The sequence below is a fragment of the Microbulbifer marinus genome, assembly GCF_900107725.1.
Classification (GTDB): domain Bacteria; phylum Pseudomonadota; class Gammaproteobacteria; order Pseudomonadales; family Cellvibrionaceae; genus Microbulbifer; species Microbulbifer marinus.
Window position 1 is genome coordinate 732,129 of sequence record NZ_FNQO01000001.1, and the last position, 57,671, is coordinate 789,799.

At 60.7% G+C, this 57,671-nt stretch carries 51 protein-coding genes (2 of these 51 cut by a window edge); 29 read left to right on the forward strand and 22 right to left on the reverse strand.

The window, feature by feature from the left end; genetic code table 11:
• The 7 genes from metH to asnS form a co-directional block, all read left to right on the forward strand.
• On the forward strand, nt 1-664 hold the final stretch of the coding sequence (metH, locus tag BLW36_RS03215; RefSeq protein WP_091385083.1) for a methionine synthase. 3,032 nt of this gene lie to the left of the window's left edge; the window shows 664 of its 3,696 coding nt (coding positions 3,033-3,696); the start codon falls outside the window, past its left edge; the stop codon is at nt 662-664.
• Nucleotides 665-668: 4 nt separating this feature from the next.
• Nucleotides 669-887, forward strand: coding sequence for a DUF2970 domain-containing protein (locus BLW36_RS03220; protein WP_091385085.1), 219 nt, complete (start codon nt 669-671; stop codon nt 885-887).
• Between the two features lie 515 nt (nt 888-1,402).
• Nucleotides 1,403-3,064 (forward strand): nitrite/sulfite reductase, encoded by a 1,662-nt coding sequence (locus BLW36_RS03225; RefSeq protein ID WP_091385087.1) that lies wholly within the window; start codon nt 1,403-1,405, stop codon nt 3,062-3,064.
• Nucleotides 3,048-3,617: a DUF934 domain-containing protein gene (locus tag BLW36_RS03230; RefSeq protein WP_091385090.1), complete on the forward strand. Its 570-nt coding sequence runs from the start codon at nt 3,048-3,050 to the stop codon at nt 3,615-3,617. Before BLW36_RS03225 ends, BLW36_RS03230 begins: the two co-directional genes overlap by 17 nt.
• Nucleotides 3,618-3,790: 173 nt before the next feature.
• Nucleotides 3,791-5,110 carry an ATP-grasp domain-containing protein gene (locus BLW36_RS03235; protein WP_139304802.1) on the forward strand — a complete coding sequence of 440 codons (1,320 nt, stop codon included), beginning with the start codon at nt 3,791-3,793 and terminating at the stop codon, nt 5,108-5,110.
• Nucleotides 5,111-7,135, forward strand: a complete 2,025-nt coding sequence (locus BLW36_RS03240; RefSeq protein WP_091385094.1) for a CocE/NonD family hydrolase — start codon at nt 5,111-5,113, stop codon at nt 7,133-7,135.
• 151 nt (nt 7,136-7,286) lie between these two features.
• Complete coding sequence (gene asnS / locus BLW36_RS03245; RefSeq protein ID WP_091385096.1) at nt 7,287-8,693, forward strand: asparagine--tRNA ligase; 1,407 nt, start codon at nt 7,287-7,289, stop codon at nt 8,691-8,693.
• 265 nt (nt 8,694-8,958) lie between these two features.
• Here asnS and BLW36_RS03250 read toward each other — a convergent pair whose 3' ends face one another.
• The 3 genes from BLW36_RS03250 to BLW36_RS03260 all read right to left on the reverse strand — a co-directional run bounded on the left by BLW36_RS03250 (nt 8,959) and on the right by BLW36_RS03260 (nt 11,359).
• The gene (locus BLW36_RS03250; protein ID WP_091385099.1) at nt 8,959-9,552 is read right to left on the reverse strand and encodes a rod shape-determining protein; all 594 of its coding nucleotides are present in this window, start codon (nt 9,550-9,552) and stop codon (nt 8,959-8,961) included.
• 34 nt (nt 9,553-9,586) lie between these two features.
• Nucleotides 9,587-9,952 (reverse strand): VOC family protein, encoded by a 366-nt coding sequence (locus BLW36_RS03255; RefSeq protein WP_170833100.1) that lies wholly within the window; start codon nt 9,950-9,952, stop codon nt 9,587-9,589.
• 183 nt (nt 9,953-10,135) lie between these two features.
• Nucleotides 10,136-11,359 carry a CaiB/BaiF CoA transferase family protein gene (locus tag BLW36_RS03260; RefSeq protein ID WP_091385104.1) on the reverse strand — a complete coding sequence of 408 codons (1,224 nt, stop codon included), beginning with the start codon at nt 11,357-11,359 and terminating at the stop codon, nt 10,136-10,138.
• Nucleotides 11,360-11,499: 140 nt separating this feature from the next.
• Here BLW36_RS03260 and BLW36_RS03265 point away from each other — a divergent pair, with 140 nt between their 5' ends.
• A complete protein-coding gene (locus BLW36_RS03265) occupies nt 11,500-11,817 on the forward strand; it encodes an Mpo1-like protein (protein WP_091385106.1) in 318 nt (105 codons plus the stop codon).
• Here BLW36_RS03265 and BLW36_RS03270 read toward each other — a convergent pair.
• The gene (locus tag BLW36_RS03270; protein WP_091385108.1) at nt 11,814-13,241 is read right to left on the reverse strand and encodes a TyrR/PhhR family helix-turn-helix DNA-binding protein; all 1,428 of its coding nucleotides are present in this window, start codon (nt 13,239-13,241) and stop codon (nt 11,814-11,816) included. The two genes, BLW36_RS03265 and BLW36_RS03270, sit on opposite strands and share 4 nt — an antisense overlap.
• A gap of 196 nt (nt 13,242-13,437) precedes the next feature.
• Here BLW36_RS03270 and phhA point away from each other — a divergent pair, with 196 nt between their 5' ends.
• The 3 genes from phhA to BLW36_RS03285 all read left to right on the forward strand — a co-directional run bounded on the left by phhA (nt 13,438) and on the right by BLW36_RS03285 (nt 16,263).
• Nucleotides 13,438-14,241, forward strand: coding sequence for a phenylalanine 4-monooxygenase (phhA, locus tag BLW36_RS03275; RefSeq protein WP_091385110.1), 804 nt, complete (start codon nt 13,438-13,440; stop codon nt 14,239-14,241).
• Between the two features lie 289 nt (nt 14,242-14,530).
• The gene (locus BLW36_RS03280) at nt 14,531-15,001 is read left to right on the forward strand and encodes an Lrp/AsnC family transcriptional regulator (RefSeq protein ID WP_091385112.1); all 471 of its coding nucleotides are present in this window, start codon (nt 14,531-14,533) and stop codon (nt 14,999-15,001) included.
• Nucleotides 15,002-15,093: 92 nt separating this feature from the next.
• Nucleotides 15,094-16,263, forward strand: a complete 1,170-nt coding sequence (locus tag BLW36_RS03285) for a cation:proton antiporter (protein ID WP_091385114.1) — start codon at nt 15,094-15,096, stop codon at nt 16,261-16,263.
• Between the two features lie 40 nt (nt 16,264-16,303).
• Here the strand turns inward: BLW36_RS03285 and BLW36_RS03290 are convergent, their stop codons facing one another.
• The 3 genes from BLW36_RS03290 to BLW36_RS03300 are packed head-to-tail and all read right to left on the reverse strand — an operon-like array spanning nt 16,304 to nt 22,124.
• The gene (locus BLW36_RS03290) at nt 16,304-19,447 is read right to left on the reverse strand and encodes an efflux RND transporter permease subunit (RefSeq protein WP_091385116.1); all 3,144 of its coding nucleotides are present in this window, start codon (nt 19,445-19,447) and stop codon (nt 16,304-16,306) included.
• Nucleotides 19,444-20,679, reverse strand: coding sequence for an efflux RND transporter periplasmic adaptor subunit (locus BLW36_RS03295; RefSeq protein ID WP_091385117.1), 1,236 nt, complete (start codon nt 20,677-20,679; stop codon nt 19,444-19,446). Before BLW36_RS03295 ends, BLW36_RS03290 begins: the two co-directional genes overlap by 4 nt.
• Nucleotides 20,679-22,124 carry an efflux transporter outer membrane subunit gene (locus BLW36_RS03300; RefSeq protein ID WP_091385119.1) on the reverse strand — a complete coding sequence of 482 codons (1,446 nt, stop codon included), beginning with the start codon at nt 22,122-22,124 and terminating at the stop codon, nt 20,679-20,681. Before BLW36_RS03300 ends, BLW36_RS03295 begins: the two co-directional genes overlap by 1 nt.
• A 332-nt stretch (nt 22,125-22,456) precedes the next feature.
• On the opposite strand from BLW36_RS03300, the gene BLW36_RS03305 reads away from it, so the two are divergent.
• The 4 genes from BLW36_RS03305 to BLW36_RS03320 all read left to right on the forward strand — a co-directional run bounded on the left by BLW36_RS03305 (nt 22,457) and on the right by BLW36_RS03320 (nt 27,012).
• Nucleotides 22,457-23,641, forward strand: coding sequence for an acyl-CoA dehydrogenase (locus BLW36_RS03305; RefSeq protein WP_091385121.1), 1,185 nt, complete (start codon nt 22,457-22,459; stop codon nt 23,639-23,641).
• A 146-nt stretch (nt 23,642-23,787) separates the two neighbouring features.
• Nucleotides 23,788-24,405 carry a trimeric intracellular cation channel family protein gene (locus BLW36_RS03310; RefSeq protein WP_091385123.1) on the forward strand — a complete coding sequence of 206 codons (618 nt, stop codon included), beginning with the start codon at nt 23,788-23,790 and terminating at the stop codon, nt 24,403-24,405.
• Between the two features lie 31 nt (nt 24,406-24,436).
• Nucleotides 24,437-26,029, forward strand: a complete 1,593-nt coding sequence (locus tag BLW36_RS03315) for an alpha/beta fold hydrolase (RefSeq protein ID WP_091385125.1) — start codon at nt 24,437-24,439, stop codon at nt 26,027-26,029.
• A gap of 137 nt (nt 26,030-26,166) precedes the next feature.
• Entirely contained in the window at nt 26,167-27,012 is an 846-nt protein-coding gene (locus BLW36_RS03320; protein WP_091385128.1) for a sulfurtransferase, read from the forward strand.
• 190 nt (nt 27,013-27,202) lie between these two features.
• Here BLW36_RS03320 and msrA read toward each other — a convergent pair whose 3' ends face one another.
• On the reverse strand, nt 27,203-27,832 hold the full coding sequence (gene msrA / locus BLW36_RS03325) for a peptide-methionine (S)-S-oxide reductase MsrA (protein WP_091385130.1): 630 nt from the start codon (nt 27,830-27,832) through the stop codon (nt 27,203-27,205).
• A gap of 8 nt (nt 27,833-27,840) precedes the next feature.
• Nucleotides 27,841-28,464, reverse strand: a complete 624-nt coding sequence (locus BLW36_RS03330; RefSeq protein WP_091385133.1) for a class I SAM-dependent methyltransferase — start codon at nt 28,462-28,464, stop codon at nt 27,841-27,843.
• Between the two features lie 452 nt (nt 28,465-28,916).
• Here BLW36_RS03330 and BLW36_RS03335 point away from each other — a divergent pair, with 452 nt between their 5' ends.
• Both BLW36_RS03335 and BLW36_RS03340 read left to right on the forward strand, forming a co-directional pair.
• On the forward strand, nt 28,917-30,182 hold the full coding sequence (locus tag BLW36_RS03335) for a porin (protein WP_091385136.1): 1,266 nt from the start codon (nt 28,917-28,919) through the stop codon (nt 30,180-30,182).
• A 47-nt stretch (nt 30,183-30,229) separates the two neighbouring features.
• Nucleotides 30,230-30,727, forward strand: a complete 498-nt coding sequence (locus BLW36_RS03340) for a DnaJ domain-containing protein (protein ID WP_244506112.1) — start codon at nt 30,230-30,232, stop codon at nt 30,725-30,727.
• Between the two features lie 26 nt (nt 30,728-30,753).
• Here the strand turns inward: BLW36_RS03340 and BLW36_RS03345 are convergent, their stop codons facing one another.
• The 3 genes from BLW36_RS03345 to BLW36_RS03355 are packed head-to-tail and all read right to left on the reverse strand — an operon-like array spanning nt 30,754 to nt 32,588.
• Complete coding sequence (locus BLW36_RS03345; RefSeq protein ID WP_091385141.1) at nt 30,754-31,542, reverse strand: methyltransferase; 789 nt, start codon at nt 31,540-31,542, stop codon at nt 30,754-30,756.
• Between the two features lie 5 nt (nt 31,543-31,547).
• Nucleotides 31,548-31,871: a nucleotide pyrophosphohydrolase gene (locus BLW36_RS03350; RefSeq protein WP_091385144.1), complete on the reverse strand. Its 324-nt coding sequence runs from the start codon at nt 31,869-31,871 to the stop codon at nt 31,548-31,550.
• Between the two features lie 3 nt (nt 31,872-31,874).
• Nucleotides 31,875-32,588, reverse strand: coding sequence for a DUF599 domain-containing protein (locus tag BLW36_RS03355; RefSeq protein WP_091385146.1), 714 nt, complete (start codon nt 32,586-32,588; stop codon nt 31,875-31,877).
• Between the two features lie 198 nt (nt 32,589-32,786).
• Here BLW36_RS03355 and BLW36_RS03360 point away from each other — a divergent pair, with 198 nt between their 5' ends.
• From BLW36_RS03360 to BLW36_RS03375, 4 genes are all read left to right on the forward strand, one after another.
• Complete coding sequence (locus tag BLW36_RS03360) at nt 32,787-35,699, forward strand: insulinase family protein (RefSeq protein ID WP_091385148.1); 2,913 nt, start codon at nt 32,787-32,789, stop codon at nt 35,697-35,699.
• Nucleotides 35,700-35,799: 100 nt separating this feature from the next.
• Entirely contained in the window at nt 35,800-36,543 is a 744-nt protein-coding gene (gene cmoA, locus BLW36_RS03365) for a carboxy-S-adenosyl-L-methionine synthase CmoA (protein WP_091385151.1), read from the forward strand.
• Between the two features lie 7 nt (nt 36,544-36,550).
• Nucleotides 36,551-37,528 (forward strand): tRNA 5-methoxyuridine(34)/uridine 5-oxyacetic acid(34) synthase CmoB, encoded by a 978-nt coding sequence (gene cmoB, locus BLW36_RS03370; RefSeq protein ID WP_091385154.1) that lies wholly within the window; start codon nt 36,551-36,553, stop codon nt 37,526-37,528.
• A 235-nt stretch (nt 37,529-37,763) separates the two neighbouring features.
• Nucleotides 37,764-39,149, forward strand: coding sequence for an L-serine ammonia-lyase (locus BLW36_RS03375; RefSeq protein ID WP_091385156.1), 1,386 nt, complete (start codon nt 37,764-37,766; stop codon nt 39,147-39,149).
• A 201-nt stretch (nt 39,150-39,350) separates the two neighbouring features.
• On the opposite strand, the gene BLW36_RS03380 is transcribed toward BLW36_RS03375, so the two are convergent.
• The 7 genes from BLW36_RS03380 to BLW36_RS03410 all read right to left on the reverse strand — a co-directional run bounded on the left by BLW36_RS03380 (nt 39,351) and on the right by BLW36_RS03410 (nt 44,928).
• On the reverse strand, nt 39,351-40,151 hold the full coding sequence (locus BLW36_RS03380) for a class I SAM-dependent methyltransferase (protein ID WP_091385158.1): 801 nt from the start codon (nt 40,149-40,151) through the stop codon (nt 39,351-39,353).
• A 34-nt stretch (nt 40,152-40,185) separates the two neighbouring features.
• The gene (locus BLW36_RS03385) at nt 40,186-40,554 is read right to left on the reverse strand and encodes a SpoIIAA family protein (protein WP_091385160.1); all 369 of its coding nucleotides are present in this window, start codon (nt 40,552-40,554) and stop codon (nt 40,186-40,188) included.
• Nucleotides 40,555-40,622: 68 nt separating this feature from the next.
• Nucleotides 40,623-41,090: a hypothetical protein gene (locus BLW36_RS03390; RefSeq protein ID WP_091385162.1), complete on the reverse strand. Its 468-nt coding sequence runs from the start codon at nt 41,088-41,090 to the stop codon at nt 40,623-40,625.
• Nucleotides 41,091-41,562: 472 nt separating this feature from the next.
• Nucleotides 41,563-41,871: a hypothetical protein gene (locus tag BLW36_RS03395; protein WP_139304804.1), complete on the reverse strand. Its 309-nt coding sequence runs from the start codon at nt 41,869-41,871 to the stop codon at nt 41,563-41,565.
• Between the two features lie 405 nt (nt 41,872-42,276).
• Entirely contained in the window at nt 42,277-42,927 is a 651-nt protein-coding gene (locus BLW36_RS03400; RefSeq protein ID WP_091386913.1) for a YiaD family glycine zipper/OmpA-like lipoprotein, read from the reverse strand.
• A 622-nt stretch (nt 42,928-43,549) separates the two neighbouring features.
• The gene (locus tag BLW36_RS03405) at nt 43,550-43,777 is read right to left on the reverse strand and encodes a SlyX family protein (RefSeq protein WP_091385167.1); all 228 of its coding nucleotides are present in this window, start codon (nt 43,775-43,777) and stop codon (nt 43,550-43,552) included.
• Complete coding sequence (locus BLW36_RS03410; protein ID WP_244506113.1) at nt 43,777-44,928, reverse strand: serine hydrolase domain-containing protein; 1,152 nt, start codon at nt 44,926-44,928, stop codon at nt 43,777-43,779. Before BLW36_RS03410 ends, BLW36_RS03405 begins: the two co-directional genes overlap by 1 nt.
• Nucleotides 44,929-45,034: 106 nt before the next feature.
• On the opposite strand from BLW36_RS03410, the gene BLW36_RS03415 reads away from it, so the two are divergent.
• Nucleotides 45,035-45,499, forward strand: coding sequence for a PaaI family thioesterase (locus BLW36_RS03415; protein ID WP_091385173.1), 465 nt, complete (start codon nt 45,035-45,037; stop codon nt 45,497-45,499).
• Between the two features lie 30 nt (nt 45,500-45,529).
• Here the strand turns inward: BLW36_RS03415 and BLW36_RS03420 are convergent, their stop codons facing one another.
• Nucleotides 45,530-46,357, reverse strand: a complete 828-nt coding sequence (locus BLW36_RS03420) for an ion transporter (protein ID WP_091385174.1) — start codon at nt 46,355-46,357, stop codon at nt 45,530-45,532.
• Nucleotides 46,358-46,493: 136 nt separating this feature from the next.
• On the opposite strand from BLW36_RS03420, the gene yciH reads away from it, so the two are divergent.
• Entirely contained in the window at nt 46,494-46,817 is a 324-nt protein-coding gene (yciH, locus tag BLW36_RS03425) for a stress response translation initiation inhibitor YciH (RefSeq protein ID WP_091385177.1), read from the forward strand.
• Here yciH and BLW36_RS03430 read toward each other — a convergent pair.
• Nucleotides 46,814-49,348: a hypothetical protein gene (locus tag BLW36_RS03430; protein ID WP_139304805.1), complete on the reverse strand. Its 2,535-nt coding sequence runs from the start codon at nt 49,346-49,348 to the stop codon at nt 46,814-46,816. The two genes, yciH and BLW36_RS03430, sit on opposite strands and share 4 nt — an antisense overlap.
• Nucleotides 49,349-49,545: 197 nt before the next feature.
• A complete protein-coding gene (locus tag BLW36_RS03435) occupies nt 49,546-50,193 on the reverse strand; it encodes a TetR/AcrR family transcriptional regulator (RefSeq protein WP_091385181.1) in 648 nt (215 codons plus the stop codon).
• Between the two features lie 182 nt (nt 50,194-50,375).
• Between BLW36_RS03435 and BLW36_RS03440 the strand changes: the two genes are divergently transcribed.
• The 6 genes in view from BLW36_RS03440 to BLW36_RS03465 are tightly spaced (at most 56 nt apart) and all read left to right on the forward strand, a layout consistent with a single transcriptional unit that may run on beyond the window.
• Nucleotides 50,376-51,269, forward strand: coding sequence for an SDR family oxidoreductase (locus BLW36_RS03440; RefSeq protein ID WP_091385184.1), 894 nt, complete (start codon nt 50,376-50,378; stop codon nt 51,267-51,269).
• The gene (locus tag BLW36_RS03445; RefSeq protein ID WP_091385186.1) at nt 51,269-52,876 is read left to right on the forward strand and encodes an acyl-CoA carboxylase subunit beta; all 1,608 of its coding nucleotides are present in this window, start codon (nt 51,269-51,271) and stop codon (nt 52,874-52,876) included. The genes BLW36_RS03440 and BLW36_RS03445 overlap by 1 nt, the downstream gene beginning before the upstream one ends.
• Before the next feature lie 56 nt (nt 52,877-52,932).
• On the forward strand, nt 52,933-54,099 hold the full coding sequence (locus BLW36_RS03450) for an acyl-CoA dehydrogenase family protein (RefSeq protein WP_091385188.1): 1,167 nt from the start codon (nt 52,933-52,935) through the stop codon (nt 54,097-54,099).
• A gap of 12 nt (nt 54,100-54,111) precedes the next feature.
• Complete coding sequence (locus BLW36_RS03455) at nt 54,112-54,915, forward strand: enoyl-CoA hydratase/isomerase family protein (RefSeq protein WP_091385190.1); 804 nt, start codon at nt 54,112-54,114, stop codon at nt 54,913-54,915.
• Nucleotides 54,915-56,903 (forward strand): acetyl/propionyl/methylcrotonyl-CoA carboxylase subunit alpha, encoded by a 1,989-nt coding sequence (locus BLW36_RS03460; protein WP_091386915.1) that lies wholly within the window; start codon nt 54,915-54,917, stop codon nt 56,901-56,903. Before BLW36_RS03455 ends, BLW36_RS03460 begins: the two co-directional genes overlap by 1 nt.
• A gap of 11 nt (nt 56,904-56,914) precedes the next feature.
• Nucleotides 56,915-57,671, forward strand: partial view of an acyl-CoA dehydrogenase family protein gene (locus BLW36_RS03465; protein ID WP_091385192.1) — the 5' portion only. Its footprint extends 407 nt past the window's final position; 757 of the gene's 1,164 nt are visible here — the first part of the coding sequence; its start codon is at nt 56,915-56,917; its stop codon lies beyond the right edge, outside the window.

Consider the following 57,671-nt stretch of genomic DNA (forward strand, 5'->3'; position numbering starts at 1 on the left):
CGATGGCGACGACATCATCGTCTACAAGGACGAGAGCCGTAGCGAGGAACTCGCGCGCCTACATCATATGCGCCAGCAGATCCAAAAGCGCGGCGGCGACGGCCAGTGTCGTTCACTGGCGGACTTCGTCGCGCCGGTAGGATCCGACGTGGCAGATTATGTCGGCGGCTTCGCGGTGACTACCGGGCTGGGCGCCGACGAGTTGGCCGCCGAGTACGAAGCCAAGCACGATGACTACAGCGCAATCATGGTCAAGGCGCTGGCAGACCGCCTGGCCGAGTCTTTCGCCGAATACCTGCACAAGCTGGTGCGTACCGACTACTGGGGCTATGCGCCAGACGAGCAGCTCAGCAACGAAGAGCTGATCAAGGAAGCCTACCAGGGCATCCGCCCCGCCCCCGGCTACCCGGCCTGCCCGGACCACTCGGAAAAGGCGACCCTGTTCAAATTGCTGAACGCCGAACAAAATGCCGGTGTCAGCCTGACCGAACACTTCGCCATGCTGCCCGCGGCCTCTGTCAGCGGCTGGTACTTCGCCCACCCGCAAGCCAAATACTTCAATGTGGGTAAAATAGGCCGGGATCAATTGCAAAGCCTGGCGGAGCGCAAAGGGGTCAGCGCAGAGGAACTGGAGCGCTGGCTGCGCCCGAATCTCGAGGACTGATTGAATGACCGACAATAACGACAATAAGGAACAGCCGTCTTTCGGCCAGGTGGTGCTCAGCACCCTGGCCGCCGCCATCGGTGTGCAGAGCAACAAGAACCGGGAGAGGGACTTCAAGGGCGGCAGTATCAAGACCTATATCGCCGCCGGTGTGATCTTCACCACCCTGTTCGTACTGACGCTGGTACTGGTCGTGAAAACGGTACTGGGCAATATGGGCTAATCGCCTGTCTCCGTCCGCGTGCTGGCAACAGGCGCAGCCGGGGTACACCTGCACACTCAGGGTGTGGCGGGTAAGCTATTCGGAAAAGGGGGGAATCCCGCCCGGTACCACTCAGCTCCGGGTCCGGGAGAAAATTACTGAGTGGCTACCCAGTAAATGCAGGTCACAACAAAAATGGCCACCAGAGCCACCGCGGCAATTGCATCCGCCACGTTGTCGTCTTCATTGGATACAACTACTTCTTCACTCATCGAATTACTCCGATTGCTCATTATTGTTATTCAAAGTAGATGGGCCGTTAGGAACGGCAAGTCAAGTAGAGCAAATACGGGTCTGTGGCGCAAGCGACGCCATCTCGGCAATCCCTCGCACTTATAACCGTTAGTTACAGGCATAGCGAAAAATATTGTTATTTTTTGCATAAGGCCGCTGGTATGTTATGCGCCACCGGAGACTGTGCGGAGCCCTCCCCTGTCTCTGTGACCAGCGCAAAAAGGCAATGGAATCAAGCAGTTATGTACCGATATGACGACCGGGACCACGCCATCATCAACGATCGCGTGGCCCAGTTCCGCGGCCAGACGGAACGTTACCTGGCCGGCGACTTAAGCGAAGAACAATTTCTGCCGCTGCGCCTGCAAAATGGCCTCTATATCCAACGACTGGCGCCGATGCTGCGCATCGCCGTACCCTACGGGCTGCTGAACAGCACCCAGCTGCGGCGCCTGGCGCGCATCAGCCGCGACTACGACAAGGGCTACGCGCACTTCACCACCCGCCAGAACCTGCAGTTCAACTGGCCGCAGCTGGACGATGTGCCGGACATTCTCGCCGAACTGGCTGAAGTGGAGATGCACTCGGTGCAGACCAGCGGCAACTGCATCCGCAATACGACCTCGGACCCCTATGCCGGTGTGGCCCGCGACGAGATCGCCGACCCGCGCCCCTACTGCGAGCTGATTCGCCAGTGGTCCACCTTCCACCCGGAATTCGCCTTCCTGCCGCGCAAATTCAAGATCGCCGTCAGTGGTTCCGAACAGGATCGCGCGGCCATCCGCGTACACGATATCGGGGTGCAGATAGTGAAGCGCGGCGGGGAAATCGGCTTCCAGGTTCTGGTCGGCGGCGGCCAGGGCCGCACGCCGGTCATCGCCGAACAGATCCGCGACTTCCTGCCGGAACAGGACCTGCTGTCCTATCTGGAAGCCATCGTCCGCGTCTACAACCAGCTGGGTCGCCGCGACAACAAGTACAAGGCGCGCATCAAGATCCTGGTGAAGGCACTCGGCGCCGAGGAATTCGGCCGCCGCGTGGAGCAGGAGTGGGAACAGATCAAGGATGGCGCCGACCGGCTGACTCCGGAGGCACTCGCCTGGGCCAAATCCTTCTTCACCGAGCCCACTTACCGGGCCTTTGACGGCGCGGCCAGCGATGCCGCCCTGCAGGCACAGGCCGAGGGCGACAAGGCATTCAGTCGCTGGCTGGAGCGCAACAGCTTCCCGCACCGGGTGCCGGGCTACCGCGCCATCAAGCTGTCCACCAAGCCCACCGGTGTACCGCCGGGCGATGTCACCGACCGCCAGCTGGAGGCCATTGCCGAGCTGGCCGATGAGTTCAGCTTCGGCGAGGCGCGGGTCACGCACGACCAGAACGTGGTACTGGCCGATGTGCAGCAGGACCGCCTGCTGGAACTGTGGCAGGCCGCCCGCAAGCACGGCTTTGCGACGCCGAATATCGGCACGCTGACCGATATGATCTGCTGCCCCGGCGGCGACTACTGCTCGCTGGCCAACGCCAAGTCAATCCCGGTGGCGGAGGCCATCCAGCGCAAATTCGACGACCTGGATTACCTCTACGATCTCGGCGACCTGAACCTGAATATCTCCGGCTGCATGAACGCCTGTGGACACCATCATGTTGGCCATATCGGCATTCTCGGCGTGGACAAAAAAGGCGAAGAGTTCTACCAGATACAGCTCGGTGGCAGCTCCTCGGAAAACGCCAGCCTGGCCAAGGTGCTGGGCCCCAGCTTCTCTCGTGCGGAAGTACCCGAGGTGATCGGCAAGATCCTGGATATCTACGTGGAGCAGCGCCAGCCGGAAGAACCCTTTATCGATACTTACAACCGCATCGGCCTGCAGCCCTTTAAGGAGAGCGTCTATGCCCGCGCAAGCTAAGAAGCCAAAGCCAGCTAAACTCGGGCCGCAACCGGAAAACCCGGCACAGGTGATCATCGACGACGCAGTGGCTGAAAACGTCTGGCGACTGCTGCCGCAAGCCGAGGGCGACGTGGAGATCACCGGTGAGTCCCTGGCGTCCGGCAACGTCATCCTGCCGTACAAGCTGTGGCACAATCTGCGCGATGAGCTCGCGGAGCGCGCGCACGAAATCGGCGTCTGGCTGGACAGCGACGAGAGCGCCGAACTGCTCGGCGAAGATGCGAAGGCGCTGCCGCTGATCGCGGTGCACTTCCCCGCCTTCGCCGACGGCCGCGGTTTCACTACCGGTCGGCTGTTGCGGGAACGCTACGGCTTTGATGGCGAGCTGCGCGCGGTGGGCGCCTTCATGCGCGACCAGCTCACCTACCTGCGCCGCTGCGGCTTCAATGCTTTCGCCTACGAGGGCCAGCAGTCTCTGGAAAATCTGCTGGAATCGCTGCACGACTTCAGCGACAGCTATCAGGCCGCACTGGATCAGCCGCTGCCGATGTTCCGGCGCCGGGCTGTCTAAAGCCATACGCCCCACTCCCCCAAGGGCGGCTGCGTGTCCACTGACCCACAGAGCTCGCAGCCGCCCTCTTCTCTTCGATACTCCCGGCAAAAGCTCCGCCACATTACTGCTAGACTGCTGGTAAGCCTTGGATTGTCAGGCAGCGGGCCACGCCTGCATTGCTGGAGCAGTTTATGCCGAAGCACTTTTTTGTCCTCGGGCTGGATCCGTTACGGCGGCCTTATGTCGAAGCCGTGCGCGATGCGGATCGGTATCGATTTCACACCCTGCTCGACTTCAATGAAGTCGTGCTCGCAGACCGATATCCCTACGATGAACTGTTGGGTAAAGCGGAACGGCAGCTCAAAGCCTTTCCCGAAGCCATTACGGGTATTATCGGACACTGGGACTTTCCCACCAGCGTGCTGCTGGCGCACCTCTGTGAGAAAACCGGCTTGCGTTGTGCATCGCTGCGCGCCGTGCTGTCGTGCGAGCACAAATACTGGAGTCGCCTGCTGCAACAGTCCGTGCTGCCGGACTGGACCCCGGCCTTCTGTGCCGTAGACCCCTTCGCCGAGAATCCGCTGCAGCAGATCACCATCGACTACCCCTTTTGGCTGAAACCGATCAAGGCGCATTCATCTTTTCTCGGTTTCCGTATCGAGGACGCAGCCGAATTCCACCGTGCGATCGCGATTGTGCGAGACGGCATCCGTCGCTATGGCGACGCCTTTAACCAGGCCCTGGCGCATATTACCGTCCCAGCAGAGGTGGGCACGGTTGACGGGAACTGGTGTATCGCTGAGGAGATCATCACCGGCAAGCAGTGTGGTATCGAGGGATCAATGCTGAACGGTGAATACCGTATTCACGGTATCGTCGACACAGTGAAAGACAGCCGCAACTGGAGCTTCACCCGCTACGAGTACCCGTCGGTTTGGCCTCGGCATGCCCAACAGAAAATATGCGACGCGGGAGAGAAACTGCTGCGGCATATCGGCTTCGACAACTCGCCCTTCGGTATCGAGTTTTTCTGGGATGAGAAGAAGAATGCGCTCAGGATCCTGGAAATCAACACCCGCATATCACAATCCCACAGCGATCAGTTCATCAAGGTCCACGGCGTATCCAATCATCAAGTACCGGTAGACCTGGCCGAGGGGCGCATACCGGATCTCAGCGACTGCAAGGGCAAATACCAGTGCGCGGCAAAGTTTATGCTGCGACGCTACGGCGACGCGCGTGTCGAACGCATTCCCACAGAGAGCGAGATACGCTCGGCAGAGTCGTCTGTCGCCGACAGCAAGATAGTTATCACGGTGAGCGAGGGGCAGCGGCTGTCAGACAAACTGAATCCAGATAGCTACAGCTTTGAGATCGCAAATATTCTCGTTGGTGCCCAGAACCAGCGTGAGCTGTTAAAGAATTACCAACAGCTTGCGGATCAACTGCATTTTCAGTTTTCCGATGACCAGGGGCCCGAAGAATTTCAGTTCAACCAGGTGCGGTATTAAATGAACGTTGTACAGAACTTCCCGCACCAGATAAAAATACTGGAGCATGTGGAAATCCCCATGCCCGACGGCTGCCACCTGGCGGCCCGCATCTGGCTGCCGGAGACCGCCGAGCAACAACCGGTGCCCGCCATATTCGAATATATACCCTACCGCAAGCGCGACATGACCCGCCTGCGGGACTCTATCACCCACCCCTACCTGGCCGGGCACGGCTATGCGTGTGTACGGGTCGACCTGCGCGGCAGCGGTGAGTCCGACGGGGTACTCCGGGACCAGTACCGACAGCAGGAACTGGATGACGGCGTCGCGGTGATCCGCTGGCTGTCGGAGCAACCCTGGTGCAACGGCGACGTGGGCATGATGGGCATTTCCTGGGGTGGCTTCAACGCACTGCAGATTGCCGCCCTGGCTCCGTCCCCACTCAAAGCCGTGGTGTCCGCCTGCTCTACCGACGATCTGTATTTGGACAACATGCATTACATGGGCGGCTGTCTACTGACGGACAACCTGTCGGAGGCCACCACCATGTTTTCCGTCAACACCTGCCCGCCGGATCCGGCGCTGGTCGGCGAGCGCTGGCGCGATATGTGGATGGAGCGATTGCGGGGCAGCGGACTGTGGCTGGATATCTGGCTGCGCCACCAGTACCGGGACAGCTACTGGGAGCACGGCTCCGTCAGCCAGCACTACGACGCCATACGCTGCCCGGTGATGCTGATCGGCGGTTGGGCCGACGGTTATACCAATGCGATATTCCGCCTGCTGGAGCACTTGAATGTGCCGCGCCAGGGGCTGATCGGCCCATGGGGACACAAGTATCCGCACATGGGTGTACCGGGGCCGGCGATCGGCTTCCTGCAGGAGACGCTGCGCTGGTGGGATCACTGGCTGAAGGGTCAGGACACCGGCATCATGGACGAACCGATGCTGCGCGCCTGGATGCAGGAGAGTGTGCCGCCGACCACCTATTACCCAGAGCGTCCAGGGCGCTGGGTCGGAGAAGATCGCTGGCCGGCACCGGGCATACGCGAAACCGCCTATCCGCTGGATCCGACCCGTATCCTGATGGCCGGTGAACCCCGCTGTCCGCGGGAGGAAATGGTGGAGATTCAGTCCCCGCTCAGCGTCGGCCTGTTCGCCGGCAAGTGGTGTTCCTACACCGCGGCGCCGGACCTGCCCCACGACCAGCGCGAAGAGGACGGCGGCGCGCTGGTATTTGAGAGCGCCCCGCTGGCTCAGGACCTGGAGATTCTCGGCGCACCGGTCGTCGAGCTGGAATTGAGCTGCAACCAGCCCGTCGCGATGATCTGCGCACGGCTTTCCGATGTAGCCCCGGACGGCAAGGCAACCCGGGTTACCTATGGCCTGTTCAATCTTACGCATCGCGACAGCCATGCCAGGCCGGAACCACTGGTGCCGGGCCACTGTTACCGTGTGCGAGTGGCGATGAACTATATTGGCCAGAACTTCCCCGCCGGCCACCGCCTGCGCCTCAGCCTGTCCACCTCCTACTGGGCACTGGCCTGGCCGCCACCAAGACCTGTCCGCGTGAGTGTCTACCCGGCAACCAGCCGGTTGATACTGCCCGAGCGCGCGCCGCGACCCGCAGACGATGCGATTCACTTCGATCGACCCGAGGGGGCGCAACCGATTCGCGTCGACGTTATTGAATCCCCGAATCACAATTGGCTGGTACACCGGGACCTGGCCCTGGATGAATCCGTACTGGAAGTGATCAAGGACGACGGCCTCAAATATATCGAGGAGATCGATATGGAGGTGGCCAACCGCACCTGGAACTGGTACCGGTACAGGGACGACGACTTCCTGTCGCTGCAGGGCGAAACCCGCACCGAGCGTATCTTCCGCCGCGGGAGCTGGTCGGTGCGCACCGCCACCCGCACCCTGCTCACCGCGGACGCCGAGCACTTCTATATCCACGCAGAGCTGGATGCCTGGGAGGGGGACACGCGGGTCTACTGCGAAAACTGGCAGCGCAAGATTCCCCGGGATCACCTCTGACCTCGCCTCCGCGGCCAGGAGTACACTGGGGCTGGATTTCCCCCCGCCAAAACGTCAATATGCCGCCGTAAACGAACGGTGGCGAGCCGCTCATTTTTTCGGCAATTGCCGGGCGCCCCGCCTCAAAGACCAGCGAGAGCTCAGATAAGCGATGACAGTAAAAGTCGAATCCGTAGACAGCCTTTTGAAATCCAGCGGCCGCGAGGGCGACAAGACCCGCGTACAGGGCTGGATCAGAACCCGCCGCGACTCAAAAGCCGGCCTGTCCTTCCTGGCCGTGCACGACGGCAGCTGCTTCGATCCCATCCAGGTGGTGGTCGAGGCTAACCTGCACAATTACCAGTCCGAAGTGCTGCGCCTGACCACCGGCTGTGCCGTGGATATCGAGGGCACCATCAAGCCGTCCGAGGGCAAGGGCCAGTCCATTGAGCTGCTGGCCAGTGAAGTGCACGTGATCGGCTGGGTCGAGGACCCGGACACCTACCCGATGTCGCCGAAGCGCCACACGATGGAGCACCTGCGCGAACACGCCCACCTGCGCCCGCGCACCAATGTCAGCGGCGCCGTGGCCCGCGTGCGCAACTGCATTGCCCAGGCGATCCACCGCTTCCTCCACGAGCAGGGTTTCAGCTGGGTGCACACCCCGATCCTCACCGCCTCCGACTGCGAGGGCGCCGGCGAGATGTTCCGCGTCAGCACCCTCGACCTGGAAAACCTGCCGCGCACCGACAAGGGCGAGATCGATTTCAGCAAGGATTTCTTCGGTGAGGAGAGCTTCCTGACCGTATCCGGCCAGCTGAACGTCGAGAGTTATTGCCTGGCGCTGTCCAAGGTTTACACCTTCGGCCCGACTTTCCGCGCGGAAAACTCGAACACCACCCGCCACCTGGCGGAATTCTGGATGGTCGAGCCGGAAATCGCCTTTGCGGACCTGGCAGATATCGCCGACCTGTCCGAGGAGATGCTGAAATACGTCTTCAAGGCGGTGCTGGAAGAGCGCGCCGACGATATGGCTTTCTTCGCCCAGCGCATCGACAAGGAAGCCATCTCGCGCCTGGAGAACATCGTCGACAACGACTTCGCGCGCATCAATTACAGCGAGGCGATCGAGATTCTCGAGAAGTGCAAAGAGAAGTTCGAGTTCCCGGTTTCGTGGGGAATCGACCTGGCCTCCGAGCACGAGCGCTACCTGGCCGAGAAGCACTTCAAGAAGCCGGTGATCGTCATGAACTACCCGAAGGACATCAAGGCCTTCTACATGCGCATGAACGACGACGCTAAGACTGTGGCGGCGATGGACGTGCTGGCGCCGGGTATCGGTGAGATCATCGGTGGCTCCCAGCGCGAAGAGCGCCTGGAGAAGCTGGACGAGCGCATGGACGAGATGAACATCCCGAAGGAACACCTGGACTGGTACCGCGACCTGCGCCGCTACGGCACAGTGCCGCACGCCGGCTTCGGCCTCGGTTTCGACCGTATCGTTTCCTATGTCACCGGCATGGGCAATATTCGTGATGTGATTCCCTTCCCGCGCACACCGAAGAATATCGCCTTCTGATAAAAAGCCCCGCAATGCGGGGCTTAAGCTCGCCAATAAACCCCGCCTCTTACCTAATCCGGTGGCGTGGCGGCAAGGCACTGGGGCCGGCATTTCGAAAACGCATGAATACGTCCCTGTAGCTCCGTCGGGTACGTCCTGTACCCGACGGTTTCGAAATGCCGGCCCCAGTACCTTGCCTTCAAATTCGGCTGCATGACTTTGTCAGCAGTCTGAAATTCCCCAATGCGGGCTTCTTCTTTCCGCAGACAGTTTCCCTATCCGCCTAGCTGCCGCCGAACACCGCCATCAGGGTAATCAGGACGATCCACAGCAAAATCAAGAACCACTGCACGGCCTGGCCACCGCCATTCTTGGCGCCGTTCTTTTGCGGCTGACCTTTTGCTTTCACCTTCGCGTAGTCGAAGGTATGGCGGGTCAGCTCTTCTCCCTGGTACACCTCTACCTCGCGCGCGCCGGCACCCAACGCCAGCTCACGAAACGCGCGCACCTCAACCTCGGTGAGCCCACCCTGGGTCTTTTCCATCGGCTGCAGCACCACGATCGGCGAAGGGGTAAACAGGGTCTGGTCGGTAAGCTTGCGGAATATATGTTGCAACAGCTTTTCACCGGCACTGAAGTCGCGCAGCAGCGAGCGCGGATGTGAGAAAGGATTGATGACTTCGACATCCTGGCCGGATACGGAAGCGGCGCGATTGCCGACCGCGGCGACAATACGTCGGCCATTGCGCGCCTCCACGGCAACCAGTGGTGACTCATCAAAAATTTTGCCGCTGTCGATATTGGTCACCCGGATGCGCTTTTCCCAGATCTGCACATACAGGGTGGCCCCGAGTTGATCGACTAGTTTATTGAGCATGCCAAGCTCCCCGCTCGGTCATCTTGCAAGAGCACTACTGGTTCGAATTGACTTCAATGCCCGTACCGGCGGGATCCCTGAAAAACACCTGGCGCATGGTACCGCCCGGTACATGCGTCTTGGTGTAACTGACGCCCAGCGATTCCAACTTGTCGACCACCGCATTGAGATTTTCAGTTCGGAAAGCGACATGATCGAGATAATGCGGACTGTCGCTCTCGAAGTGCACATTGCTTTCCACCAGGTGCACCAGTGGCTGATCATCCGCATAAAGCCAGAAGCCGCTGCGGGCAAAATCGGGGCGGTGACCTTCGCGCAGACCGAGTACTGAACAATAGAAGTCCCTGACCTCCAAGAGCAGATCGATCGGGGCGGAGATATTGATGTGATCCAGACGCACGAAAATTACTCCTGTAATTTTTAAGCGGGGAATGCTTGTCGACCGCTGTTCTTCTGCAATTGACTCACATCCACCCCGGGCAGCACGGATTTCATCGGGCGGATTCCTGTACCGCTTTAGCGAAACCACTCTCGCACGACCGAAGATACCCGCCGCGAAATCAGACCTGCCGCCAGCCGGGAATCAGACAACGCCCCTACCCTGCAGCGCACTGATCTCTTCATCGCTTTTTCCGAGTAGCTCACGCAATACCTCTGCAGTGTGCTGCCCCAGGACCGGCGGAGCCTGTTCGTAATCTAGCTGGGTCTCGGAAAAAATCACCGGATTGCGTACCGTCTTGACCTTGCCGGCGGTCGGGTGATCCTGCTCCAGTACCATGCCCCGCGCCTGCACCTGCGGATCGGCAAACACCTGATCCAGGGTATTGATCGGACCACAGGGCACATGGGCATCGCTGAGTTTTTCGAGCCACCAGGCGGACTGCCGCTGCCGCGTGGCCTCTTCGATCAACGGTACCAGCTGCTCCCGCGCCTGTACCCGCGCGGCGTTGGTGGCGTAGGCGGGGTTGTCCGCGAGTTGCTCGATGCCGGCGATATGGCAGAAACGCTTGAACTGCTCGTCATTGCCAACCGCGAGCATAAAGTAGCCGTCACTGGACGGTACTGCCTGATACGGAACGATATTCGGATGGCCAGTACCCTGACGGACAGGCGGCTTGCCCGAGGTCAGATAGTTCTGCGCCTGATTGGCGAGCCAGGCCACCTGGGTGTCCAACAGCGCCAGGTCAATATGCTGGCCCTCACCGGTTTGCTGGCGATGGATCAGCGCGGCCAGCACCGCCGATACGGCGTACATTCCGGTCATCAGGTCGGCCACGGCGACACCGACTTTCTGCGGACCGGCCCCGGGCTGCCCCTCCGGCACACCGGTGATACTCATCAGTCCACCCATGCCCTGGATCATCGCGTCGTAACCGGCACGATTTTTATAAGGCCCGGTCTGGCCGAAGCCGGTGATCGAGCAGTAGATGATGCCCGGGTTGATCGCCTTGATGGAATCGTAATCCAAACCGTATTTTTTGAGCCCGCCCACCTTGTAGTTTTCCAGCAGAATATCGCACTGCGCGGCCAGCTCCTTCAGCAAATGCTGGCCCTCGTCCGTGGTGATATCGACGGTGACCGACTTTTTGCCGCGATTGGCACTGAGGTAATAGGCGGCATCGGCGGTGTCCGCACCCTGCGCGTCCTTCAGGTAGGGAGGGCCCCAGTGACGGGTGTCATCGCCACGCTCCGGGCGTTCAACCTTGATAACTTCGGCACCGAAATCGGCAAAAACCTGACTAGCCCAGGGGCCAGCCAGAATACGGCTGAGATCGAGAACCTTTAGATGCGCGAGCGGACCTGCCATAACTTCCTCATTTTGGTCTTCTACGGGCTAGGACAAAATTTGCGGCAGACTATCAGATTTGACCGGTCGGTGCTCGGCTTGGACGCGACTGAAAAATGCCCTTACACTGACGCCAATATAGAAGAATAAGGAGCAGCGCAATGACTGCCGCAGAAACAAAAAGATTCGAGTCCTTTACCGACTTTTATCCCTACTACCTGGAAGAACACCGCAACCTGACCTGTCGCCGACTGCACTTTGTCGGCACCGCCCTGGTCATCGCACTGGTCGCGACGGCCCTGATCAGCGGAAAACTGTTGTGGCTCGCGGGCGTGCCTTTTGCCGGTTACGGTTTCGCCTGGACCGGACATTTCTTCTTCGAACACAACAGGCCCGCCACCTTCAAGCATCCCTTCTACAGCCTGTGGGGGGACTTCGTCATGTTCAAGGATATGCTGCTCGGTCGCATCGATCGCTAGACTCTCGACTTGGCCAGGCCGTACTTGCGCAGCTTGTTCGCCACCGCGGTATGGGAAATACCTAGCCGCTTGGCCAGCTCTCGCGTCGAAGGCTGCTCGGCGACCAGGTCGTTGAGCAGCGCCCGCTCCAGCTGCTCCATCATTTCCCGATAAGTCAGGCCTCGCCCCCAGTCCCGCCACGGCAGTTGCGGCCGCACAGCCAGATCCGGTAGGTCGCCCGCCTCGATGGTGTCGCCATTGCGCGCGACGCAGCGACGCACCCCGGCGCCCAGGTAATCCCCCAGCCCATTGAAGTTATCCGGCCAGTCGTGTTGCTTCATCAACGCCAATACGTCGTCACTCAGCTGCAGTGGCTGCGCCTCCGGCGCGTGCTGACGCAGCATTGCCGCCGCGAATCGCGGCAGCGCCGGCCGCATAGTGCGCAGAGGCGGTAATGAGAGCGCGAGCGTCGAGAATATCTGTGCCAGCGCCGGCTCCAGCCTGTCGGCACTGACACTGGTTGCCACCAAGCGCAACTGCGCTGGCAAATCCTGCAGTTGCCGTACCAGCGCCAACTGCGCTGCAGCAGACAGACGGTGCAGGTCCTCGAGAATCAGGGTACCTGAACCGCGCAACTGGGACGGCAGCGGCATCTGTCCGTCCCGCGGCAACAGCCGCTGACAATCACCGGCGGCGGCCACCGGCGAGAGATAGTGCAGCGCACCGGCAAAGGTACTCTTGCCGGTGCCGCGCTCACCGACAATCAGCAGTGGCGAGCGGAAGTTGGCCAACTCCTGCAATTGCAGACAGCGCTCGCGGCGCAGATCGAAATCCCACAACGCCACCAGGCGCGGCAGTTCAACGGCAGACTGATCTGCATCCCACTGCTGCAGGGTCAGCACGGCACCGGCCAGGGAATCCACCGCGCCGGGACTGTCCTCGACCGGGATTGGCGACCATTCCATCCGGTAAGCGCGACCGCGCACGCCAACCGGCAGCCCATAACGGGGCACGGCGAAATCCCGCAGCAGTTCGGCGACCTGCATCAGCGGCAGGAACCGCTGCAGCTGCAGGCCCGGCACCTTGTCCAGGCTGACGCCGAAGGCCCGCGCCGCCGCCAGATTCGCCGCAATCACGCGGCCCTCGCGGTCCACCGACAAGACGGGATCGGCCACGTGGCGCAGCAGCGTGTCCAACTCAAAGTGCCGCCTCTCCGACGGAATCAGCGCGATGCGCCGCACCCGCTGCACGCCCGGCACCTTCAACAGGGACCTCTCAATCGCCTGGTATTGGGTCGTGAGCATGCTCGGCGCTGCCAGATAGACCTTGTCCCCGCTGTCGCCACCAAGCTCACCGGAAGTCACATTAATCCGATATTCGCCGAATATCTGCATTATTTCATGCAGGATGCCGACACGGTTGGCGCAGGTAATTTCGATTCTCATCGCAACACTGTAAATAATTGTTTACGAAAAGTGTATCTGCGGTGGCTGCGAAACGGCAAGAGTGTCGTGATTCCCCTGCCCAGCGGTGCCCGCTCTGACTAAAAATAACGGAGATAGATAACAACAAAGACAGAGCGGCAGGCCGGCAGCGCCCCTGAAAGGGCCTCACACCGCGCCGCTACGGGAGCACAGAGTCATGAAGAAAGACGCGAAGAAACCCAGCAAATACGTGGCGCGGCAGCCCGACGAGCAGGGTTTTATCCACTATTCCGATATCGAACACCAGACCTGGCAGCGCCTGATCGAGCGCCAGCTCAAGGTGGTTCCGGGGCGCGCCTGCGACGAGTACCTGCACGGTCTGGAGCTGCTGGATCTGCCCCATGACCGCATCCCCCAGCTCGACGAAATCAGCAGTGTGCTGCGCCGTGAAACCGGCTGGGAAGTGGCGCGGGTACCGGCATTGATCGGATTTGAGACCTTCTTTGGCCTGCTTGCCGACCGCAAGTTTCCGGTGGCGACCTTTATCCGCACGCCGGAAGAATTCGACTACCTGCAAGAGCCGGATATTTTTCACGAGATCTTCGGCCACTGCGCCATGCTCACCAACCCGGCGTTCGCCAACTTCACGCAGAAATACGGCCAGCTCGGTCTGAGTGCGTCACCGAAAGAGCGCGCCTACCTGGCCCGCCTGTACTGGTTTACCGTGGAGTTCGGCCTGCTCAATACCGAAGACGGCCTGCGCATCTACGGCGGCGGCATCCTGTCCTCGCCGAAAGAGACCCTGTACGCGCTCGGCAATGAGCCCGAGCGCTACGACTTTGACGTGCTCGACGCACTGCGCACCCCCTATCGTATCGATATCGTACAGCCGATTTACTACGTGCTGAACGACCTGCAGCAGCTGCAGCAACTCACCGAGATCGATCTGATGGCCAAGGTGCGCCAGGCCATCGAACTGGGTCTGTTCGAGCCGCGCTTCCCGCCAAAGGACGCCGCATAACAGGCGCCTTCCGGGCGGGCCACCTGCCCGCCCGGACTATCTCCCCCCCCGCCCCGATTCCTCCGTAAGACGTTCAACCAGGCTGAAGGAAATTCCACTACCAGCAGGATGATTCGGAGCCTATCGTTACAGCAGTGGGTGAAGTGAGAGCCCAACTATCCCCGCCAGGCGGGAGACTCCACTACACTCAATGGATAGGACTATCAGAAGGGGTAGCCGCGCCATAGATGGCGCACAAATCGTCGCTCATGGATACTCGGCCCCGCGGTTTTGGGAGCTTCGTAGAATTATGTCCTCACTCGATGCGATCGACAGACAACTTCTTGCCATCCTGCAATCGGACGTCAGCCTCTCGATCGAGGAACTGGCCGAGCGCGTGGGCCTGACCAAAACCCCCTGCTGGCGCCGGGTTCAGAAGCTGGAAAAAAGCGGCATCATCCGCCGCAAAGTGGCGCTGCTGAATGCGGAAATTCTCGGCCTGCCGGTGTCGGTGTTCGCCCAGGTCAAGACCGATCAGCACACGCCCGAATGGGCTGATGCCTTTGCCGCCCATATGGCGGAATTGCCGGAGGTGGTGGATTGCTACCGGATGGCGGGCGACTATGATTACCTGCTCCGCATCGTGGTCAGTGATATCTCTGCCTACGACCGTTTCTACAAGGAACTGATACGCCACGTGGGCATCAGCGATATTATTTCGAACTTCGCCATGGAGCAGATCAAGAGCACTACCGAGCTGCCGATTCCTCCCGGCGAATAGCAAACTTGCATTGAAGTCGCGGGCGCGACTGTTTCAGCTGCGCCCGCATCTATGGATAATGGACTCAGTGCCTCACTCAGCAAGGATGTCCAGTGGCAGAAACCTCTCTCTTCCAGTCCTTTTTTCTGATTTTTAGCGGCGCAGCCATCGTTGCCTCGCTGGCGCTGTTCGGGCGCCAGCCGCTGCTGGTTGCCTACATCGCCCTGGGCTTGCTCCTCGGCCCGTCTGGCATGGCGGTGATCGACAACGTGCAGCTGCTCGCGGAGATGTCCAACGTCGGCATTATCTTCCTGCTGTTCCTGCTCGGCCTCGACATGCAGCCCCAGGCGCTGATCTCGGTTCTGCGCAAAGCCACCTTCGTCGGCCTGATCAGCTGCGCAATTTTCCTGGGAGTGGGCTTTGCCATCGGCAAGCTATTCGGTTTCACCAGCACCGAGTGCTGGGTCATCGGCATGGCAATGATGTTTTCCAGCACCATCATCGGCATCAAGCTGCTACCGACCACCGTGCTGCATCACAAACATCTCGGTGAAATGATGGTGGGCCTGCTGCTGTTCCAGGATTTCGTCGCCATCACCTGCCTGATGATTCTGCTGTCCGGCAGTACCGGCGAGGTGGATGTGGCGCAACTGGGGCTTTCCATCGCCGCCGTGCCGCTGCTGGTGCTATTTGCCTGGGTGGTGGTGAAATACCTGCTGCTGCCGCTGTTTACCCGCTTCGACCGCTTTCACGAATATGTGTTTCTGCTGGCGCTGGGCTGGTGCATGGGGCTGGCAGAGCTGGCGGAAATACTCGGGCTGTCGCGGGAAATCGGCGCGTTCATTGCCGGTATCACCCTGGCCACCAGCCCGATCTCCCAGTACATCGCCCTGAGCCTGAAGCCGCTGCGGGATTTCTTCCTGATCCTGTTTTTCTTCAGCCTCGGCGCCCAATTCAAGCTGTCGATGGTGCCGGAAATTGCATTGCCTGCACTGGTCACCGCGGCCGCGGTGCTGCTGGTCAAACCGCTGGTGTTCCGCTGCCTGCTGGGCAATCAGAGCGAACACAAGGTACTGGCCTGGGATATCGGCTTCCGCCTCGGCCAGATCAGCGAGTTTTCCCTGCTGATCGCGTTCCTGGCCGTCGGCCACAACCTGATCGGCAGCGCCGCATCGCACTTGATTCAGGCCACCGCCATTCTGACGTTCCTGGTCTCGTCGTATATCGTGGTGCTGAATTTCCCCAACCCGATCGCGATCAAGGACGAGCTGCGCAGGGATTAACAGCACTTATCGCGAAAGGAAGGTTCCGCCGCCCGACAATTCACCCGCGCTCCTTAACCAGGCTGCGGTTGCTTTTCAGCATGCCAAACAGGCGCGGTATGTCCTTCGCGAACATCAGGTACAGACACGGCACCAGCAACAGCGAGATCGCGGTGGCGGCGAGAATGCCGTAGCCGAGCGAGATCGCCATCGGAATCATGAAGCGCGCCTGCACCGAGGTCTCGAAGATCATCGGCATCAGCCCGCAGAAGGTGGTCACCGTGGTCAGAATGATCGGGCGGAAGCGCCGCGCGGCGGCCTGCTTGATCGCGCCGGTCAGATCGGCGCCCTCTTCCCGCAAGCGGTTGCCGTATTCGATCATCACCAGCGTGTCGTTAATCACGACACCGGCCAGCGCCACCATGCCCAGCAGGCTGACCATACTGAGGCCGTATCCCATGATCAGGTGGCCCAGCAGTGCGCCTATGACACCGAAGGGTATCGCCACCATCACGGTCAGCGGCTGGATATAGCTCTTTAGCGGAATCGCCAGCAGCAGGTAGAGAGCGGCCATGGTCAGAGAGAAAGTCAGCCCCAGGGATGCCAGCCCCTCGCGCTCCTCGGCCTGCCGCCCCTCGTAGGAAACACTCAGACCGGCATAATCGGCCTGCAATTGCGGCACCACGCTCTGGTTGAGCTCATTGATGACCAGCGCCGCCTGGTCCGGCGGCTCCACATTCGCAGTCACCGTCATGACCCGACGCCCGGCGCGGCGGTTGATGGTCGCGTAGGCACGCCCCTTGTCCACTTCCACCAGATCCGGCAGCGGCAGCCACAGGCCGTTACCGGCGCGGATCATGATGCTGGAAACATCGTCCAGGCTGACCCGCTGCTGCTCCGGCAGACGCACCATCACCTTGACCTGATCGCGCCCGCGCTGCTGGCGCAGGGCCTCGGCACCGTAGAGCGAGGCGCGCAACTGCCGGCCGATATCCTCGGCGGACAAGCCAAGGCTCTTCGCGGTTTCCGTCAGGGTCAGGTCGAGCTGCTGCTTGCCCTGGGAGATGCCCGCATCGATATCACTGACCGCGGGGAATTTCCCCAACTCCCCTGCCAGTTGCTGCGCTGCCTGCTCCAGGGTCGCGGTATCCGTGTGGCGGAGCTCCACCGTCAGTGCGGCACCGGCACCGGGGCCGCCACGATCGGAGACGAAACTGGAACTCAGCGCGCCGGGCACGGGCCCCACCGCACGGCGCCACTTGCGGACAAATTCCCCGGTGGAAAAATCGCGCAGATCCGACGGCACCAGGTAAACATCCACCTGCACCGAACTCTCCCGCACCAGGCCGCGTATGCCGAGTACCGCTTTTTCGCGATCCACGTCAGCGAGTACACGATCGGCCGCGGCCATGATTTGGCTGCGCGCCTTATCCAGCTGTTGCTCCGCCGTTCCCGGCGGAAAAGTCACTTCAACGCGGCCCGTGTCCCGCTCGACCTTTGGCATCAGCGTAAAGCCCATGCGCCCACTAGCGGCGTAACCACCGACGACCAGCAGGATGGCAATGGCGATGGCGATGGTGCTGTAGCGGTGGCGCACGCAGAGATCCAGCAGCGGCTTGAAGCGCACCTCGACAAAGCGGTCCAGGCTGCGCGCGATCATCTTCTGCCGCGCGGCAAGGCGCCGCGCCCAGCCGTTTTTGTAACCGCGGCGGGAGTGGGCCAGATGCGACGGCAGGATAAACAGCGCCTCGACCCAGGAAATGACAAACACCGAGCCGACCACGAACGGAATAATGCCGAAGATCTTGCCCATAAATCCGGGCAATTCCATCAACGGAATAAACGCGACAATATTGGTCAGGATGGCGAACGTCAGCGGCACTGCCACCTGCCGCGCACCGGCAATCGCCGCCTCCAGGTTGCTGTAACCGAGCCGACGCCACTCGTGAATGTTCTCGCCGGCGATAATCGCATCGTCGACAACGATACCCAGCGCAATAATAAAGGCGAACATGCTGACCATATTCACCGAGACATCCAGCGCCGGCAGGAACAGCAGCGCGCCGAGGAAGCTGGTGGGAATTCCCAATGTCACCCAGAAGGCCAGGCGCAGTTCCAGAAATGCACCCAGCACCAAAAACACCAGCAACAGGCCGATAAAACCGTTTTTCAGCAGCAGCGACAGGCGCTCTTTGAAAATTTCCGAATCGTCGTCGCGGATACTGATATGCACACCCGCCGGCAGCGCACCCTCAAGTTCGGCCAGCACTTCGCGCGCGGCCTCACTGACACTCATCGGCGTCTGATCGCCGACGCGGAAAATATCGATACCGACCGCGCGCTCGCCGTTGAAGACCATATTGCGCGGCTCATCCACCAGCGCATCGCGAATGGTGGCAATATCGCTCAGGTGCACCGTGCCGCCACCGGCACTCTGCACGACGACGATATCGCCAAACTCCCGCGCCCAGTCACGCCGCTCCGTCACCCGCACCAGGATCTCGCCGGCGGCGGATTTAACCCCGCCGGCGGGCACATCCACCGCAGCGTTGCGCACCAGCTGGGCGACGTCCGGCAGTGACAGGCCGTAGCGGCGCAGGTCGTCGCGGCGCACTTCGATCGCCACTTCAAAATCGCGCACACCGGAGGTCTCCAGCTGGGTGATATCCGGATGCGCTTCCAGCTTGTCATAGATCTGCATGGCAAGGTCGCGCAAGGTGCGATCGTCGAGGTCGCCGTGAATCACCAGATCCATCACGTCGCGCCTGCGCTCGGCCAGACTGACCTGGGGCCGCTCGATATCCGACGGGAAGGTAGTGACGCGATCAATGGCCTGCTGCACATCCTGGTAGACCTGGTTGCCATTGGCATCCTCATCCAGTTCCAGCGTCAGGGTAGCGCTGCCCTCTGAGGCGGAACCGCGCATTTCCTTGATGCCCACAATGCCCTGCACCGCCTGTTCGGCCGCCACCAGCACGCCGCGCTCGACTTCGGCCGGACTCGCGCCCGGGTAGCTGATCTGCACGGTGATCATATCGAGGCTGAACTCGGGAAAGACTTCCTTTTTCACCGTCAGCGAAAAAATCAGACCGCCGACGATAAACACCAGCATCAACAGATTCGCCGTCACATGGTTGTGGGCCATCCACGCAATGGCGCCCGAACGCGTGTCCACGGCCGGGCGGTTAGCGCCGCCGAGACTCATCCGCGCTCTCCCTTTTCCGGTTCTTCAACCGGCACTTCATTGTCAGGCCGGTCGCTGCGGCGCGCGCCCGCCTTATCGCGCCCATTGCCCGTCGTGCGCTGCGCGGTCTGCACCTGCATGCCCTCGGTTACCGCGGTGAGTCGAGTAGTAACCAGAGTTTCACCGCCGTGCAGGCCAGTCTCCAATACGGCGTAATCTCCGCTCAGGAAGGCGATCTCGATGGGCCGGATGACGATACGGCCATCGCGCACCTGCCACACCCTGTTGCCATCCTGCACCGCGGTCAGCGGTACGCGCACCCGTTCTCGCTCTGCCCGGCCGGTGATTTCCACTCGCGCCAGGTCGTTCAGCAGCAGTTGTGGCTGAGCCGGGTTTTCGATGGACAAGGGATCCGCAAGCTCCACCAATACCCGCGCCAGCCTGCCCTGCTCCTCGAGCACCGGAATCACCCGCACAAACTCACCGGGTCGATACTGATCCGCCGGCCACTGGCTGCCGTGGATACGCACTTCGGCATCGGGGCTGTTGAGGCGTTCCAGTTGTGCCGCCGGCACCTCCACTTCGATCTGGAAGCGCTCGGCGCCGGCGAGCGTATAGAGCACGCTGCCCGGCGCGACCCGATCGCCGACGTCGGCACTGCGACTCACCAGCAGGGCGGTAAACGGCGCGCGAATCTGCGTCAGGCGCAGATCCCGCTGTGCCAGGCGTACCTGGGCCTCGGCCGAGTCCACACGTGCCTTGGCTGCCGCGAGCTGGGGTTCCCGCAGCACCAGCGCGCGGTCTGCCTCCGGCAGCGAGCTGCCCAGCAGTTCATATTCCTCCTGCGCCACGAGGCGCTGGCCCTGCTCCTGTTGTAGTTCCGCCCGCCTCTCGGCCAGTGCACTGCGCGCGGTCTGCAGGGCCAGCTGGTAGGATTCGGATTCAATCCGCAGCAGTAACTGATTTTTTTCCAGCGTCGATCCCGGCCCCAGATCGTAATCGAGCCACTCGACAACGCCGTCCACCTGCGGCTGCAACTCGGCCAGTTCACGCGCGGCCACCTTGCCCAGCGCGCTGACGGTCAGCGGAAACTTTCCGCGCTCGGCCACGACAACGTCAACGGTCGGCGGCGGCGCCTTGCGCTCACCGCGACTCAGGGTTGGCTTTTCCCGCATCAGCCAGCTGGAAATCACCAACGCGAGCAGGATCAGCGCCACTGGTACAACAAAATTCCAGTTGAGTTTTTTCAGCATCAACTATTCCCTTCCCGGTACAACTCCAGCTCTACCGGCTGCGGTGCCGGGAGGTCTTCCTGCGGAAGCCCCCCGGATAATGCCCGATAGAGGGTGACCCGGTTCTCCATCAGTTCGCGCCGCGCGCTCAGAATTTCACGCGCCAGCGCCTGCTGATCGTTGGTAGCGGCCAGTACATTCAGAAAGTCCACGCTGCCGCGTGCATAAGCGCGCCGCTGGCGCACGAGAATCAGTTCGGAGAGACGTTCGCGTTCGCGCAGGTAACCCAACCGGTCTTTCACCGCGCGCTCGCGAATCAACGCCTGCTCCACTTCGGACAGGGCCTGGTTCACAGTATTGCGGTAAAGCGCCCAGCGTTCCTGTAACACCGCATCCTGTTGGTGCTGGGCCGCGGCCAATTGCCCGCCATCGAACAGCACCCCCTCCGCGGCTGCGGTGATTGTCAGCAGCCAGTCCTTGGTAATGGAACTGATGGAGCTGCCGCCACCGCTGGCGATCGCCGATAGGCTGATAACCGGCAGCCGATCCGCCCAGGCCTGGTCCGCAAGGTAGTAACCCTGCAACAGTTCCCGCTGGGCCCGCTGCACATCCGGCCGACGCAGCAGTAACTGGGATGGCACGCCGGTATCCGGCAGCGCCGGCAGGACCGGCATGTCGGCAACCACCTGCAGTTGCCCTTCCAGCTCCTGTGCGGCGATTCCCAGTAGTGCGGCAAGCTGTACCTTCAGTATCTCGATATCCGCGTCAACCTGCTGCAGCTCCTGCTCGGACTGCTGCACCAGCTGGCGCTGCTGGAGCACATCGGCCGCCGCGCTAACGCCACGGCCAAAGCGCAGCTCCAGCACGCGCAGGGTCTTGCGATTGGTATCCAGCTGCTGGCGCAGCAGATCCTGCTGCCCCCACTGCTCGCGCAGCTGCAGCCAGGTGACGGCGACTTCTGCCGCCAGGCTTAGCGCCGCGGTCTGCAGATTCTGCTCCTCGGCCAGGCGCCCGGCCTCCGCTGCGCGGGCCCCGGCACGCACCCGACCCCATAGATCGATTTCATAACTGGCGGCCAGGCGTCCGCTCCAGCTGTTGCCTTCGTTCTCACTGCCGGAAAAATCGAAGTCACCGGACGAGGAGCGGCGCTGTTCCGTATTTTCGAGGGCCACAGTCAGGCGCGGCCAGAAGCCGGAGCGTGCGCCCTTGGCCGCGGCCGCTGCCTGCTGCAGGCGCCACAGCGTAGCCTGCAGGTCCGGGTTGTCGTGCAGCGCCAGCTGTACCAGCTGGTCCATCTGCGCATCACCGAACGTGCTCCACCAGCGCATGTCGACCGCACCGTTGCCGGACGCGCGAAACCTGTCGGGCAGGCCCAGGCTCTCCTGCGCCAGATCCGGCGGTAGAGGCTGAGTTGCACAGGCGCTGAGCAGCGGCAGGCAAAATGCTACGACAGGAAAAAAACGCAAGGAAATTTCACCAAAGTCTCTGGATGAACGTGAAGTTAGAAAATTATTGCGCCTATTATGGAATTCGTGTTTGGACCTGCAAGGCAATTTACGGTTGTTTACGCGCGAGCGGATTAATCGGAGGCAAAATTGCCCGCACCGGGAGTGCTCAGGCGCCCCTACTTAGGTATCATGCGCCACACTAAACTGATCGGTCACAGGGTGCTGTCGCAGGGATTACCGTCGGCGCCACTCCAGAAACTGATCCGGGCCGCGCAAGTTGCACTGCCTGCATAATTGGACCGGCCGGACACGCCGGTCGCGATCAATAACGGAAGTAGACGAGACACACCATGAGTAAACATCAGCCCCTCGCCCACTGGGACGACATCCTGCTGCTGGACCGCCAGCTGAGTGACGAAGAGCGTATGGTGCGCGATACCGCACGCGAGTACTGCCAGACCAAACTGATGCCGCGTATTCTGGAAGCCAACCGCCACGAAATCTTCGACCGCGAGATCATGCGCGAAATGGGCGAACTGGGCCTGCTCGGCTCCACCATCGAAGGCTACGGCTGCGCCGGCCTGAACTATGTTTCCTACGGCCTGGTGGCGCGCGAAGTTGAGCGCGTCGACTCCGGCTACCGCTCGGCGATGAGCGTTCAGTCCAGCCTTGTGATGTACCCGATTTCCGCCTACGGCAGCGAAGCGCAGAAAGAGAAATACCTGCCCAAGCTGGCCACCGGCGAGTGGGTCGGCTGCTTCGGCCTGACCGAGCCGGACGCCGGCTCCGATCCCGGCGGCATGAAGACCCGCGCCAAGAAAGTGGAAGGCGGCTACCGCCTGAGCGGCTCCAAGATGTGGATCACCAACAGCCCCATTGCCGACGTATTTGTCGTCTGGGCCAAGGACGACGAAGACGTTATCCGTGGCTTCGTGCTCGACAAGGGCATGGAAGGTCTGTCCGCGCCGAAGATCGAAGGCAAGTTCTCCCTGCGCGCGTCCATCACCGGTGAAATCGTCATGGACAACGTATTCGTGCCTGAAGAGAACAAGTTCCCGGACATCGGCGGACTGCGCGGTCCCTTCGGCTGCCTGAACCGCGCCCGCTACGGCATTTCCTGGGGTGCTATGGGCGCCGCCGAATACTGCTGGCACGCCGCGCGCCAGTACGGCCTCGACCGCAAGCAGTTCAACCGCCCGCTGGCACAGACTCAGCTGTTCCAGAAGAAACTCGCCGACATGCAGACCGAAATCACCCTCGGCCTGCAGGGCTCGCTGCGGGTCGGCCGCATCATGGACGAGGACAAAAACTTCGACCCGACCATGATCTCGCTGATGAAGCGCAATAACTGTGGCAAGGCACTCGACATCGCCCGCGTATCTCGCGATATGCACGGCGGTAACGGTATCGCCGACGAGTTCCACGTGATCCGCCACGTGATGAACCTGGAGGCCGTAAACACCTACGAGGGCACCCACGACGTGCACGCCCTGATCCTCGGCCGCGCTCAGACTGGCCTGCAGGCCTTCGTCTAAGCCTGCCGTCAGTAGCGTATCCGCCCTATATTTGCTCGGTGGATACGCTGCTTCTCTTCCCTCATCAGGGCCATATCGAGATTCTCTGGTCTGCTGGCATATAACTTCTGCAGCAGGACCCGCTCTATTCCCGGACACAAAAAGTTATGGAACAACTGCTGTACTGGTTCGATCTAATCGGCATAGTGGTGTTTGCGTTTACCGGTGTGCTGGCGGCGGGTCACAAGCAGATGGACCTGTTCGGCGCGGTGGTGTTGGCCTGCGTGACTGCCACCGGTGGTGGCACCACGCGCGACATGATTCTGAATATTCCGGTATTCTGGCTACAGGACAGCCACTATCTCTGGATCGCTGTCACTACCGGGGTCGTCAGCTTTTACCTGATCCGCTATCTGCAGGTACCTATGCGCCTGCTGAAGATCGCTGATGCGATGGGCCTGGCAGTCTTTGTCGTGATCGGCACGCAAAAGGTACTCGAGCTAGGACACTCACCGGCCATTGCCATCGTAATGGGCGTCATGACAGGGACCTTTGGCGGCTTGATCCGAGATATCCTGGCCGGCGATATTCCGCTGTTGCTGCGGCGCGAGATCTACGCCACGGCGGCCCTCAGCGGCGCCGCCGTGCTGGTGTTACTCGACGCCAGCGGTAAAGTCCCGGGAGAGATTGTAGTGGCCGTCGCCGTGCTGGTGACCCTGGGGATCCGGCTCGCGGCCTTGCGATGGAACCTATCCGCACCCATCGCGCGCTTCGGCAACAACTGACCAGCCAGTTTTATTCACAGGTACTACTGCAGTGTGTGATTTCCGACTTCAGAAAGCCGTTCTACTCGTTCTCTGCGTCCTCCTCGGGGCCTGTGATCGCGCCGCACAACAGGACGACAGTGCAGGCCCCACCCGGCTGATTCCCAAGCCCTGCTGGTTCGAAACCGATGACAGCTGGCCGATCACACAGTGCTTTATGATGGAAGTGCCGGAAAACTACGCCAAGCCATCGGAGCGCAGAATCCAGTTTCCGGTTGTGCGCTTCCTCGCCGCCGAGCCCGATGCCGACAAGTACCCGCTTCTGCACCTGGGCGCCGGCGGACCCGGCGCCAGCCTCGGGCTGGAGCCGGAAAACGCCAGCGACTGGCTGTGGATCAACTACGCCGCGATGACCGTGGAAGACGGCCGCGACCTGATCATCATGGACCCGCGCGGCACCGGCATGGCCCAGCCCCGCCTGACCTGCCACGAGTTTATCGAGGATGCGCAGACCGCGTTCCGGCGCAACCTGTCTCCGGATGAAGAGGCACGCGTATTCACGTTCAGCATGGAGCGCTGTTACAGCCGCCTGAGCAAAGGGGCTGACCTCGCCCAGTACAACAGCGCAACCATCGCCCGGGATGTGGAAGCCCTGCGGCAGCTGATGGACGTGGAAAAGTTCAACCTCTACGGCGTTTCCTACGCGTCCCGCTATGCACTGACCATGGCCCGCGACTACCCGGACTCTGTGCGCGCACTGGTACTGAACAGCGCGGTATTCCCCAACATCATCTACACCCAGCAGCTGGCCAAAGACTCGCTGGCGGCCTATCAGCGCGGCCTGCAGGCCTGCTCCGCCGACAAGCTGTGCAACAGCCGCTATCCCGACCTGCGCAACCGCCTGGAAAACCTGGTGCAATCGCTGGATGAAAACCCGCGCACCATCTCTATCACCCATCGTTTTTCCGACGAGGAGTATCCGTTCGTATTGACCGGCCAGCGGTTATTGCGGGTGCTTTTCCAGGCGCTGTACAACGAAAATTTTTACAGCGACCTGCCGAAGGTTATCGAGGCGCTGGAAACCGCCGAGACAGAAGAGCAGAAGCCGGTACAGACTGCGATCGCCAATTTCATGGAAATCGTACTCGACCCCTACTTCGGTGATGCCGCCGGAGTGAGCCACTTCTGTTACGAAGAGGCGCCCTTTGTCGATTTCGACCGGGCCCGCGCCAGCGCTGCCGACAGCGGTATCCTCGGCGGCGCCGTGCGCTCCGATATCGAACTGATGCAGGTGCAGTGCCGAATCTGGGCCATCCCCTCGGCACCACTACTCGAATCGAAGGCGATCGCCACCACCCTGCCCGTCATGCTGCTGCACGGTGGCCTGGACCCGGTGCTAGCCGCCGATGATGTCGACAAAGCCCGGCGCAAACTGCCCAACCATCAGTGGCTGCTGTTCCCGGCGCTGGCCCACGACATCATTTCGGCCAGCAACTGCGCCGAGCAGGCCGCAGCGCGCTTCCTCGACAACCCGACCGAAGACCAGACTGAGTCCGCCAGGGCATGCCGCCGCGAGGAGCTTGCGAACAAGATACCCGCTGGTGGCGATGCGCCGGCAAACAGCCAATACAGTCAACAAGACTGAACGCTCCGCCGCGGGTTGCGGCGACTGGTCGACCGCTTGGCCGTCGATGCGAAAGGCAGGCCCCGAGGCTGGACAAAATCCGCGCTTGCGCTTAATTTCGCCCCTACAACAACGATAAAAGTAACGGCGCGGCGAGCATGAGCGAGAAAGCAGTCATCGAAGTAAGCGAACTGGCAGACATGGCGCCGGCAGCGGATCTGGTGATCCTGGACTGTCGCTACGATCTAGCCGACCCCGACGCCGGCGCGCGGGCTTTCGCCGAGGGACATATCCCCGGCGCCCACCATGCCAGCCTGCACCGAGACCTGTCGGGTCCGCTCGGCCGTTACGGCGGCCGCCACCCGCTGCCGCATCCGGAAGACTTCCAGCAGTTCGCCCGCGCATGCGGGATAAACCGCAACTCCCTGGTCGTAGTCTACGACGATAACCGCCTCGCGTTTGCCGCCCGCGCCTGGTTCCTGTTCCACTATTTCGGCCACAAAAATGTCGCGGTATTGAACGGTGGCTTCAAGGCCTGGCGCGCGGCAGATATGCCGCTCAGTGCGAGCACCGCTGGGCCGACGCCGGGAGACTTCGTCGCCAGTCCCCGCGACGCGATGCTGCTCAATCACCAGCAGGTGTACAGCAACCTGGACAACCCGCCCTGGCAGCTGGTCGACGCCCGCGACGCGCACCGCTTTGCCGGCATAGAGGAGCCGCTGGATCCTATCGCCGGGCACATCCCCACAGCCCTGAACAAGCCCTGGCAGGGAGTCACCCATGAGGACGGCAGACTCAAGTCATTTGCCGAGCTTCGCAACCACTGGCAGGACATCCCCGCGGACGATCGCCTGGTCAACTATTGCGGTTCCGGCGTTACCGCCTGCGTAAACCTGTTTTCGCTACACCTGATTGGCTGCACCGACGCCCTGCTCTATCCCGGCAGCTGGAGTGACTGGTGCGCACATATTGTCTACCCGGCAACAGACACAGAAAACTGCTAGCGCGGTGCCACCTCAATCGGCACACGCAATTAATAGTCCGAAATAGCAACAGGCTGGCACTAGCCCCACTGCACCAATGGGATCGCAGTGGAACATTCAGTGGAATGGGCGGCTTCGGATTGCCGTCGGGGAGAGAGGCAAGCGGCGGGCCGACGGTGGCAGCGTCGGCCCTTGCCGGAAGAAATGGTTTTCAGCGCAGCAGGCAGGCGCCGGTGCCGGCCAGGCCGCAATAGCCATCGGGATTCTTGGCCAGGTACTGCTGGTGATACTCCTCGGCGTAGTAGAATTCCGGCGCCATGCCGATCTCGGTGGTGATTTCACCAAACCCCTTTTCGACCAACGACTTCTGGAAGGCTTCTCTGGTCGCCTTCGCTTCTTCCAGCTGGGCCTCGTTAAAGCAGAAGATACAAGAGCGATATTGAGGGCCGAGGTCATTGCCCTGGCGCATGCCCTGGGTCGGATCGTGCTCTTCCCAGAAACGGCGCAACAGTTCCCCGTAGCTCACCTTGGCCGGATCGTATACCACCAACACGGCTTCCGCATGGCCGGTGCGACCGCTGCACACTTCCTCGTAATTCGGGTTCTCGGTAGCACCGTCCGCATAACCGGCGGCCGTGGTATAGACGCCGTCGATCTCCCAGAACAGCCGCTCCACACCCCAGAAACACCCCATCCCGAAAATGGCTTTTTCCATGCCGTCCGGGAAAGGTTCTTTCATCTGCGTGCCGTTGACGTAATGAACCGCACTGATGTCCATCGGTTGTTCCCGTCCAGGTAAGATCTGGTCTGCATCGGGTATCTGGAATTTGTCGTATTGCATCAATCACCTCAAGCGCCGGTTTGTCCGGCAACCATAATACAGCCTGTCGCTTTCATTGGCCGCGATACTTCCCAGTCCAGGTACTCGGCTCCCAACTTCTCCTCCGCTCGCTGGGCCAGACGGAAGAATGGTGAGCGCCCCGGGTCGGCCAGCACGACGCGCTCGACGCCCGACTGCAGGGCGCGCCGCGTGAGATTATAAAGTAGCGGCTCGAGATTATCCCAGAAACAGATATCCGTGCCGATCACCACATCGAACCTGGACAGATCGGACTTGGTTACCTTCTCATAGCGACAGCGCCAGGTGTCGACGCTCACGCCGTTCAGCTCCGCGTGATATTGCAGGAACGGGAAAACACTGGGATCGGCATCCAGGCCGGTCACTCGCGCATCGAAGTGCTTCGCACAGAAAATGCCCCCCAGTCCCCAGCCACATCCCAGGTCCAGCACTCTGGCGCCCTTGTTCAGGGGATGACGCTTCAGATAGTCCATCATCAGGCAGGAACTCTTCCAGAATTTGTTACCGTGCAGAGTGGCGTCTCCCGCCTGGCGCCGCAGCCTGCGCATATCGGCATGCGCATTCTGGCGGACGGTCAATCCAAACAGGCGACGACTGAGAGTGCTGGAAGCCATGGTTCTGTATTTACCCTCTATAATTGCAGAATTCAGACATGGACGCGCTAATCGCTGCATGAAGTAGCCAGTGTATCGTCAATCGGACGAAGCTTCAGCCGCCCACTCAATTCAATGGCTTTCAGCCACACCAAACTCGGCCCAAGACCGTTCACTCTTGCCCCGCTTTCCGGGTAGCGAAGCGCGCCGGCATATTAGAATCCAATAGAGAAGCTGCCACCACACGCGAAATCGGCAGCCAACCGGAGAGACACCGGCGCGCCAAACTTGATCGAGCTACCAGTCTTGCGATCAAAATCTGGGAACTGTTCCGCCAGTAAAAAGCGCTATCCGCCAAAAACATCTTCGCCACGCTCGTTCACATATCCCAGCCCCTGCTACTCGACTACTTTTTATATCGATCAATCAGCGAACAACTGCACAAGCAGCTCAGGGAATAAGTGAATAGTGCGATGCGTAGACTCAGCTCAACAGCCTTCACGGCACTGTCAATACTGGTCGCGGCAAAAGGCCAGGCCCTGCCGGTCTATGAATCCAAACAGGTCGCCCTTTATATTCAGGGCTACATGACCACGCACCAAACAAATATTGATGGGAACACCGAGTTGATCGATGGCGCCTCTCGCCTCGGCTTCAATCTCGATACACCTGCCTACAAAGACTGGAACGCCGGATTTAATATCGAGTGGGGTCTCAGGCTGGTTTCGCCGAATCAAAACATCATCATTTCCGGTGACCAGCAGGCGGAACCCGGCGAGCAGGCAGATCCACTCTTTGTTCGCCAAGGCCACGCTTATGCCAAACATAAACACTGGGGCGAGTTCGCCGCCGGCAAACAGTGGGCGACCTATTACGATGTCGCGTATATAACCGACTGGTACAACGTGTCCGGCGGCTTGGCCAGCGGCGCTTTTGCCCTGGGCGGCGATGGCGGTGTTACGGGTACCGGCCGCGCCGACGGGGCATTGACCTGGCGCAAGCGCTGGCGGGCCCTGTGTGGGGAATTCCAAGTCGGCCTGCAATACGCCGCGCACGTTGCGGATCTTGATATTTCGGTGGAGAACGTCAGGGGCCCGGACACGCTACTGGTATGCCCGCCGGGGGACTGTGAGTGGGGACTGAACCGCGGTATCTCGCTGACCTACAAGGTGGATGTCGGTACCGGGCTGTTTCTCGGCACCGCCTACAACCGGACGAATCTGGACCTTTATACCGAGCACGGCCTACTCTTCGACATCAGCGATCCGAACAACAGAATCCTGATCAGGGACGACGAGGTGATCAATGCCAGCAGTAACAATTTCGCCTTTATCGGCGGAGTCGCCTACGGCAGAGGCGCTTTCCAGCAGGGACTTTACGCGGCGTACAACTGGCATCGCTCCCACAACAATGAGCTCGCCCCTCCCAGTTCAACCGTGGGTGCCACCAATTTCTTCAATGCGATAGGATCGGAGAGCTTTGTAAGCTGGACCTGGGGCAAATACAACTGCTATTCCCTCTATGGGGGCCACAACCTGCTGAAGTCTCACAAGGACGAAATTTTCGAGGAAGCACTGGTTACCGGAGATAAGTATCGCCTGGCCTATTATTTCCTCGGCTTCAATTACCAGTGGAACGAGCGGGTGCGGCTTTACCTCGAGAGCGGCAAAGACGACAGCAACGATGTGGCTCGATCCCGGGGCGACTTTATCGCCGCAGGCATAAGGGTCGACATCTGATAAGCTAGCGGACCCAAGCTTCACAGAGGGTACTGTCTTTGGGCCGCATGATCCTACTGATTGCCGTCGGCATATTTGCCTACCTGGCATGGCAAAAATTCAAGAGCAGCGCACCGCAACAAAGGCGCAAGCTACTATTGCAGTGGATGCTGATCGGCTTGGCGCTGGCCGCAGTGCTGCTGGCCGTCAGTGGACGGCTGCACTGGGTGGCTGCCGCCATTGCACTGGTACTACCCGTTCTCGGCCGGGCCCTGAGCTGGCTCGGCCGGCATCTGCCCTGGCTGGCTCCGCTGATCGCCAGGCATGCTCAGGCCAAGCGGGAACAGGCAAACGGCCAGCAGCAGACCTCAGACGCTGACAAAGCCCCTCCCCTCACCCCCGCCGAGGCGCGCCGTATTCTCGGTGTCGACGAGGATGCCGGTCGCGACGAAATCGTCAGCGCTCACCGCAAGCTGATCCAGAAGCTCCACCCGGACCGCGGCGGCAACGATTACCTTGCCTCGCGCATTAATGCCGCCAAGGAGCTGCTGCTGCGCAATCTTTAGCCTTTGACGCGGCTACGCGGGGCCACCTATAGCCGGCACAGCAGGTGCACATAGCGCGCCAGCTGCCGATAGGGATCCTCGCGGGAATATTCCAGCTCTTTTCCCACGATTGCCGCGGCCGGCAGTTTTTCGCGAATGGCGGGAGTCATAAAATCGTGGAAGCAGCGGATGCCGCTATGGGCGACAACCGTTAAACCCGCCTGCGCCAGCCAGTCCTGCACCCACTCGAGCAACAGCGGATTCCGCGGTGTCAGGCTGCCGGGGTGACCGCCCCAGTTACCGCTTTCGATATTGCGATCCAGCTGGCGAAAACTGCCGCGCTGTAGCAGCCGAAACTCCAGCGCGCGGCGGTTATAGAAGGTCAGGGACAGATAACCGCCGGGTTTCAGCAAATCGCGCAACTGCTCCACGGCCTGCTTCGGCTGGGCCAGCCACTCCAGTACGGCGTGGCAAATCACCAGGTCGGCGCCCTGCAGCTCCGGAATCTGCGGCAGTTCCTGCAGCGGCCGCTGCAGCAACGTGACCCGCTCCTGCAGCTGCCGCCGCGCCAGCTGTTCGGCCGCCTGCGCCAGCATCTGTGCCGAAATATCGGCCAGATAGACCCGGTGGCCACCTTGCGCGAGGTCCATGGCGAACTGCCCCTGGCCGCCGCCGGCATCGACGACTTTCAGAGAACCAGCATCTGCCAACAGCGGCGCCAGGTCGCGGTTCAGCACTGCCAGGCGGATATCGCCCTTCAACCCGCCGTAAATGCGATCCCGGAACCGGTGCGCCAGGTCGTCAAAATTTCGATCAGATATTTGATCAGAAGTCATCTCGGCTACAGATCCCGCCCGTCGTGAATATGGCGGCGGCGGTTCTCCGCAATCTTCTCGCGCAGCGCAGTATCCATATCGACGCCCAAGGACACGGCCAGCTTGCTCAGATACATCTGGATGTCCGCCAGTTCGGCAGCCACCTGGCCGGCGCCCCCTGCCTGCACAAATTCTTCGATCTCGTCGTCGCTTCGCCACTGCAAATGGCGACACAGTTCCGCCACCTCTACGGACAGCGCCATGGCCAGGTTTTTCGGCGTATGCAGGGACTGCCAGCCGCGGCGGCGGGCGATGTCGTCGAACGCGGACAGAATGTCGACTGTATCCATTGTTTATTTCTCAAGTTCCTGGCCGAGGGTACGCCCTTCCGCCGCGAGGATCGATTGCAGCGTACGCGAGCGAAATTCCCGCTGAAACAGCACCCAGACCACCGTTAAATAGCCGGCAGTAAACAGCAGCGGATGGATGAACCACGCCATTACCGCCATTGCAAAGTAATAGGAGCGCAGGCCATAGTTGTAGCTGTGTCCGGCCTGATCAATGACCTTGGCCGTGCTGATGGCGAAGCGGCGGCGCTCCTCCGCAGAGATTTCTTCGGCCTCGGGCGGTGGCGCGGCACCGATCAACACATTGGCAAAGGAGTACTGGCGCAGTGACCAGGTAAAATTGAAAAAGGCGAAAATAAAGATCAGCACCAGCAGCAATACTTTCAGTTCAAACTGCTCTACCGAGGTCTGCCCCGCAAACGGCAGGGTGCTCAGAAGCTCGATTACCGCCTTGTTAGCCGTCAGGGCTGTCACCAGACCCGCCAGTATCAGGATACTGGTGGAGGCAAAGAAGCCGATGACGCGCTCCAGGTTGCCGATAATGGCGGCGTCCGGCATGCGCATGTCGCGCTCCAACATGCGCAACATCCATTCGACCCGATACCACTGCAGCGATGACGACAGTGACCAGGTCACCTTTGCCTTCTTGCGCGCAAAGACGGTATACCCCGCCCAGGTAATAAAAAAGCCAGTGACGCTGGCGACATCCAACAATGACAACGTCTCTCTCCGTGTTCGTCTACATTTATGCCGGGGGCCGGAACTCACCGCAGTTTTTGCTCCGCTGGCACCCTTGTCAACATCGATTTTTCCGCCGCGGCGCTGTTTTTCCGCTACAGCGAGACGGTAGAATAGCGCCCCATCCGCCGGGGCCTACCTCCGGCACAGAATTCATATATATACCCAGGGAGCTGTCTTTTGAACAACTCACATCCCGCCTTTGAACTGGTCACCAGCGCAGAAATCGAATCCCTAGGTGTCCGCGTCGAAGAGTACCGCCATGTCAGTACCGGCGCCCAACACCTGCATATCGCCGCCGACAATCCGGAGAACGTGTTTCTGGTGGCACTGCGCACCGTGCCTCAGGACTCCACCGGTGTAGCGCATATCCTCGAGCATACCGCTCTGTGCGGCAGCGACAAGTATCCGGTACGGGATCCGTTCTTCATGATGATAAGGCGCTCCCTGAACACTTTTATGAATGCCTTCACCAGTTCAGACTGGACCGCCTACCCCTTCGCCAGCCAGAACCGCAAGGATTTCGACAACCTGCTCGACGTCTATCTCGATGCGGTTTTCTTTGCGCGCCTGGATCCGCTGGATTTCGCCCAGGAGGGCCACCGCCTGGAGTTTACCGAAACCGACAATCCGGACAGCGAACTGGTATACAAGGGCGTCGTCTACAACGAAATGAAAGGCGCCATGAGCTCGGTGACCTCCCAGCTCTGGCAGACGCTGAGCAAGTACCTGTTTCCGACGACGACCTATCACCACAACTCCGGTGGCGATCCGGCAGATATTCCCAAGCTCACCTACGACCAGCTGGTAATGTTTTACCGCACTCATTATCACCCGAGTAACGCCATCTTCATGACCTTTGGCGACATCCCCGCCGCCGAACACCAGGCGGTATTCGAGGAGAAGGCGCTGCACAAGTTCGAGCCCCTGCACAAGGTCATATCTGTTGGCCGCGAAGACCACTATCAGGCGCCGCTGCGGGTTGAGGAGCACTACCCCCTCAGCGGTGAGGAGGAACTGAAGGAGAAGACCCACATAGTACTAGGCTGGTTGCTCGGCGATGTCACGGACCTGGAGGAGGCGCTGACTGCCCACCTGCTGGCCGGCGTTCTGTTGGACAACAGCGCCTCGCCGCTGATGAAACTGCTGGAAACCACTGAGCTGGGCACCTCACCCTCGCCACTCGTGGGCCTGGACGACTCACAGCGCGAACTGGTGTTCGTATGCGGCATTGAGGGCAGTGAGCGCGAGCGTGCCGACGAGTTGGAACAGCAGGTGCTGACCGTACTGGAGGAAGTGGCGGAAAAAGGCGTGCCCTACGAACAGGTCGCCGCCAGCCTGCATCAGCTGGAACTACAGCAGCGTGAAATCGGTGGCGACGGCTACCCGTACGGCCTGCAGCTGATACTGACTGCCCTGACCGGCGCCACCCACCGCGGTGACGCGATCGGCCTGCTGAATATCGATGCAACCCTGGAAAAACTGCGCGAACAGATCAAGGACCCGCGCTTTATCGCCGACAAGGCGCGCAAACTGCTGGTAGAGAATCAGCACCGCGTGCGCCTGATACTGTCCCCGGACGACAAGCTCGCCGAGCGTCGCGAAGCCGACGAGAAGGCGCTGCTGGCGGAGATCAAAACGCAACTGAGCGACGGTGACAAGAAACAGATCATCCAGACCGCCCATGCACTGGCCGAGCGCCAGCAACGCGAAGATGACGCATCCATCCTGCCCAAAGTCGGCGTGGAAGATATTCCACCGGAACTGCCCAAGGTAGAGGGCGAAGAGGTTGATCTCGGCAAGCAGAAGCTAACCCGCTACAGCGCTGGCACCAACGGCCTCGTCTATCAGCAGATGGTCAGCGCCCTGCCGGAGTTCAGCGAAGAGGAGAAGCAGCTGCTGCCCTATTACTGCCAGGTACTGAGCGAGGTCGGCCTCGGCGATAAGGATTACCTGGAAGTCCAGCAGTGGCAGACCAGCGTCGCCGGTGCTCTGCACGGCTTTACCAGCAGCCGCACCGCAATTGACGATCTGCAGCAGTTGAGCGGCCACTTTATCCTGTCCGGTAAGGCGCTGGCACGTAATCAGGAGGCGCTGACCGAACTGATGCAGGCCACCATGGAACAGGTCCGCTTCGACGAGCTGCCGCGCATCAAGGAATTGCTGCTGCAGACACTGGCGCGGCGCGAACAGGGTGTAGTGGGTAACGGCCACGCCCTGGCGATGGCGGCGGCCAGCGCCGGTTACAACCGCGCCGCTTTTGAAAGCCATGCGACCGGGGGGCTGCTGGGGCTGCGCAACCTGAAGGCACTGGTGCGCGGTCTGGATGCCGAACAGGGCTTGGAAAAACTCGCCGCGCAATTCCAGGCCATACATCAGAAAATTCTCGCGGCCCCGCGCCAGTTCCTGTTGATCGGCGAAGAGGACAAGCTGCCGGAATTCACCCAGGCGCTCGCGCCGCTGGCCGTCGACTCGTCACTACCGCCGGCGGACCCCAACGCGCCCTTCGAGAGCCAGCATATCCAGCAGCTGTGGATCGCCAACAGCCAGGTCAACTTCTGCGCCAAGGCCTATGCCACCGTGCCGATGACCCATCCCGATGCCGCCCCGCTGGCCGTACTCGGCGGTTTCCTGCGCAACGGTTATCTGCACCGGACCATTCGCGAGCAGGGCGGCGCCTATGGTGGCGGTGCCACTCATGACAGCAATATCGGTGTTTTCCGTTTCTACTCGTACCGCGACCCGCGGATGGGAGAGACGCTCGCCGACTTCGATGCCTCACTGAAGTGGCTGACGGCAGAGAAACACAAGGACGAACAGGTGGAGGAAGCGATACTCGGCGTTGTCGGCGCACTGGACAAGCCGGGCTCACCCGCCGGCGAAGCCAAGAAGGCTTTCCACTCAAACCTCTATGGTCGCAGCCATGCGGTGCGTCAAGAGTTCCGCCGCCAGGTGACGGAAGTGCGCCTCGAGGATCTTAAGCGGGTCGCCGCAACTTACCTGAAACCGGAAAAGGCCAGCACGGCGGTGGTAACCGGTGCCCTCGGACGGGAAGCCGGCCTGAAACTGGATCTACAGGAAGAGAAACTTTAACGCCTCGCATGGCGGACGATAGTAATGGGCCTGCCGTGAAATACGGCGGGTTCCGTTTCCGCGATCAGATAGAAGCGCCGGCAATGCCGGTGAAAGCAGCATGACCAGACACGACAATATTTACGCGAACCCGCTGGGTGATGTGGCCGGTTTCCAATTCGACCAGTCCGTGGTCGAAGTCTTCCCGGATATGATCCAGCGCTCGGTGCCCGGCTACACCACCATCGTCGCGATGATCGGTACGCTGGCCGAACGCTATGCCCAGGCCGGCAGCCGCTGTTACGATCTCGGCAGCTCCCTTTGTGCGGCCACACTATCCATGCGCCACCGTATTCCAGCGGCGAACTGCGAAATTGTTGCCGTCGACAATTCCCCGGCAATGGTGGAACAGGCGCGCAAGGTACTGGCGGCAGACAGCGGCCAGGTGCCGGTACAGCTCATCTGCGACGACTTGCAGAACGTCGCCATCGAGAACGCTTCGGTGGTGGTACTGAACTTTACCCTGCAATTTATCCCAGTGGCGCAGCGTCTGGCAATTGCACAGAAGATTCACGACGGCCTGCGCCCCGGTGGCATACTCATTATTTCCGAGAAAGTCGATTTCACCGATCCCGACCACCGTGAACTGATGATCGATCTGCACCACTCTTTCAAGCGGGCCAATGGCTACAGCGAACTGGAGATAGCGCAGAAGCGCTCCGCGCTGGAAAATGTGCTGATCCCGGAAACCCTCGACACGCACCGCGAACGACTCAAAGCCGTCGGCTTTTCCAGCGTCGATGTCTGGTTTCAGTGTTTCAATTTTGCCTCATTGATTGCGATCAAAGGCAAGGCCGGAAAGTGATTGCACCGTGATTGACTACACCCAACTCTACGCCGCCCTGCAACACATCCCCGCGCTGCGGCCCTGGCTGACAAAGCTGCCGGAGCAGGTCGCCGCGGGCCTGAGTCCTCACCGCTGGGGTGACCTACCCGACTGGCAGGCCGCCCTCGACGGGTTGCCGGATATCACCGCTTCCTATATCGAACTGGGTGACAAGGTGCGCATCGGATGCAGCGCCGACGCCTCAGAAGGCCAGCTGGAAACGCTGGAGCAACAACTGCGCAAACTGCACCCGTGGCGCAAAGGCCCCTGGGACGTTTTCGATGTTTTTATCGATACCGAGTGGCGTTCGGACTGGAAGTGGGACCGGGTATTGCCACACCTCGAGCCGCTGGAGAACCGCCTCGTGCTCGATGTCGGCTGCGGCAATGGCTATCACTGCTGGCGAGCTTTGGGCGCCGGTGCGCGCCGCGTTATCGGCATAGATCCATCGGCGAAATACGTCGCCCAGTTCTATGCCCTGAAAAAATACCTCGGCGAGGAGCAACCGGTAGACCTGCTGCCACTCGGCATTGAGGCCCTGCCCCCGAACCTGCAGGCTTTCGATACCACTTTCTCTATGGGTGTGCTGTACCACCGCCGCTCGCCGATGGATCACCTGCGCGAGCTGCGCGAGACACTGCGCCCCGGTGGTCAGCTGGTCCTGGAAACCCTGGTAATCGACGGCGAGCTGGGTGACTGCCTTGTCCCTGAGGGTCGCTATGCCAAGATGCGCAATGTCTGGTTTATTCCGAGCTGCGCCACACTCGAAAGTTGGCTGCGCAAGTGCGGCTTCGAAGACCCGACCACCGTGGATCAGAACATCACCAGTTTCGGCGAACAGCGCCGCACCGAGTGGATGCGCTTCGAATCACTGGCCGACTTCCTGGACCCGGAGTCACCCAATCAGACGATCGAAGGCCATCCGCTGCCCAAACGCGCCGTCGTAGTCGCCAAAGCGCCGTAGCATCTATTACTTGAGCGATTTAAAGGCGCATTAATCCCGCCAGATCGCGCAGCTATAGAATTTTATCCGGAATGGCAGATAGCACCTTGATTGTTGCGTCTGCTTCGGCAAAGTTCGCCCTCTATTGGTGCAACTATATCCTATAAGCATCCTGCGGGACCGCGTGTGCGATTGTCAGCTTATCGCCACTGCGCGGCACCCGTTCCCATAATGCATTCCGGTTCAGAGACTTTGTATGAGCATTAGCGTTTTCGAACTTTTCAAGATCGGCGTCGGCCCTTCCAGCTCTCACACCGTGGGCCCCATGGTCGCCGCGCGCCAGTTCGTGCAGGACCTGGACAGCCGTAACCAACTGCAGAAAACCGATCGGGTACAGGTGCACCTGTACGGCTCTCTGGCTCTTACCGGCATCGGCCACGGTACCGATATGGCAGTACTGATGGGCCTGCTGGGCGAGTCACCCGACACCATCGACGTGGACACCATTGACGACAAGATGGCGCTTATCGAGCAGGACCACAAACTGCGATTGAGTGATGACCACAATATTGAATTTATTCGCGATCGAGATCTGCTGTTCCACAACGACGAGTTCCTGCCCCAGCACGCCAATGGCATGACCTGCCAGGCATATGACGGCGACGAACTGCTGTTCGAACGCAGCTACTTCTCCATTGGCGGCGGCTTCGTACTGTCTGAAGAGGATTTTGCCCACAAGGATCAGATAGCTACCCTGCTCCCCTATGATTTCAGTTCCGCGCATCAGCTGATGGACCTGTGCGACAAGCACGGCTGGAGCATCGCCGACCTGGCGATGGAAAATGAAAAGGCCTTCCGCAATGAGCAGGAAGTAAAGGACGCGCTGTGGCAGATCTGGGAGGTAATGGATGCATCGATTCAGCGCGGCTGCCGCCAGCAGGGAGTGCTCCCCGGCGGGCTGAATGTACGCCGGCGCGCGGCAGAATTGTATCGCGAGCTCAGCAAGCAGTCTGAAGAGGAGCGCAACCACGGCTTGGCGATTCTCGACTGGGTCAGCCTGTTTGCACTGGCAGTCAATGAAGAGAACGCGGCGCGCGGGCGTATTGTCACCGCGCCGACCAACGGTGCCGCCGGCGTGATTCCGGCGGTGATTGCCTATTATGTACAGTTCGTACACGACCCACAGGAACACGGCGACCTGAAGGATCAGGTGGTGAAATTCCTACTCACCGCCGGCGCCATCGGCATGCTGTTCAAGAAGAACGCCTCCATATCTGCAGCCGAGGTCGGCTGTCAGGGGGAGATCGGGGTCGCCTGCTCGATGGCGTCAGCCGGGCTCGCCGCGGTCCAAGGGGGCAGCAACCAGCAAGTCGAGAATGCCGCGGAAATCGGTATGGAGCACAACCTGGGGCTGACCTGCGATCCGATCGGTGGCCTCGTCCAGGTACCCTGCATCGAGCGCAATACGATGGGCGCGGTTAAGGCCATCAACGCCGCCCGTCTGGCGCTGCGCGGCGATGGGGCACACATAGTGCCGCTGGACAGTGTTATCGAAACGATGCGCCAGACCGGTATCGATATGCAGAGCAAGTACAAAGAGACTTCCCTTGGCGGCTTGGCGGTGAACGCCGTTAACTGCTGATATTTGCCCGCTAAGTACCGTCGACCACGACGGTACTTATCCTTTCTTTTACACGCATTTCCCGAACCGGTTAGCAGCAGATGATCAGGCCGGGAATTCCGCCATCATTGTCTGCAGCACACGGCTATACGGAATTCTCTACCTTCACTTCGCCACAGATGCTGGTGAAATCGAATTCTCGCCAAAAGCTCTAAATGTTTACTAGGGAACGCCATGCTTGGTGTAGATATCAAAGCGCCCCGACTTCCCCTCCAGTGACAGAGTGGGTTTTTTATCGGCCAGAAATGGTGCAAGCCGCGGCCGCTTGACCACGGTGCGGTAATAGCAGGCCGAGAAGGCCGGCGCCAGTAACCCGTCCGCATCCTCATCGCTGCCAACCAGCTGATGAAAGGCCGCCATTTCTTTCTTTACCTTGGCACTCTTACCGCGCTCCGGGAACATCGGATCCAGATACACGACCTGTACAGATTCCGGCGACTGCTGCGCCAGCCACTCAACTGCGGAAATGTCTTCCTCACAGAGCTCCAGGCGGGTGGCGATCGCGGCCAGCTCTCGATCCTCCTGCGCGGCAAGCCTGAGCCGCCGCAAACCGTCGCTCAACAGCAACCGCACTACCGGATTGCGTTCCAGCATCAATACGTGACAGCCGAGCGACGCCAGCACAAAGGCATCGCGCCCGAGCCCTGCGGTAGCGTCGACAACTCGTGGATAAAAGCCACCGCGTACACCAACCGCTTTTGCTATCTGCTGACCCTTGCCACCGCCGTATTTGCGCCGGTGCGCCAGCGCGCCGCCGACAAAATCCACCGCCACCGGCCCAGGTGCCTTGCGGCCGGTTGCCCGCAGCTGCAACCTTTCATCCAACTGCAAAACATAAGAGAACTCATCGATTTCTACCGGGTCCCGGCAATCCAGACAGGAGATTTGCAGTTGAGTTGCCAGTGATTGTGCCGCAGCAAGATACTCTGCCGCGCTGGCTACGATGGCCAAGGCGTTGCTCACATTTGTTCCAGAAGAGAAATTGGGACCGGCGATGCTAACCCGCTTCACCGAGCCACGCCAGAGCACGCTTAAACTCGACGGAAGAAAAGGGACGCACCTCAGCACTGACAAAGTGGTCGACCAGCCGCGGCATATAGCCGAGCAGGGGTTCATCGGACACGACGGCAATCTTGTGGATGTGCTTGTGGTGATCGCGGACAAAGCGGCAATGGGATACCAGCGCAGCGAAGCTTTCCCAGCCGGAGAAGTCCTGGGCGTTTATTAGCAGCCCAGACAGCCGGCCGTGTTCACTGATCACCGGATCGACTTGTGCCTGCAGTGATTGGAAGTCCTCTGCGGTCAACGGACCCAGAGGCTTCACTTCGAGAACGGTGTGGGAAAGATGCCACTGATGATCGATCATAGATCTAATAAAAGAGAAGAGCCGCGGCTCGCGCCGCGGCTTTACCGTATGCAGAAAAGCTTTCGGACTCAGTTTTGCGGCTGGTCATTCTGCTTGTCGTCATCACGAAGCTCTTCGACAGCCTCTTCTGTCGCCTGCTTCACATCTTCGGCTGCCTCTCTCGCGGCCTCTCCCACGTCCTCTAGAGCCTCTTCGGTTTTCTCGGCAGCGCCTTCCAGCACTTCCTCCGTCTTTTCCGCGGCCTCGTCCAATGCCTGACCGGCGTCACGCCCAGCTTCTTCTGCTTCGTCCTCAACTCCGCCGGGAGGCGTGGTATCGGTGTCATCGGGCTCTTGCGGCATCTGCGTATCCGGAGTACCCATACCGTCCGGAGGTGTAGACATATCATCCGGAGGGGTTGTCGTATCGTCCATTTGCTCAGTGTCAGGCTGCTCGAGTGAATCGTAGGCGTCCTTGGCCTCGTGGTCGCCGCCGCGCGACATGAAATAGCCGATAATCAGCAATAGAATTATCAGCGGAATTAAAAGCTTCTTCATAAACCCACCTCTTGACCCCTGACTGTTTCGTGGATGGAGACATCACTCGCAAGGCCTACTATGTTGTGCCAGGCCGGCATGGACACAATAGATGTGACTGTATGCCGGCGGCCTCGCGATAACAATATGCCTTACTCTAGCCTCATGGCGCCAAGACGTTCTCCGCACTTTCGGGTCCACTGGAAGAAGGTGACGCCAATATTGATAAGAATAACTCGCCATTGGGGTTCTTCAAGGAACAATATTCCTCTATTACAGTTCGGATTGCTGTAAAAAATGGAGGAACTAGAACCGAAAGCTTTAAGGAGCTTCAGTGACTGGACAATCGAAGCGATTCGAAATGTTTTGTCCTGTAGAGATCAACGGTTAACTCGACACTCTGTCGTGGATCTGGGGTGACATATAGGGCGGGTATTTAAAGAGAACTTCGTCTCCCGCGGGTGGCCAGAGGTCAAAGCGTATGCCTGTCGATTCAGCCTTGCTTTTCAATATCCTTGAGCCGCGCGAGCATATTGGTGGCTTCGGATTCGGCCACCGCCGCTTCACAGCTGCGCAACTGCAGCCGGCCGAAACTGTCGGGGCTGGCGAAGATTAGATAGCTTTCGCCTTTTTTTAACTTCTTGTCACAAAATTCGAGACCGAGGCGAAAAGCGAGCAGACGATTGGCCTCGCCCTTCCAAATCTGCCGGGAAACCGCAGAGTACACATAACCGGAAATGGCAACCATGCCCGGTTCAGACAGCGCGTTGTCAATATCGCGGTGAACACCGGTGATCTGCACTTGTGCCACCAGCTCTGCCTCCGCATAGCGCAGGGCCAGGCTATCCGCAGGCCCTTCGCCGGCGGTGACCGCTTGCGCCTCCTCCGCCGTGAGGTCAGCAGTGCAACAGAGTGCTAGGGCAAAAACTGAGCTGCCCACGAACTGATTCCACCCGTGTCGATTCCATCCCACCCTGCTATCTCCTTATTCTCCGGGCGCACCGTTCACTTCCGATCGATGAGCGGCAATGCCTAGGGCGCCTTCTTCCACTGATAATACTCGGCAACAAAAAAAAAGGGCACCGAGGTGCCCTTTTGTCGCCAGGACCATCCCGGTCCCAGGCCCGCAGGTTTCTGCGGCTCTACAAAACGGCTTACTGGCGTTCCATGCTCGAGCGGCCTCTCGGCCCTGCCGTTTTGTCTCATATTATTTGAGCGGGAGCAACTCCAGCTCGACGCGGCGGTTGGCCTGACGGCCCGCTTCTGAGTCGTTACTCGCGAGTGGGTAGCGCTCACCATAACCAACAGCTTGCACACGCCCGCTGGCCACGCCGCGACCGGTAAAGAAGCTAGCCACTGAATTGGCGCGGCGCTCACTTAGAGTCTGGTTATAGACGTCAGAGCCAGTGCTGTCGGTATGACCACTCACGCGAATCGCGGTCTGATCAAACTCTTTCAGTACGATGATCACTGAGTCCAGCGTGTCGTAAAAGTCAGTGCGGATATCGGCACGATCAGTAGCAAAGGTGATGTTGCCAGGCATGATCAGGCGGATATTGTCGCCCTCGCGCTGCACCCGAACACCAGTACCTTCGAGACGCTGGCGCAGTGCCATTTCCTGGCGATCCATGTAGTAGCCAATGCCACCGCCAATGGCCGCGCCGCCGACGGCACCGGTCAGGGCACCTTTCTTGCGGTCCTTTTTACTGGCGGTAGCCGCACCGATGATGGCTCCCGCGACAGCACCGGCGCCGGCGCCCTTGGCCGCACTACTGGTTTTGCTTTCACCCGTATAGGGATCCAGCGTGGTACAGCCCACCAGCGAGCCCAGTGCGATCATTGCTACCCATTTTTTCATGTAAGGTTCTCCTAACGCTTTGTCTTTGAACGGGTGTCGAGACACGCGGCGGCCGATCACCACCGCGTCTTTGAACTGCATTATTGCCACCTCAACTGACTGGCAGCTGAACCGGCCTCTTGTTTTCGGTACCGAAGCCTAGGGCTTATTCGTCAATAGGTCTACCGATTGTCACTCAATTAGCAACGGGAAATGCGCCACGCGTTTCGGCAGCAGCCTCCCCACGACGACACCCGACTTGCGCCACCGCACAGCCCTTCTTCCACAAGTTCTGTGGATAACTCTGTGCATGACACGGTAAAAGGCGGCGCCAACCAGCAAAAACTCTTGCTCCCAGCAATTTGCGCATTTTTTACACTCCCCCTTTTTTTATCTTAAAAAACAGACACTTAGGGAAATTTCAAGATTTTGCGTACCAATTAATTCGGCGGTCGCCGCCTTGCACTCCGCCACCACTCGCCATGTGGAAAAAGTTTTGTCAATACTTGACTCGCGGGACCTAAATTTTTTTTTTAGAAGAATTTGCGCTTAATGAAGCCGGGATACTGCTGAGCGCGAATAAAGGTACCTTCGTACCACTTTGTGTGCGCCGCACCGCCCCAGAGCGGCGACCAGGCCAGCTTTAGTAGTGGGGCGGTTTTTCCTGACCACCCTTATTGCCACCCTGCGCCTCAAAGGACAGGTCCCTGTATTTATCACCCAGCTCCCGCAACGCCGTCACCAGGGCACGGAGATTGGCGTCCTGGCCGGCGATCACGTCATTCAACTGGGCCAGCGTATCTTCCTGAAAGGCCAAGCGGGTCTCCAGCTCATCCACACGGGCGGACAATACCGCCAGTTTGTCTTCCATCACAGCAACCTATAAAGATGTTCTACCAGACTCACGGACCGCCGATCCATGAACAAACTTTGCCCGAGTCGGGTCGTCACGTAGCCAAAGCCGACCCCTCGCTCGGGGTCGGCGAAGCCGACACTACCGCCTGCGCCGGGGTGGCCGAAGCCCTGCTCGCCGCCGAAGCGCAAGTCGGCGGACTTGCCACTGCGAATGAAGCCGCAACCAAAACTCACCTCAGCCTGCAGCACCGCATCGCGCCCATGGCTCTGCTCTCGCCGAGCCTCTTCGACCAGCTCCTGCGGGAGCGCGGCCGGCTTATCCGAGGCGAGATCACCGTAGATGGCGGCGAGATCACGCGCGCTGAAATGGCCATTCGCCGCGGGAATCAGCGCGCCGCGCCACTCTGCGCTGTTGGTGCCCATCATCAGGCTCACCGGATTGGTGAAAGCCATCGCCACCGGCCCCTTACGATCCTCTTTGATTGCACGTCCGACGGCGTTCTCACGCAGCTCTGGCAGCGGCTGCTTCAGCGGCCCCACATCGGCAATGCGCGAGGACCTGTGCCCGTTTGCGCCGAAACCGCCATCCAGTTCGAGGGGTTGGGCCAGCTGCTGCCGGTAAAGCTCCGGCAACGCAGTTGACGAAACCCGTTCCAGCAGTCCCCCCAGGCTCCAGCCATACAAGAAGGGCGCATACCCCTGATGACTTCCCGGCACCCACCAGGGTTCCGTCGCCGCGACCTTGTCGCAGGCCCCTTCCCAGTCGTAGATAAGCCCATCCGCCACCTTTTCGCGAAAGGCCACCAGGCCCGCACGGTGGCACAGTAGCTGGCGTGGAGTAATCTTATCCTTACCGGCCGCGGCAAACTCAGGCCAGTAATCGGCTACCGGCCGGTCGAGATCCAGGTTGCCGGCCGCCGCCTGCTGTATAACGAGTAGCGCCAGCACCCCCTTGGAGGAGGAGAACACATTGGCCAGGGTATCTTCGGTATACGGGGTCTCGTCGTCACGATCCGCCCTGCCCGCCCACAGGGATACGATCAGTTCGCCGTGCTGGCGTACCGCAAACGCGGCACCGCTGTCGCCGCACTCGCGGAAATTGGTGGCAAAAGTGTCGTAGAGCGGCTCAAAACCGGGGGCGCAAAAGCCGTATAAATCCATGGGCATCCGTCCAGTAACTTCCAGCAAGCTGACAAAGGGAGCGCAAGGGTAATTTCTTCCCCTCCCCGGCGCAAATGGTTAGCATGGCGCCATCTATAAAGCGGGAGGAAGTATGACAGAGCAACCGGCGATCCAGGACCAGATACCGGGCAATCACTGCTTCGGCTGCGGCCCGGGCAATGAACTAGGCCTGCGAATCAAGAGCTACTGGCAGGGAGATGACAAGACCACTTGCACCTTTGTGCCCCATCCCCATCACAGCGCCGGTCCGGTCCACTACCTGAATGGCGGTATCATCGCCACGGTGATCGACTGTCACACCATCTGTACGGCCATTGCCGACGGCTACCGACAAGCCGGGCGGGAAGTCGGCAGCGGGGACAAGATCTGGTACGCAACCGGCAAGCTGGATGTCAGCTACCTCGCCCCTGCAGTGATCGACAAACCCGTCATTGTGGAAGCGACGATCGTTGAGCGCAGCGAGAGGAAAACACTGCTGCACTGTGAGCTCACCAGCGACGGCCGCCTCTGCGCCACCGCCGACGTGGTGGCGGTTCGGGTTCCCGACGCCTGGTGACTGTCCGGCGCGGCCTTCACTGGGGCCGCGTTAGCGCAATTCCTCCACCTCCGCGAGCTTGTAGCCGCAGAACTTGCAGTACTCCGCATCCTTATCGTGGCCGGCACGGCTGCAGTTATCACAGCGCTGCAGGGCTTTCTCTCGCCCCAACTCCGAAGCCAGCTCTGCGGTGACGATGCCGGTGGGCACGGCAATAATGGAGTAACCGATCAGCATGGTCATGGCCGCAATGGCCTGGCCGAGTGGTGTTTCCGGAGAAATATCGCCGTAACCAACGGTAGTGATCGTCACGACGGCCCAGTAAACACTCTTCGGAATGCTGGTGAAGCCATGCCGGGGTCCCTCGACGAGGAACATGAACGCACCGAAAATCACACACAGCACCAGCACACTGGCGTAAAAGACCAGGATCTTGCGCCGGGCCAGCCCGAGGGAGCGCAACAGGACATTGGCATCGCGCAGGTAGCGCACCAACTTGAGGACACGGAATATCCGCAGTACCCGCAGCAGGCGGATGACCAGCAGGTAGCTGGCGCCGGTATAGAGCAACGCGAGGTAACTGGGCAGAATTGCCAGCAGGTCGACGATGCCGTAAAAACTAAAGATGTAAGAACGCCGGTTGACCGCGCAGTAGATTCTCAGCAGGTACTCGACGGTAAACAGGGCGGTAAAGATCCATTCCAGGGCGAATAACATTTCCCCATACCGCCCGGCAACCCCCTCAACAGACGCCAGCAGCACCAGAGCGACACTGATCAGAATGGCCCAGATCAAAAAGACATCGAAGTTCTTCCCCGCCGGCGTATCGGTGCCGAAGATCACCTCGTTGAGCCATTTGCGTCTGCCGCTTAGAGCCATAGTTCCTCCTGGAAAACTTTGACTATAACGCCAGCACCCCATTATCGCCAGCCGCGGGAAACTTATCCCCGGATGACATACCCGTGGCTTTCCCGGTACCCTTGCGCCACGCCAACCTTACGCAAACGTGTTAGCCATGACGAAAGAGAACCGCCTCGTATACTCAACCGACCGCGGCCGCATCAAAGATGAAGCCGAACCAGAGAAACGCCGGGAGGGCGATGGCATTGTGCGGATTCAGAGGGAAACCAAGGGCCGCAAGGGCAAGGGCGTGACCTGTGTCCGCGGCTTGCCGGGTACCGATAACGAGCTGAAGCTGCTGTTGGCAGAAATGAAAAAACGCTGCGGCTGCGGCGGCGCCCTCAAGGATGGCGTGATCGAGATTCAGGGCGACAAGCGCGCAGAGATCAAGGCACTGCTGGAAGCCCGCGATTACAAGGTCAAGCTGGCCGGGGGCTAGACCGCCCCCAGCAACCGCAGCGGCTTCACTTTGAGATCGCGCTCCTGCTTCAGGCAGGTATCCAGCAGCTGGGCAAGCTGAATCCGGTAGTGCTCGGCGACCGCAGCACTGGCATTTTTACATTTGAGTTCCAAGGCCTGCAGTGCGTCCAGCAAGTCCTGGCGCTTCGTCGGCAATTTTGGCATTGGCGCCCGTTCTGCCCGCTCCTCGAGGGCGCGAGCGAGGCCGAGTTCACATAGCGGCCCCGAAGCCTCCACCGCCGAGAAAATGCCTTCGAGTTCTCTCGCCGCCAGCGCAAAGTACTTCTGCACGAGCTCACGCTGACTGTTATCCAGCGCCAGGCGATCAATCATCAGGCCGAGGATGCCGGCGTAATTATCCAGTCTTTCCAGGTGCGCAGCCAAGGCCCCGTATGCCGAGAGCTGCCCCAAGAGCCGCTCGGCTACCTGCCGCTCCCCTGCCCCCATGGTTTCCATTGCGCGCCGGATGCGCACATAGAACACGCAATAAATCTGGTGGACCTGTCGCCCGATCTCTTCCCTGCGTAAACGGTTGTCCCGGATGCTTTCGTCGGCCGCGGCCGGCGTAGCGCCGGCGAGGAAAAACTCCTGCGGCAGGATATCGCCCTGCAGCCTGACCAAGGCAGCTCCGAGCTGCATGGTGGCTGCGCGCTCGCACAGGTTGCCCTGGCGATGCTGCAGTTCGCGGAGCTCTACCAGACGGCCACGCAGCCAATCGATGGCTTCTTGCAGATCCATCGATGACAGTTCGTCACTGGAGGGCGCTTCCAGCGGCAGGAACAACCGCGGCGGCAATTGGTTGAAGTATTCGCCCAGCGATTGCAGGGCCTGCTCGGCCTCCTTGCTGACACATAACAGGCGCTGGTTCTCCACGGCGCGGGTCCCCGTTGAGGCAACCGCCGCACTCGCCGCCTGCTCCAGCTCCGCCAGGTTTTCAAATAATTTCTGTATGGAGAATTCCCGTGTGAGCAAAGCGTCGAGGGAAAGCTCCTCGGCCGAGGCGATGCGGTCATTGTCCGCCGCCTGGGCGGGGTCCCATGGATCGCTCGCCTGCGCCATCGCCAGCTCGATATTCGAGCAGGTTTCCTCGTCGAGGTTTCTCAACATCCACTGCACCGCGGCCGGATAATTTTGCAACCGCTGACCGGCGACAGCTGCCTCGCGATTGATTTCCGCCACCACCAGTTCGGCGTGTACCAGCCGGTGCCACTGTTCCGCAAACACGACGAATTCCCGGCTGCCGAGCAGCTGCGCCGCCCATGCATCGCCGCGCCGTTCGAGGCGCCGCGCAATGTTTCCGCTCAATGCCCGATGCAGGCCATCTAGGCGATCCAGCAACGGTAGCACCGCCCTGCCACAACTCGTTAGTGCCAGATGCCAGGGTTTGTACAGCGTACCGGCCTCTCCATTCACGGCGATGACGGTACGCTCGTTCTCCAATGCCCACTGCATCTGCTGGATACGCCGCGCCGTATCCAACACCAGCCAGGCCGTCAGGCCGCCAAGTCGGCCGCGATAGGTTCCGAGTGCCCTGGCGACCAGGGCGAGCAGTTCATTGCCGCCCAGGGCGCGCACGGCGCTCAAGCCGATGTCGAGCGGCAGCTGTTGCCGGTGGATATCGGCCAGCCGTGGCTCGGCCATCACCTCCACCCCCGCAGAGATGGAGACCTGCTTCACACGGGGCAAACCGGTCTTTTCCGCCAGAACCTCCAGCAATAGATACAGGCCGCGGGCATCGGCGGGCTTTACTTGAATAGTATCGGCACTTGTCGGCGCCAGGCGTCGCACGCCGAAATAGGGAAAGACCAGCAGGGCAGCAATGAAACCGGCCAATAAAACAGATAGCAGGCTGCCAATAGCCGTGGTCACACCGAAGTCACCGGCGACCAGGGCCTGGGGAATCTGCCATAGCGCCCGCGCGGCGGTGTAACCACACAGGCACAGCAATAGGACGAACAGTGCCGGTACCAAAGACGCGGCCAAGGCGCCCACCAGTAACTGGACTCTTTGCGCTACCGAATCGCCGACAGCCGGCGCTTGCTCTGCAAATAGGGATTCCACCTGCGCGCGCGCGCCGGATCTGCGCGCGCTATCGAGCTGTGTGGCCGCGGGTTCCACGGCCGCATGGCGCACTCCGACGGCGTGATCCGATGATTCCGCCGCAGCGTCCCGCCCTGCCTCCGGCAGTTTCGCAGCGGGGCCAGAACCGGCCTGACTGCGCGCACGCCGTTTTTGCGCAAACTGCATTTTGGCGATCAGGGCCCGGTTGTCGAATGTCCCTGCGGGGAACACTTCAACCCTGAGCCCTATCTTCTGCAAGCGGGAACGGTACTCCAGCACCTGCTTGGAGGACAGCTGGTCCTTGATCACCCAGCCTTTGATCAGCAGCCGCCGGGCCTGCGAAACGGGGAGTGAAAATGTCTTGGCCGCATCCTGCAATACGGCTTCCGGCGCTCTGGCGCGTAGGGTCTTCCCTGCTGAAACGACTTGAAACTTCTCCTGGCCAGACATTTGGCGCTCCTGTCAGATTGTGACTTCCAGTGTCACTTTATGAATCTTCGCAGCAGTGGAGACTAAAATATTCGCCGCAGCGACGGTGAGGACTGGTTCTCACCGCGCCGGTCAAAAATGGACATTTGACTGAAAAAGCGTTGAAACGCACATATTTACGCATGGACTGCAGCGCATTTTGTCCGTGAGCGACAAGCCTACAGCGGCGCAAATATTAGCAATACCCGGTCCGCCAGCTCCGGCAGGGACAATCCCCGCCCGCGCGGCTTGAACCAGCTGTACGTATGGGCGAGCGCACCCAGCAACAGGCGCCGCACCAAAGCCGGTTCGCCACCGGGACAGCCGGCCTCGGCAATGGTATCGAGCCAGATCTGTTCATAGGCGTCGCGCTCACGCAACACCCTCTTCTGACTGTCAGCCGACAGGCTGCGCCACTCTGCCACCAGGATCGAAAAACCCGGGACCGCAAGGCCATGAATCGCCTCCAGCTCGCACTGAATACAAGCGCGCAACTTCTCCCGAGGCGACTCAGCCTGGGCGGACGCGTGGGCCATCCGCGCCCGCGCATAGACGGTAACCTCCTGCATCACCGTGCAGAGGATGTCCTCCTTGCTGGCAAAGTGATGAAAGATACTGCCAGACAATATGCCCACCTCTGCGGCAATGTCCCGGACCGTGGTACGCGTGAAGCCTTTCTGCTCAAACAGCCGTGCCGCGGCGTTCAACAGTCGCCCCCGGGGCGAGTCAGGATCCGTCAGAATGCCGTCCGCCACCAACGAAGCGATCAGCTGGCGTGGCGACTGTTCGCCGCTGCTATCCAGCGGGACCTGCGCGTTTTTCTGCACGAGACTCCCCCTCTCCTCTATGCCTGTGCGATCCACTATTGAATACCAAGCGCTTGCTTGGTAGCGTTAGGGCATTCTGCGCTTTCGCCTGCAAGGGCGCAAGTGCCGCCACGACGATAAAAACCAAACGGTTACCCTGCTGCTGATGATGATCAGGGCCAATCGCAAAAAAGGATATCCCGATGAGCTATGACAGCCAGCTTCGCCCCGGCAGCTTTGCTGGGCAGACGCACCTGGTCACCGGTGGCGGCAGCGGTATCGGCCGCTGTATCGCGCACGAACTCGCAAGCCTCGGCGCCCACGTCGTCCTGATCGGCCGCAGTGTCGGGAAGCTCGAAAAGACGGCGGAAGAAATCCGTACCGATGGTGGCGACTGCAGTTTTTACAGCCTCGATATCCGCGATGAGGATTCGGTGCGCGAAGCTGTCACCGCTATCCTGCAAGAGCGGGAGCGCATCCACGGGCTGGTCAATAATGCCGGCGGGCAGTTCCCGGCGCCGCTGGAGCAAATCAAGAGCAAGGGCTTCGAGGCAGTCGTGCGCAGCAACCTGCTGGGCGGGTTCCTGATGGCCCGCGAGGTGTTTGTGCAGAGTATGAAAGGCGGCGGCGGCAGCATCGTCAACATCACCGCCGACAATGCCGGCGGCATGCCGATGATGGGACACTCTGGTGCCGCCCGTGCCGGCATGGAGAACCTGACCCAATCCGCGGCCGTCGAGTGGGCCGCTCACGGTGTGCGGGTCAATGCGGTTGCTCCCGGTTACATTCTCTCCAGTGGCTTCGACACCTACGACCCGGAGTTATTTCGCGAACTGTTGCCGGGCTTCCGCGACAGCATCCCCCTCTACCGGCTCGGCGAAGAGGCCGAGATCAGCGGCGCCGTCTGCTTTCTGCTTTCCGATGCCGCCAGCTATATCACCGGCCAGACCCTGCGTATCGACGGCGGCTCCAGCCTGAACCACCACTCGCCCCTGTGGCGCCCCGCGCCATCCAGCGGCGGCAAACGCTTCAACGGTTTCCATCGCAGCAACAAGCCGCAGGTCGTCAAGGACCTGGAGGCCGAGGGCAAGCTCTGATGCAGCCGATTGATTCACAGCTGGACACGCGCTCAGCGGAATTCAACGACAATCGCCAGGCAATGCTGGCCAGCATCGCCCGCTTCCGCGAAGCGGAACAGCGCCCCATTCAGGCGGCACAGGAGAAGGCCGAACGCTACCGCAAACGCGGCCTGCTGCTGCCGCGGGAGAGACTCAACCGGCTGCTGGACCCTGGTGCGCCCTTTATCGAACTGTGCGCACTGGCGGGTTACAAACTCTATGACGACAGCGACGGCACCGGTGCCGGTGGCGGTGCCATTTGCGGTATCGGACAGGTCAGTGGTCGGCGCTGTGTCGTGCGAGTTGATAACTATGCGGTGAAAGGTGGAACCATCTCGCCGGCGGGTATGGACAAGGCCCTGCGCGTGCAGCAGATCGCGCTGGAAAATCGCCTGCCGGTGATCACGCTGGCGCAGAGCGGTGGCGCCAACCTGATGTACGCCACCGACACCTTCGCGCCCGGCGGGCGCGGTTTCGCCAACCAGGCGCGCATGTCGGCGGCCGGAATTCCGCAGGTTACCGTGGTCCACGGCGGCGCCACTGCGGGTGGTGCCTATCAGCCGGGCCTCTCCGACTATGTGGTGCTGGTGCGCGGCCAGACCGGCATGTACCTGGCCGGCCCGCCACTGCTGAAAGCCGCAACAGGCGAAGTCGCGAGTGAGGAGGAACTCGGTGGTGCGGAAATGCACTGCCGGCAGTCCGGCAGCGGCGACTATCTGGCGGAGAGCGATGCCGACGGAATTCGTATCGCCAGGGAGATTGTCGCGACCCTGCCCCGCCAGGAATACGCACCGCCGCTACCGGATTATGCCGAGCCGCGCTATTCGAGCGACGAACTGCTGGGCCTGATACCCGCGGACAGCAAAAAGCCCTACGACGTGCGGGAAATTCTCGCGCGCATTGCCGACGCTTCGGCGCTGCTCGACTTCAAGCCGGAATTCGATCGCCAGACCTTCTGCGGACATATCCGCGTCGAGGGACAGGCACTCGGCGTCATCGGCAACAACGGCCCGATCACGCCGAAGGGCGCCAACAAAGCGGCGCAGTTTATTCAGCTGTGCGAGCAGAGCAACACGCCACTGCTGTTCCTGCACAACACTACGGGCTTTATGGTCGGCACCGAGGTGGAGCACCAGGGCGTGATCAAGCACGGCTCGAAAATGATTCAGGCGGTGGCGAATGCGCGCGTGCCGAAGATCAGCATCGTCGTCGGCGGTTCCTATGGCGCGGGCAACTATGCCATGTGCGGGCGCGGCTTCGACCCGCGCTTTATCTTCGCCTGGCCTAACTCCCGCACTGCGGTAATGGGCGCGGCCCAGGCCGGCAAGGTGCTGCGCATTGTCAGCGAACAGAAAATGCAGCGGAACGGTGACGTGGATGCAGCCGCACTGGACAAACTGGAGTCGGAAACCGCCGCCTTCATGGAGGCCAATTCCGATGCTCTGGCCTGCAGCGCCCGCCTCTGGGATGACGGCATCATCGATCCGCGGGATACGCGCAGGCTGCTGGGTATGCTGCTGGACATCTGCCGCGAAGCGGAGCAGACAAAATTACGCAACAGCACGTTCGGCGTGGCCCGATTCTGACCGCCGGCAGCAAACGCCATTTAAAGACAGGCACAGGAATAGCGGAGACAACAATAATGATACTGACCGACGAACACCGGGAGCTGCAGCGCACCGTGCGCAACTTTGTGCAGCAGGAAATCAACCCCAATGTGCCCGAGTGGGAAAAGGCCGGCGCCTTCCCGATCCGCGAAATATTTCAGAGCCTGGGCAAACTGGGCCTGCTCGGTATCAGCAAGTCACCCACCTACGGCGGTCTCGGTCTCGACTTCAGTTACGAGACGGTATTTCTCGAGGAGCTAGGCGGAGCTCACTGTGGCGGCGTACCGCTATCCATCGCCGTGCAGACCTCGATGTGTACGCCGGCGCTGGCGAACTTTGCCAGCGACGCACTGCGCGAACAGTTCCTGGCCCCGGCGATCCGCGGTGAAATGGTCGGCGCCATCGCCGTATCCGAGCCCGGCGCCGGCTCCGATGTCGCCGCGATCAAGACCACTGCGGTGCCGGATAATGGCGACTACCTCGTCAACGGCAGCAAGATGTGGATTACCAACGCCCCCTGTGCCGATTTTTTCTGCACGCTGGTCAATACCGGCGACGGCAAGGCGCACCGCAATAAATCCCTGCTGATCATTCCGGCCAAGACACCGGGCGTGCGCGTGGGGCAGAAGCTCGACAAGCTCGGCATGCGCTCGTCGGAGACCGCGCCGGTATTCTTCGACAATGTGCGGGTACCGCAGAGCAATCGCATCGGCGACGAAGGCGCCGGCTTCCTGCTGCAAATGCTGCAGTTCCAGGAGGAGCGACTCGCCGGCGCCGCGCTGACGATCAAGGGTCTGGAGAACTGCGTCACCAGCACCATCGACTATGTGCGCGACCGTCACGCCTTCGATGCACCGCTGCTGAACAACCAGACGGTGCACTTCGCGCTGGCCGAAATGCAGACCGAAGTGGAGTGCCTGCGCGCGCTGACCTGGCAGGCAGTGGAGGCCTATGTGCAGGGTGAGGACGTCACCACTCTCGCCTCCATGGCCAAACTCAAGGCCGGCCGCCTGAGCCGCAGCATCCCCGACCAGTGCCTGCAGTTCTGGGGCGGGATGGGGTATATCGAAGAGACCTCCATCAACCGCGCCTACCGCGACAGCCGCCTGACCGCGATCGGCGGCGGTGCTGACGAAGTGATGCTCGGCATCATCTGCAAGCTGATGGGCATACTGCCGGGCAAGCGCAAATCTTCCGAGTGAGGCGATCTCCACATGCAAACGATCATCAGTGAAAGGCAGGGTATTGCCCAGATCGTAACACTGAACCGGCCACAGCAGCGCAACGCTATCAGCCTGCAAATGGTGGACGAATTACTGCAGCAACTGGAACTGGCGGAACAGGACCCGGCGCTGCGCGCACTGGTGCTGCGCGGCAGTGGTGGCAACTTCTGTGCTGGCGGAGATATCGGCGACATGCTCACCGCACAACAGAGCGCGGCCGACGGCGACAGCGATGCCTTCTATCGGCTTAACCGCCGCTTCGGTGAACTGCTGCAACAATTCAATCGCACGCCGCTGGTGGTCATTGCGGTACTCGATGGCGCGGTGATGGGCGGCGGCTTCGGTCTCGCCTGTACCGCAGACATCGCCATCGCCACTGGCAACACAAAATTCGCCCTGCCGGAGACACGGCTGGGTCTGCCGCCAGCGCAAATCGCCCCCTTCGTGGTACGCCGTGTGGGCCTGTCCCAGGCCCGCCGCCTGGCACTCAGCGGCGCGACGGTCGATGCGCAACTGGCACTGGCCATCGGCCTGGTACATCAGGTTGTCGATGGACAGGATGGGCTGGAGCAGGCAGTGGAATCCCAGCTGCAGGCAATCCGTGCCTGCGCGCCCAATGCACTGGCGACGACCAAACAGATACTGCTGGCAAGCGCAAACCTGCCCGGTGACGAAGAGCTGAGTATGGTTCTGGACCAGGGCGCGCAAGCGTTTGCCGCGGCAATTCAGAGTCACGAAGGCCGCGAGGGCGCGCGCGCCTTTGTGGAAAAACGTGCGGCGGAGTGGCAGAGCTGATGTCGACATCCCCTACCCTGCTGGTCGCCAACCGCGGCGAAATCGCCTGCCGCATTCTGGGCACCGCCCGCACCGAAGGCTACCGCACGGTGGCGATCTACAGCGAACCGGACCGACAGGCACTGCATACCCGGAGCGCCGACTGCGCCGTAGCGATTGGCGGCCACACGCCGGCCGAGTCCTATCTGGATATCGACAAAATCATTGCCGCCGCGCAGCGCTCCGGAGCGACCGCCGTGCACCCCGGTTACGGTTTCCTGGCCGAAAATGCCGAATTTGCCCGCGCCTGTGCCGACAACGGCCTGCAGTTTATCGGCCCGAACGCCGACGTCATCGAGCTGATGGGCAACAAGCGCAATGCCAAGGATTTTGTTGCCCGCGCCGGTGTGCCCTGTATCCCGGGCTTTCAGGGTTCGCAGGACGACGTCGTGCTAACCAGCGAAGCGGAGAAGATCGGCTATCCGCTGATGATCAAGGCCGCCGCCGGGGGCGGCGGTCGCGGCATGCGCCTGGTGCACGAGGCCGCGGATATCGGCGCGCAGTTGCGCTCGGCCCGCAGCGAGGCCCTCAGTGCTTTCGGCAGTGACGAAATCATTCTGGAGAAGGCGTTACTCGATGCGCGCCATATCGAGATTCAGGTCTTTGCCGACGATTGCGGCAATGTGATCCATCTCGGCGAGCGCGACTGCTCCATTCAACGCCGCCATCAGAAGATCATCGAGGAATCACCGTCGCCGGCCGTCGACGCGGACCTGCGGCACAGAATGGGCAGCGCCGCCGTGGCCGCAGCGCAAGCCTGTGGCTATCTGGGTGCCGGCACGGTGGAGTTCCTGCTCGACAGCGACGGCGAATTTTATTTTCTCGAGATGAACACCCGCCTGCAGGTCGAGCACCCGGTCACCGAAATGGTCACCGGCTTCGACCTGGTAGCCTGGCAGCTGGCGGTCGCGCGCGGCGAACCGCTGCCGGTTTCCCAGGAGCAGGTGTCGCACAACGGTCATGCCATCGAAGTGCGCCTCTATGCCGAGGACCCGCAAAACCAGTTCCTGCCACAGACCGGACGCATTCACCACTGGCAGGAGCCCGCCGGCGAGGGCATCCGCATCGACCACGCCCTGTCCGCGGGCGCGGAAGTGTCGCCCTACTATGACCCGATGCTGGGCAAGCTGATTGCCTGGGGGCAGGACCGCGAAGAGGCGCGCCGCCGACTCCATCACGCCATTGGCAAACTGCAGCTGATAGGCCCGAAAAACAATCTGCACTTTCTGCGTACGCTGCTGGAGCAGCCGGCATTTATCGCCGGTAGCGCCGATACCAGTTTTCTGGAGAAATCGTTTTCCTATAGCCCGCCGCCGGAACCGGCAGCGGCTACGCTGGCTGTCGCCACCGCGCTGCTGCACGCGCAATATCTGTCCGCGCTTGACCTGCGCAGCGGTCGCGCAAACTGGCGCAGCGGTGACAACAGCCTGCCACTGCACTACCGCCTGCGATGCGAAACGCGGGAATTCGACTGCCAGTTGTTCTGTCTCGGTGAGCAGCGCTATCGGATTGCCGTCGACAACGGCCATTCCGCGATCGAAATCCTGCGACTGGACGACGACGCTGCGCGGCTGCTGATCGACGGTATGGAATCCACACAGACTTTTATGCGAGTCGGCCCTGATCTCTACCTGCTGAGCGATGCCCGGCAATGGCGGTTCGCCGATATCACCTATGCGCCGGCACGCGCGCTGCAGGGACAGGGCAGCGGCCGCATTACCGCGCCGATGGATGGCTGTATCGTGGCGATTCATGTGCAGGCCGAGCAGACCGTCCGCCGCGGCGACACCATTGCCGTGATGGAGGCGATGAAAATGGAGCACCCGCTGAAGGCCGATCGCGATGGCACCATCGTCAAGCTGGCGGCAACCACCGGCGATCAGGTCCGCGGCGGTCAGCTGCTGGTGCAGATAGAGCCGGCGGAAATAGCCACCGGCGCCACATCCTAGAGGATCCCGCAGTGTACGATATCGATGCCACCCGCCCCGCCAGCCCGTTCTATAACGACAGCCACCAGCAGTGGCGACAACAACTGCGGCGATTTGTCGATCGGGAAATTATGCCCTACGTCGACCAGTGGGATGAGGAGTGCGCCCTACCGGCAGAGCTGTGGCGCAAGGCCGCCGACGTCGGGCTACTGCAGATGGGTTACCCGGAAAACTACGGCGGTATTGAGGCGGATTGTTTCCACACCATCGTCGCTGCCGAGGAGCTGGCGCGCTGCGGCGCGGGCGGCCTCTACGCCAGCCTGATGGTCCACGGCATCGCCCTGCCCCCGCTGGTGCATTACGGCAGCGAGGCGCTGAAAGACCAGGTCATTCCACAGGTATTGGCGGGCGAAAAACATATTTCGCTGGCCGTGACCGAGCCCGGCGCCGGTTCGGATGTCGCCAACCTGCAGTGTCGCGCGGTACGCGATGGTGACGATTACCTGGTCAGCGGCGAAAAAACCTTTATCACCGGCGGCATGCGCGCCAACTGGTTTACCGCCGCAGTCAGGACGGGCGGCGACGGCTTCGGCGGTCTCTCGCTGTTGCTAATACCCGCCGATGCCGACGGCGTGAGCCGGCACCAGCTGGATAAAAAGCAGGGCTGGTGGTGCTCGGATACCGCGAGTATTTTCTTCGATCATGTGCGGGTGCCAGCGGCCAACCTGATCGGTGAAGAGAACCAGGGCTTTCTGCCGATAGTGCATAACTTCAACCGCGAACGCCTAG

What these genes read in the sequence shown, in the direction of transcription:
- BLW36_RS03250 (WP_091385099.1), bottom strand. Translation starts at nt 9,552, where the DNA reads ATGCTCAATAAACTAGTCGATCAACTCGGGGCCACCCTGTATGTGCAG.
- phhA (WP_091385110.1), top strand. Translation starts at nt 13,438, where the DNA reads ATGAAGAAAGACGCGAAGAAACCCAGCAAATACGTGGCGCGGCAGCCC.
- BLW36_RS03270 (WP_091385108.1), bottom strand. Translation starts at nt 13,241, where the DNA reads ATGAGAATCGAAATTACCTGCGCCAACCGTGTCGGCATCCTGCATGAA.
- BLW36_RS03405 (WP_091385167.1), bottom strand. Translation starts at nt 43,777, where the DNA reads ATGGAAGACAAACTGGCGGTATTGTCCGCCCGTGTGGATGAGCTGGAG.
- msrA (WP_091385130.1), bottom strand. Translation starts at nt 27,832, where the DNA reads ATGCAATACGACAAATTCCAGATACCCGATGCAGACCAGATCTTACCT.
- BLW36_RS03335 (WP_091385136.1), top strand. Translation starts at nt 28,917, where the DNA reads ATGCGTAGACTCAGCTCAACAGCCTTCACGGCACTGTCAATACTGGTC.
- BLW36_RS03415 (WP_091385173.1), top strand. Translation starts at nt 45,035, where the DNA reads ATGACAGAGCAACCGGCGATCCAGGACCAGATACCGGGCAATCACTGC.
- BLW36_RS03220 (WP_091385085.1), top strand. Translation starts at nt 669, where the DNA reads ATGACCGACAATAACGACAATAAGGAACAGCCGTCTTTCGGCCAGGTG.
- BLW36_RS03240 (WP_091385094.1), top strand. Translation starts at nt 5,111, where the DNA reads ATGAACGTTGTACAGAACTTCCCGCACCAGATAAAAATACTGGAGCAT.
- BLW36_RS03420 (WP_091385174.1), bottom strand. Translation starts at nt 46,357, where the DNA reads ATGGCTCTAAGCGGCAGACGCAAATGGCTCAACGAGGTGATCTTCGGC.
- BLW36_RS03375 (WP_091385156.1), top strand. Translation starts at nt 37,764, where the DNA reads ATGAGCATTAGCGTTTTCGAACTTTTCAAGATCGGCGTCGGCCCTTCC.
- BLW36_RS03280 (WP_091385112.1), top strand. Translation starts at nt 14,531, where the DNA reads ATGTCCTCACTCGATGCGATCGACAGACAACTTCTTGCCATCCTGCAA.
- BLW36_RS03260 (WP_091385104.1), bottom strand. Translation starts at nt 11,359, where the DNA reads ATGGCAGGTCCGCTCGCGCATCTAAAGGTTCTCGATCTCAGCCGTATT.
- BLW36_RS03330 (WP_091385133.1), bottom strand. Translation starts at nt 28,464, where the DNA reads ATGGCTTCCAGCACTCTCAGTCGTCGCCTGTTTGGATTGACCGTCCGC.
- BLW36_RS03440 (WP_091385184.1), top strand. Translation starts at nt 50,376, where the DNA reads ATGAGCTATGACAGCCAGCTTCGCCCCGGCAGCTTTGCTGGGCAGACG.
- BLW36_RS03430 (WP_139304805.1), bottom strand. Translation starts at nt 49,348, where the DNA reads ATGTCTGGCCAGGAGAAGTTTCAAGTCGTTTCAGCAGGGAAGACCCTA.
- BLW36_RS03400 (WP_091386913.1), bottom strand. Translation starts at nt 42,927, where the DNA reads ATGAAAAAATGGGTAGCAATGATCGCACTGGGCTCGCTGGTGGGCTGT.
- BLW36_RS03295 (WP_091385117.1), bottom strand. Translation starts at nt 20,679, where the DNA reads ATGCTGAAAAAACTCAACTGGAATTTTGTTGTACCAGTGGCGCTGATC.
- BLW36_RS03310 (WP_091385123.1), top strand. Translation starts at nt 23,788, where the DNA reads ATGGAACAACTGCTGTACTGGTTCGATCTAATCGGCATAGTGGTGTTT.
- asnS (WP_091385096.1), top strand. Translation starts at nt 7,287, where the DNA reads ATGACAGTAAAAGTCGAATCCGTAGACAGCCTTTTGAAATCCAGCGGC.
- BLW36_RS03225 (WP_091385087.1), top strand. Translation starts at nt 1,403, where the DNA reads ATGTACCGATATGACGACCGGGACCACGCCATCATCAACGATCGCGTG.
- BLW36_RS03230 (WP_091385090.1), top strand. Translation starts at nt 3,048, where the DNA reads ATGCCCGCGCAAGCTAAGAAGCCAAAGCCAGCTAAACTCGGGCCGCAA.
- BLW36_RS03390 (WP_091385162.1), bottom strand. Translation starts at nt 41,090, where the DNA reads ATGAAGAAGCTTTTAATTCCGCTGATAATTCTATTGCTGATTATCGGC.
- BLW36_RS03460 (WP_091386915.1), top strand. Translation starts at nt 54,915, where the DNA reads ATGTCGACATCCCCTACCCTGCTGGTCGCCAACCGCGGCGAAATCGCC.
- BLW36_RS03455 (WP_091385190.1), top strand. Translation starts at nt 54,112, where the DNA reads ATGCAAACGATCATCAGTGAAAGGCAGGGTATTGCCCAGATCGTAACA.
- BLW36_RS03320 (WP_091385128.1), top strand. Translation starts at nt 26,167, where the DNA reads ATGAGCGAGAAAGCAGTCATCGAAGTAAGCGAACTGGCAGACATGGCG.
- BLW36_RS03445 (WP_091385186.1), top strand. Translation starts at nt 51,269, where the DNA reads ATGCAGCCGATTGATTCACAGCTGGACACGCGCTCAGCGGAATTCAAC.
- BLW36_RS03340 (WP_244506112.1), top strand. Translation starts at nt 30,230, where the DNA reads ATGATCCTACTGATTGCCGTCGGCATATTTGCCTACCTGGCATGGCAA.
- BLW36_RS03350 (WP_091385144.1), bottom strand. Translation starts at nt 31,871, where the DNA reads ATGGATACAGTCGACATTCTGTCCGCGTTCGACGACATCGCCCGCCGC.
- BLW36_RS03305 (WP_091385121.1), top strand. Translation starts at nt 22,457, where the DNA reads ATGAGTAAACATCAGCCCCTCGCCCACTGGGACGACATCCTGCTGCTG.
- BLW36_RS03290 (WP_091385116.1), bottom strand. Translation starts at nt 19,447, where the DNA reads ATGAGTCTCGGCGGCGCTAACCGCCCGGCCGTGGACACGCGTTCGGGC.
- BLW36_RS03345 (WP_091385141.1), bottom strand. Translation starts at nt 31,542, where the DNA reads ATGACTTCTGATCAAATATCTGATCGAAATTTTGACGACCTGGCGCAC.
- BLW36_RS03410 (WP_244506113.1), bottom strand. Translation starts at nt 44,928, where the DNA reads ATGCCCATGGATTTATACGGCTTTTGCGCCCCCGGTTTTGAGCCGCTC.
- BLW36_RS03385 (WP_091385160.1), bottom strand. Translation starts at nt 40,554, where the DNA reads ATGATCGATCATCAGTGGCATCTTTCCCACACCGTTCTCGAAGTGAAG.
- yciH (WP_091385177.1), top strand. Translation starts at nt 46,494, where the DNA reads ATGACGAAAGAGAACCGCCTCGTATACTCAACCGACCGCGGCCGCATC.
- BLW36_RS03235 (WP_139304802.1), top strand. Translation starts at nt 3,791, where the DNA reads ATGCCGAAGCACTTTTTTGTCCTCGGGCTGGATCCGTTACGGCGGCCT.
- BLW36_RS03450 (WP_091385188.1), top strand. Translation starts at nt 52,933, where the DNA reads ATGATACTGACCGACGAACACCGGGAGCTGCAGCGCACCGTGCGCAAC.
- cmoA (WP_091385151.1), top strand. Translation starts at nt 35,800, where the DNA reads ATGACCAGACACGACAATATTTACGCGAACCCGCTGGGTGATGTGGCC.
- BLW36_RS03265 (WP_091385106.1), top strand. Translation starts at nt 11,500, where the DNA reads ATGACTGCCGCAGAAACAAAAAGATTCGAGTCCTTTACCGACTTTTAT.